Origin of the sequence: Pseudoalteromonas sp. SG43-1 (genome assembly GCF_014164415.1) — a bacterium.
Taxonomy (GTDB): Bacteria; Pseudomonadota; Gammaproteobacteria; order Enterobacterales; family Alteromonadaceae; genus Pseudoalteromonas; species Pseudoalteromonas distincta.
The window spans coordinates 1-57,671 of the sequence record NZ_JACJFD010000011.1; the positions used below are offsets into that span (position 1 = coordinate 1).

The 57,671-nt window shown below is 38.7% G+C and carries 52 protein-coding genes (1 of these 52 running past the window's edge); 19 read left to right on the forward strand and 33 right to left on the reverse strand.

Annotated elements, in window-relative coordinates; translation table 11 throughout:
• Positions 1-73: 73 nt before the first annotated feature.
• The 6 genes from tyrA to ffh all read right to left on the reverse strand — a co-directional run bounded on the left by tyrA (position 74) and on the right by ffh (position 5,051).
• Positions 74-1,207, reverse strand: a complete 1,134-nt coding sequence (gene tyrA / locus H5159_RS09630) for a bifunctional chorismate mutase/prephenate dehydrogenase (protein ID WP_182780209.1) — start codon at positions 1,205-1,207, stop codon at positions 74-76.
• A 241-nt stretch (positions 1,208-1,448) separates the two neighbouring features.
• Positions 1,449-1,808 carry a 50S ribosomal protein L19 gene (gene rplS / locus H5159_RS09635; protein ID WP_002962189.1) on the reverse strand — a complete coding sequence of 120 codons (360 nt, stop codon included), beginning with the start codon at positions 1,806-1,808 and terminating at the stop codon, positions 1,449-1,451.
• 33 nt (positions 1,809-1,841) lie between these two features.
• Positions 1,842-2,609, reverse strand: coding sequence for a tRNA (guanosine(37)-N1)-methyltransferase TrmD (trmD, locus tag H5159_RS09640; RefSeq protein WP_002962190.1), 768 nt, complete (start codon positions 2,607-2,609; stop codon positions 1,842-1,844).
• Positions 2,609-3,145: a ribosome maturation factor RimM gene (rimM, locus tag H5159_RS09645; RefSeq protein WP_182780210.1), complete on the reverse strand. Its 537-nt coding sequence runs from the start codon at positions 3,143-3,145 to the stop codon at positions 2,609-2,611. The genes trmD and rimM overlap by 1 nt, the downstream gene beginning before the upstream one ends.
• Positions 3,146-3,162: 17 nt before the next feature.
• On the reverse strand, positions 3,163-3,411 hold the full coding sequence (rpsP, locus tag H5159_RS09650; protein WP_002962192.1) for a 30S ribosomal protein S16: 249 nt from the start codon (positions 3,409-3,411) through the stop codon (positions 3,163-3,165).
• Between the two features lie 260 nt (positions 3,412-3,671).
• The gene (gene ffh, locus H5159_RS09655; protein WP_182780211.1) at positions 3,672-5,051 is read right to left on the reverse strand and encodes a signal recognition particle protein; all 1,380 of its coding nucleotides are present in this window, start codon (positions 5,049-5,051) and stop codon (positions 3,672-3,674) included.
• A gap of 252 nt (positions 5,052-5,303) precedes the next feature.
• Between ffh and H5159_RS09660 the strand changes: the two genes are divergently transcribed.
• Together H5159_RS09660 and H5159_RS09665 are read left to right on the forward strand one after the other, a co-directional pair.
• Complete coding sequence (locus H5159_RS09660) at positions 5,304-6,110, forward strand: inner membrane protein YpjD (RefSeq protein WP_002962197.1); 807 nt, start codon at positions 5,304-5,306, stop codon at positions 6,108-6,110.
• A gap of 61 nt (positions 6,111-6,171) precedes the next feature.
• Positions 6,172-7,440 carry an HlyC/CorC family transporter gene (locus tag H5159_RS09665; RefSeq protein ID WP_002962198.1) on the forward strand — a complete coding sequence of 423 codons (1,269 nt, stop codon included), beginning with the start codon at positions 6,172-6,174 and terminating at the stop codon, positions 7,438-7,440.
• A 48-nt stretch (positions 7,441-7,488) separates the two neighbouring features.
• On the opposite strand, the gene H5159_RS09670 is transcribed toward H5159_RS09665, so the two are convergent.
• Both H5159_RS09670 and gshA read right to left on the reverse strand, forming a co-directional pair.
• A complete protein-coding gene (locus H5159_RS09670) occupies positions 7,489-8,100 on the reverse strand; it encodes a transglycosylase SLT domain-containing protein (RefSeq protein ID WP_002962200.1) in 612 nt (203 codons plus the stop codon).
• 147 nt (positions 8,101-8,247) lie between these two features.
• Positions 8,248-9,825: a glutamate--cysteine ligase gene (gene gshA, locus H5159_RS09675; protein WP_182695839.1), complete on the reverse strand. Its 1,578-nt coding sequence runs from the start codon at positions 9,823-9,825 to the stop codon at positions 8,248-8,250.
• A 589-nt stretch (positions 9,826-10,414) separates the two neighbouring features.
• Here gshA and H5159_RS09680 point away from each other — a divergent pair.
• Positions 10,415-11,962 (forward strand): PAS domain-containing methyl-accepting chemotaxis protein, encoded by a 1,548-nt coding sequence (locus tag H5159_RS09680; RefSeq protein ID WP_182780212.1) that lies wholly within the window; start codon positions 10,415-10,417, stop codon positions 11,960-11,962.
• 52 nt (positions 11,963-12,014) lie between these two features.
• Here the strand turns inward: H5159_RS09680 and clpB are convergent, their stop codons facing one another.
• The 3 genes from clpB to rluD all read right to left on the reverse strand — a co-directional run bounded on the left by clpB (position 12,015) and on the right by rluD (position 16,396).
• Entirely contained in the window at positions 12,015-14,591 is a 2,577-nt protein-coding gene (gene clpB / locus H5159_RS09685) for an ATP-dependent chaperone ClpB (RefSeq protein ID WP_165723615.1), read from the reverse strand.
• A gap of 96 nt (positions 14,592-14,687) precedes the next feature.
• Positions 14,688-15,419: a peptidoglycan editing factor PgeF gene (pgeF, locus tag H5159_RS09690; RefSeq protein WP_024596580.1), complete on the reverse strand. Its 732-nt coding sequence runs from the start codon at positions 15,417-15,419 to the stop codon at positions 14,688-14,690.
• On the reverse strand, positions 15,419-16,396 hold the full coding sequence (gene rluD, locus H5159_RS09695) for a 23S rRNA pseudouridine(1911/1915/1917) synthase RluD (protein WP_002962209.1): 978 nt from the start codon (positions 16,394-16,396) through the stop codon (positions 15,419-15,421). The genes pgeF and rluD overlap by 1 nt, the downstream gene beginning before the upstream one ends.
• Before the next feature lie 141 nt (positions 16,397-16,537).
• On the opposite strand from rluD, the gene H5159_RS09700 reads away from it, so the two are divergent.
• The gene (locus tag H5159_RS09700; protein ID WP_002962210.1) at positions 16,538-17,302 is read left to right on the forward strand and encodes an outer membrane protein assembly factor BamD; all 765 of its coding nucleotides are present in this window, start codon (positions 16,538-16,540) and stop codon (positions 17,300-17,302) included.
• Between the two features lie 50 nt (positions 17,303-17,352).
• Here the strand turns inward: H5159_RS09700 and glnB are convergent, their stop codons facing one another.
• Positions 17,353-17,691, reverse strand: coding sequence for a nitrogen regulatory protein P-II (gene glnB / locus H5159_RS09705; RefSeq protein ID WP_002962211.1), 339 nt, complete (start codon positions 17,689-17,691; stop codon positions 17,353-17,355).
• A 160-nt stretch (positions 17,692-17,851) separates the two neighbouring features.
• Here glnB and H5159_RS09710 point away from each other — a divergent pair, with 160 nt between their 5' ends.
• Positions 17,852-18,415: a GspH/FimT family pseudopilin gene (locus H5159_RS09710; RefSeq protein ID WP_165723617.1), complete on the forward strand. Its 564-nt coding sequence runs from the start codon at positions 17,852-17,854 to the stop codon at positions 18,413-18,415.
• 79 nt (positions 18,416-18,494) lie between these two features.
• Complete coding sequence (locus tag H5159_RS09715; RefSeq protein WP_024596577.1) at positions 18,495-19,025, forward strand: GspH/FimT family pseudopilin; 531 nt, start codon at positions 18,495-18,497, stop codon at positions 19,023-19,025.
• 6 nt (positions 19,026-19,031) lie between these two features.
• On the opposite strand, the gene H5159_RS09720 is transcribed toward H5159_RS09715, so the two are convergent.
• The 13 genes from H5159_RS09720 to murJ all read right to left on the reverse strand — a co-directional run bounded on the left by H5159_RS09720 (position 19,032) and on the right by murJ (position 33,942).
• Positions 19,032-19,448: a type IV pilin protein gene (locus H5159_RS09720; RefSeq protein ID WP_024596576.1), complete on the reverse strand. Its 417-nt coding sequence runs from the start codon at positions 19,446-19,448 to the stop codon at positions 19,032-19,034.
• A 9-nt stretch (positions 19,449-19,457) separates the two neighbouring features.
• Positions 19,458-22,676, reverse strand: coding sequence for a PilC/PilY family type IV pilus protein (locus H5159_RS09725; RefSeq protein WP_182780213.1), 3,219 nt, complete (start codon positions 22,674-22,676; stop codon positions 19,458-19,460).
• Position 22,677: 1 nt separating this feature from the next.
• Positions 22,678-23,181: a hypothetical protein gene (locus H5159_RS09730; protein ID WP_024596574.1), complete on the reverse strand. Its 504-nt coding sequence runs from the start codon at positions 23,179-23,181 to the stop codon at positions 22,678-22,680.
• Entirely contained in the window at positions 23,169-24,146 is a 978-nt protein-coding gene (locus H5159_RS09735) for a PilW family protein (protein ID WP_182712589.1), read from the reverse strand. Before H5159_RS09735 ends, H5159_RS09730 begins: the two co-directional genes overlap by 13 nt.
• 1 nt (position 24,147) lies before the next feature.
• Complete coding sequence (pilV, locus tag H5159_RS09740; protein ID WP_024596572.1) at positions 24,148-24,708, reverse strand: type IV pilus modification protein PilV; 561 nt, start codon at positions 24,706-24,708, stop codon at positions 24,148-24,150.
• Between the two features lie 185 nt (positions 24,709-24,893).
• Positions 24,894-25,595 carry a LytTR family DNA-binding domain-containing protein gene (locus H5159_RS09745; protein WP_024596571.1) on the reverse strand — a complete coding sequence of 234 codons (702 nt, stop codon included), beginning with the start codon at positions 25,593-25,595 and terminating at the stop codon, positions 24,894-24,896.
• Entirely contained in the window at positions 25,592-26,626 is a 1,035-nt protein-coding gene (locus H5159_RS09750) for a sensor histidine kinase (RefSeq protein ID WP_002958233.1), read from the reverse strand. The genes H5159_RS09745 and H5159_RS09750 overlap by 4 nt, the downstream gene beginning before the upstream one ends.
• A 29-nt stretch (positions 26,627-26,655) precedes the next feature.
• Positions 26,656-27,585, reverse strand: coding sequence for a 4-hydroxy-3-methylbut-2-enyl diphosphate reductase (gene ispH, locus H5159_RS09755; protein ID WP_002958232.1), 930 nt, complete (start codon positions 27,583-27,585; stop codon positions 26,656-26,658).
• On the reverse strand, positions 27,585-28,025 hold the full coding sequence (gene fkpB, locus H5159_RS09760) for an FKBP-type peptidyl-prolyl cis-trans isomerase (RefSeq protein ID WP_002958231.1): 441 nt from the start codon (positions 28,023-28,025) through the stop codon (positions 27,585-27,587). Before fkpB ends, ispH begins: the two co-directional genes overlap by 1 nt.
• Positions 28,022-28,522 (reverse strand): signal peptidase II, encoded by a 501-nt coding sequence (gene lspA, locus H5159_RS09765; protein WP_002958230.1) that lies wholly within the window; start codon positions 28,520-28,522, stop codon positions 28,022-28,024. The genes fkpB and lspA overlap by 4 nt, the downstream gene beginning before the upstream one ends.
• A gap of 12 nt (positions 28,523-28,534) precedes the next feature.
• A complete protein-coding gene (ileS, locus tag H5159_RS09770; protein ID WP_182670890.1) occupies positions 28,535-31,363 on the reverse strand; it encodes an isoleucine--tRNA ligase in 2,829 nt (942 codons plus the stop codon).
• A gap of 5 nt (positions 31,364-31,368) precedes the next feature.
• The gene (gene ribF, locus H5159_RS09775) at positions 31,369-32,319 is read right to left on the reverse strand and encodes a bifunctional riboflavin kinase/FAD synthetase (protein WP_024596625.1); all 951 of its coding nucleotides are present in this window, start codon (positions 32,317-32,319) and stop codon (positions 31,369-31,371) included.
• Between the two features lie 84 nt (positions 32,320-32,403).
• Positions 32,404-33,942: a murein biosynthesis integral membrane protein MurJ gene (murJ, locus tag H5159_RS09780; RefSeq protein ID WP_370660919.1), complete on the reverse strand. Its 1,539-nt coding sequence runs from the start codon at positions 33,940-33,942 to the stop codon at positions 32,404-32,406.
• Between the two features lie 295 nt (positions 33,943-34,237).
• Here murJ and rpsT point away from each other — a divergent pair, with 295 nt between their 5' ends.
• Positions 34,238-34,498, forward strand: coding sequence for a 30S ribosomal protein S20 (rpsT, locus tag H5159_RS09785; RefSeq protein WP_002958225.1), 261 nt, complete (start codon positions 34,238-34,240; stop codon positions 34,496-34,498).
• Between the two features lie 108 nt (positions 34,499-34,606).
• On the opposite strand, the gene H5159_RS09790 is transcribed toward rpsT, so the two are convergent.
• Complete coding sequence (locus H5159_RS09790; protein WP_002958224.1) at positions 34,607-34,990, reverse strand: response regulator; 384 nt, start codon at positions 34,988-34,990, stop codon at positions 34,607-34,609.
• 113 nt (positions 34,991-35,103) lie between these two features.
• Between H5159_RS09790 and H5159_RS09795 the strand changes: the two genes are divergently transcribed.
• Together H5159_RS09795 and H5159_RS09800 are read left to right on the forward strand one after the other, a co-directional pair.
• A complete protein-coding gene (locus H5159_RS09795) occupies positions 35,104-35,547 on the forward strand; it encodes a hypothetical protein (RefSeq protein ID WP_024603734.1) in 444 nt (147 codons plus the stop codon).
• 106 nt (positions 35,548-35,653) lie between these two features.
• Entirely contained in the window at positions 35,654-35,899 is a 246-nt protein-coding gene (locus H5159_RS09800; protein ID WP_002958222.1) for a hypothetical protein, read from the forward strand.
• Between the two features lie 194 nt (positions 35,900-36,093).
• Here the strand turns inward: H5159_RS09800 and H5159_RS09805 are convergent, their stop codons facing one another.
• Together H5159_RS09805 and H5159_RS09810 are read right to left on the reverse strand one after the other, a co-directional pair.
• Complete coding sequence (locus tag H5159_RS09805; RefSeq protein WP_002958221.1) at positions 36,094-36,240, reverse strand: hypothetical protein; 147 nt, start codon at positions 36,238-36,240, stop codon at positions 36,094-36,096.
• A gap of 96 nt (positions 36,241-36,336) precedes the next feature.
• The gene (locus H5159_RS09810; RefSeq protein ID WP_024596628.1) at positions 36,337-37,257 is read right to left on the reverse strand and encodes a glyoxylate/hydroxypyruvate reductase A; all 921 of its coding nucleotides are present in this window, start codon (positions 37,255-37,257) and stop codon (positions 36,337-36,339) included.
• 129 nt (positions 37,258-37,386) lie between these two features.
• Between H5159_RS09810 and H5159_RS09815 the strand changes: the two genes are divergently transcribed.
• Complete coding sequence (locus H5159_RS09815; protein ID WP_182737353.1) at positions 37,387-39,093, forward strand: lysophospholipid acyltransferase family protein; 1,707 nt, start codon at positions 37,387-37,389, stop codon at positions 39,091-39,093.
• Positions 39,094-39,500: 407 nt separating this feature from the next.
• Positions 39,501-40,154, forward strand: coding sequence for an OmpW family protein (locus tag H5159_RS09820; RefSeq protein ID WP_039487096.1), 654 nt, complete (start codon positions 39,501-39,503; stop codon positions 40,152-40,154).
• 81 nt (positions 40,155-40,235) lie between these two features.
• Here H5159_RS09820 and H5159_RS09825 read toward each other — a convergent pair whose 3' ends face one another.
• Positions 40,236-40,769 carry a thioesterase family protein gene (locus H5159_RS09825; protein ID WP_002958217.1) on the reverse strand — a complete coding sequence of 178 codons (534 nt, stop codon included), beginning with the start codon at positions 40,767-40,769 and terminating at the stop codon, positions 40,236-40,238.
• Between the two features lie 105 nt (positions 40,770-40,874).
• Between H5159_RS09825 and H5159_RS09830 the strand changes: the two genes are divergently transcribed.
• The gene (locus H5159_RS09830; protein WP_182780214.1) at positions 40,875-41,369 is read left to right on the forward strand and encodes a hypothetical protein; all 495 of its coding nucleotides are present in this window, start codon (positions 40,875-40,877) and stop codon (positions 41,367-41,369) included.
• Positions 41,370-41,397: 28 nt separating this feature from the next.
• Here H5159_RS09830 and tyrR read toward each other — a convergent pair whose 3' ends face one another.
• The 4 genes from tyrR to bcsE all read right to left on the reverse strand — a co-directional run bounded on the left by tyrR (position 41,398) and on the right by bcsE (position 46,499).
• On the reverse strand, positions 41,398-42,954 hold the full coding sequence (tyrR, locus tag H5159_RS09835; RefSeq protein ID WP_010555118.1) for a transcriptional regulator TyrR: 1,557 nt from the start codon (positions 42,952-42,954) through the stop codon (positions 41,398-41,400).
• A 171-nt stretch (positions 42,955-43,125) separates the two neighbouring features.
• The gene (bcsG, locus tag H5159_RS09840; protein WP_182712582.1) at positions 43,126-44,706 is read right to left on the reverse strand and encodes a cellulose biosynthesis protein BcsG; all 1,581 of its coding nucleotides are present in this window, start codon (positions 44,704-44,706) and stop codon (positions 43,126-43,128) included.
• Entirely contained in the window at positions 44,703-44,879 is a 177-nt protein-coding gene (locus H5159_RS09845) for a hypothetical protein (protein WP_006791404.1), read from the reverse strand. Before H5159_RS09845 ends, bcsG begins: the two co-directional genes overlap by 4 nt.
• A gap of 3 nt (positions 44,880-44,882) precedes the next feature.
• Positions 44,883-46,499, reverse strand: coding sequence for a cellulose biosynthesis protein BcsE (gene bcsE / locus H5159_RS09850; protein ID WP_182694360.1), 1,617 nt, complete (start codon positions 46,497-46,499; stop codon positions 44,883-44,885).
• A gap of 114 nt (positions 46,500-46,613) precedes the next feature.
• On the opposite strand from bcsE, the gene bcsR reads away from it, so the two are divergent.
• From bcsR to H5159_RS09885, 7 genes are all read left to right on the forward strand, one after another.
• Positions 46,614-46,808: a BcsR/BcsP family cellulose biosynthesis protein gene (gene bcsR, locus H5159_RS09855; protein WP_058429545.1), complete on the forward strand. Its 195-nt coding sequence runs from the start codon at positions 46,614-46,616 to the stop codon at positions 46,806-46,808.
• 15 nt (positions 46,809-46,823) lie between these two features.
• Positions 46,824-47,537, forward strand: a complete 714-nt coding sequence (gene bcsQ / locus H5159_RS09860; protein WP_182693947.1) for a cellulose biosynthesis protein BcsQ — start codon at positions 46,824-46,826, stop codon at positions 47,535-47,537.
• Between the two features lie 2 nt (positions 47,538-47,539).
• Entirely contained in the window at positions 47,540-50,212 is a 2,673-nt protein-coding gene (gene bcsA / locus H5159_RS09865) for a UDP-forming cellulose synthase catalytic subunit (protein ID WP_182780215.1), read from the forward strand.
• Positions 50,205-52,451 carry a cellulose biosynthesis cyclic di-GMP-binding regulatory protein BcsB gene (gene bcsB / locus H5159_RS09870; protein WP_182748648.1) on the forward strand — a complete coding sequence of 749 codons (2,247 nt, stop codon included), beginning with the start codon at positions 50,205-50,207 and terminating at the stop codon, positions 52,449-52,451. Before bcsA ends, bcsB begins: the two co-directional genes overlap by 8 nt.
• Positions 52,451-53,581, forward strand: coding sequence for a cellulose synthase complex periplasmic endoglucanase BcsZ (bcsZ, locus tag H5159_RS09875; protein ID WP_182712578.1), 1,131 nt, complete (start codon positions 52,451-52,453; stop codon positions 53,579-53,581). The genes bcsB and bcsZ overlap by 1 nt, the downstream gene beginning before the upstream one ends.
• Positions 53,572-57,390, forward strand: a complete 3,819-nt coding sequence (locus tag H5159_RS09880; protein WP_182780216.1) for a cellulose synthase subunit BcsC-related outer membrane protein — start codon at positions 53,572-53,574, stop codon at positions 57,388-57,390. The genes bcsZ and H5159_RS09880 overlap by 10 nt, the downstream gene beginning before the upstream one ends.
• 247 nt (positions 57,391-57,637) lie before the next feature.
• A protein-coding gene (locus H5159_RS09885) for a peptide MFS transporter (RefSeq protein WP_024598453.1) crosses the window boundary here: on the forward strand, positions 57,638-57,671 show its 5' end (the start). It continues 1,460 nt past the right edge of the window; only the first 34 of its 1,494 coding nucleotides appear in the window; it begins with the start codon at positions 57,638-57,640; its stop codon lies off the right edge, out of view.

Below are 57,671 nucleotides of genomic sequence, written 5' to 3' on the forward strand. Positions count from 1 at the left end.
CTTAATACTTAATACACACTTTCATAATTAAAAAGGGCCGATATCGGCCCTTTTTAGTAAAAAGTGACAAGTATTAGTCTAAAACTTTTGAATCATTCGCTTTATTTAATAAGCTTCGGCTTTGTGTTAAAAAGTGCTCTGTTGAGTCAGAAAAGTAAACTTTCGCTTGCGCAAAAGAATCAATAAGCGCTGCTTTATCTCCTGCTTTTAATTTTTCCAATGTACTTGCAAAAGTGTCTTGGTACTGTGCGAGCAGGCTCTCTACATCATCGAATTGCGCTAACATAATATCTGAGTACAACTCCGGCGACTGCGCAAATAAACGCCCTACCATCATCAGCTCTAATTGATAAATAGGTGACGAGCAACTACGTAACTCTTCAAGTGTATGACTTTGTTTTGCTAAAAACTGTCCGTACACAAATGTTGTTAAATGGCGCATTACCTGAATAATTTGCATTGCTTCGTCGTGCTTTTTAGCATCAAGCTCAACAAGCTGACAACCCCATACTTGTAACTGCTGTAACAAACCTTTTGCCGCTTGGTGCTCTCGCCCTTCACATACAACGACCGTTTGTTTTACCCAATGTGATATGTCAGGGCCAAACATAGGATGCAAACCAACCACAGGGCCACTGTGCGCAGCTTTTAGTGCTTTAATAGGCGATTGCTTTACCGATGTAATATCAACTAGTAAACAGTCATCATCTAGTTTAGGTAACTTAGCAACTACTGCGTCCAATGCATTAATTGGTACGCTAATCATTACCAGCTTGGCACCTTTTAAAATATTTTGCGCATCGTTTTGCTGATCTTTATCTAAAACTTTAACTTCGTAACCTGAGCGAATAAACTGCTGAGCAAATAGCTGCCCCATAGCACCTTGACCACCTACAATAACAATTGGCGAAAGCTCTGCCGCTGCACATGCAAGTTTTGCTTGTTGGTTTTGATAGGCTTCTCGCATCATGCGTCTTAGTATATCTTCAACTAGATCGGGGCTTACATTTTGATTTATTGCTTCTTGTCTTCTTGCCGCTAATAGCTCTGCTTCACGATTAGGTGCATGTAAAGGCGCGCCTGTTTGTTGTTTTATCTCACCAATTTTTTGCGTAATACCATTACGTTTAGCAAGTAAGGCAACAAGTTGTGCGTCGCATTCATCTATACCTTCTCTCAGCTGTGCTAAATCACTTATGTCAGCCACGTTCATACCACCTTAAAAAACAAATAACGTAAATATAAATTTACATAAAAGTAAACTAATCAATACGATAAATACTAACAGGATCAGCTAATTGATAAAAGGCTAAAGCTTAAATTTTACTAATAAGGAAATAAGAATTGATAATTGAGAATTGAGAATTGAGATAATAATATTCTAAAACCAAAACGGGTTGCAACCCGAAGGATGCAACCCGTTTTTTTGCGTTGATAAACAGCGCGTATTAGTTAAGTTTTTCTCTAATACGTGCAGATTTACCAGAACGCTCACGTAGGTAGTAAAGCTTAGCACGGCGAACTGCACCGCGACGCTTAACTGCTACGCTATCAATAAGAGGGCTGTGCGTTTGGAATACACGCTCAACACCTTCACCGTTCGAAATTTTACGAACTGTGAATGCTGAGTGAAGACCACGATTACGCTTAGCGATTACAACACCTTCAAAGGCCTGTAGACGCTCTTTAGCACCTTCTTTTACTTTTACCTGTACAACCACTGTATCACCAGGGCCAAATGCAGGTACGTCTGTTTTAAGCTGCTCATCTTCAAGCGCTTTAATAATATTTTGGTTTACTTTTGCCATTATGTTTCTCACTTTCCTAGGTGTAACTGTCTTCTAGCCACAAGCTTTTTGGTACTCTTGCTGAAATTCTGCGAGTAATACCGCTTGCTCCTCAGTCAGAGCTAGGTTATGCAACAAGTCAGGACGTCGTAACCAAGTTCTACCTAATGACTGCTTAAGCCGCCACTTTGCTATCTCTTGGTGGTTTCCACTGAGTAATACAGCAGGAACCTGTTTGTCGTCCAATGTTTCTGGTCGTGTATAGTGTGGACAATCTAACAAGCCATCCGAAAACGAATCTTGTTCTGCTGACTGGTTATGACCTAACACACCTGGCACTAATCGCGCTACTGCGTCAATTAATGTCATGGCAGGTAGTTCACCACCACTCAAAATAAAATCACCAATTGACCATTCTTCGTCAACATATGATTCTATTATTCTCTCATCTATACCTTCATAGCGACCGGCAATCAAAATCAGTTTATTAGAGTTAGCGAGTTCGCTAGCGCCCTGCTGATCAAGTTTGCGCCCTTGCGGGGACATATAAATTACTTTAGCGCCATCACCAGCTGCTTTTTTAGCTTCGGCAATCGCTTTTTTTAATGGCTCAACCATCATTAACATACCTGGCCCGCCCCCGTAAGGACGGTCATCTACGGTTCTATGCTTATCTAAAGCGTAGTCTCGCGGATTCCAACAGTTAAAATCAATTAAACCATTTTTTACTGCGCGACCGGTAACACCTTGGTCTGTAATAGCGTCAAACATGTCTGGAAAAAGGCTTATCACCCCTACCCATAATGAACTAGTTTGCGTCATTAAAACCCTGGGTCCCAATCTACGGTAATTTCTTTTGCGTCGTATTTAACTTCTTTAATAACTGAATCAGTTAAAAAAGGAATCAAACGTTCAGCTTGACCAAATGCATCTTTACTGTTTGCTTTCACAACTAGTACGTCATTTGACCCTGTCTCCATAAGGTCATCAACAATGCCTAAGCTATAACCTTTATCGGTTATAACAGACATGCCAATGAGATCTCGCCAATAGAACTCACCTTGCGGAAGTTCTGGTAAATGCGCTGCATCCATTGAGATTTCAGCATGGGTATAAGCCATTGCTTCGTCTCGGTCGTTTATCTGCGCAAATTTAGCGATAAAGCCTTTGTTGTGGCGACGCCAGTCGACCACTTCTAAGGACTGCCATTTACCTTGCTGCCCTATCAACCACGGGCTGAAATCGAAGATCCCTACGGGATCATCAGTAAATGAATGTACCTTAAGCCAGCCCTTTATACCATATGGGGCACCGAGCTTTCCTACGACAATTATTGATGAGGTGTTCTCTTGACTCATGGTTACACTTACGCCTATTAAGCCGCTTTACGAGCGTCTTTTACTAACTTAGCTACGCGATCTGAAAGAGATGCGCCCTGACCTACCCAGTGTTCAACACGTGGTAAATCTAAACGAATTTTTTCTTCTTGACCTGAAGCAATTGGGTTAAAAAAGCCTACTTTCTCGATGAAGCGACCGTCACGCGAGAAACGGCTATCCGCAACCACAATTTGATAGAAAGGGCGTTTTTTAGCGCCACCACGTTGCAAACGAATAGTTACCATACCGTCCTCTATAAAGATTGACTGTTTTCATTAATAAGATTTACTCCCCAGAATGGGGAGCTGGGGAATTGTACGAGTTTTTGGCAATAACGCAAGTAAGAAGTGAAGCAAAAAGACAGTTTAGTAGGTTAAACCGTGATCTCAACGACAAATTAGGGTTAAAGGTGTATTACATGCATAATTTATTCAACAAAAAAGGAGCTATTTGCTCCTTTAAATATGATTCGCTATTGTTTTAAAAAATAACTCAAAAGTATTTTTTAAAACTTAGGACCACCTCCACCCATCATCCCAGGTGGTAACATGCCTTTCATACCGCGCATCATTTTAGTCATGCCGCCTTTACCTTTCATCTTTTTCATCATTTTTTGCATTTGCGTAAACTGCTTAAGCAACTTATTAATCTCTTGTACTTGTGTGCCAGAGCCTGCTGCTATGCGTTTTTTACGCGAACCTTTAATGATTTCTGGACGTGCGCGCTCTTTTTTAGTCATTGAGCTAATAATAGCTTCCATTTGGATAAATGTTTTGTCACCCATTTGGCCTTTAACAGCATCTGGTAAGTTAGACATACCAGGGAGCTTATCAAGCATCGACATCATGCCACCCATATTTTTCATTTGCTTTAATTGATCAGCAAAGTCGTCAAGGGTAAAACCGGCACCTTTAAATACTTTTTCAGCAACTTTGGCAGCTTGCTCTTTATCTACTTTCATTTCGACTTCTTCGATTAATGAAAGTACATCACCCATACCTAAAATACGCGACGCTATACGGTCTGGATGAAAAGGCTCTAGTGCGTCAGTACGCTCACCCACACCCATAAATTTAATTGGTTTGCCTGTGATATGACGAATAGATAAAGCAGCACCACCACGTGCATCACCATCGGTTTTTGTTAATATTACACCGGTTAGTGGCAGGGCTTCGTCAAATGCTTTAGCTGTATTTGCCGCATCTTGACCCGTCATTGCATCAACAACGAATAAAGTTTCAATTGGGTTGATTGCTTTGTGAAGATCTTTAATCTCGTCCATCATGTTGCTGTCAACATGTAAACGACCTGCGGTATCAACAAGTACTACATCTATAAATTTCTTTTTAGCATGAGAAATTGCAGCGTTTGCAATATCCACTGGCTTTTGCGAAATATCACTTGGAAAGAAATCAACGTCAACTTCTGTAGCAAGCGTTTCTAGCTGTTTAATCGCAGCAGGGCGATAAACATCGGCACTTACTACAAGCACTGATTTCTTTTTGCGTTCTTTTAAAAACTTAGCAAGCTTAGCTACACTGGTGGTTTTACCCGCACCTTGCAGACCCGCTACCATAACAACGGCTGGCGGTTGTGCATTTAGGCTTAGCTCTTCATTGGCCTCACCCATTGCTTTTTCTAGTTCTTCACGCACTATTTTTATAAATACTTGGCCTGGGCTTAAGCTTTTTGTAACTTCAACCCCAACTGCACGTTCTTTAACTTGTTTTACAAACTCGCGAACAACAGTCAGTGCCACATCGGCTTCTAAAAATGCCATACGCACTTCGCGAAGTGTGTCTTTTATGTTGTCTTCAGTCAGACGGCCACGGCCACTGATATTTTTTAAGGTTTTACCTAATCGTTCTTGGAGGTTCTCAAACATGTAACGGTTCCGATAAGACGTTTATATCAATCCATTAAAATTTTACGGTTAGTTTGATTTTCAATTAACCAGGATTGACTTATTAAGTTTCAATTAAAAGTAGTATACCGTATATGGCGTCTTACAATACAGTGTTCAAGTGCACCTTGTTGAGTTTCTTTTTTTAAGGTCTATGCATTTGCTTTGCTATAAAATACAATGGCTATATAACAACAAGGATTATTTTGTCTCAAATTAAGTGGCCCAAGCACAATGCTGATTATTAGTTTAACTATTATTGCCAGTTTATTTTATGTGTTAGCAACGTCTCACGTGCTCTCACGCCTGTTTCATCAACAAGGCCCTAGCCAAAAGGTAACCGTCATATTGAGCACGGTTGCTATAGTGGCGCATATGCTGCTGTTAGTTAACTCTGTTTTTAGATCCGACGGTCAAGACTTAAGTATTGTAAACGTCTCCCTTTTAACATGCTGGGTTATTGTAGTTTCAGTAACAGCTGTGTCGCTAAAGTTCCCTGCCACTTTATTATTGCCCGTTGTTTATGGTTTTGGTGCTTTACTTACAATTGCCAGTTTATTTATTCCTCATCATATTTTACTGCAAAGCATTAATATTGAGGTTGGCTTAGTAACACACATTTCCTTATCCCTATTGGCCTACTGTATTTTAATTATTGCTACTTTATATGGTGTACAGTTCTACTTTATTGATAAACGTTTAAAACGTAAAGATTTAGCAATTGTGCATAGTCACCTTCCGCCTTTGATGGTTGTTGAGCGCCAGCTTTACCAACTCCTTAATTTAGGCACCATATTACTCACGTTCGCATTACTCTCGGGGTTTGTATTTCTTGATGGGATGTTTGCTAAAGAGTTCATTCATAAAACGATATTGTCGTTAGTTGCGTGGGCTATTTTTGCCATTGTAGCCATCGGGCATATGAAAAAGGGTTGGCGCGGTAAACCTGTGGTTATTACGATCATGGTCGCTGCATTTGTCCTCACACTCGCATATTTTGGCAGCCGTTTCATACAAGAAGTGATACTAAATAAGTTTTAACTTGACTCTGCTTGCTCACTCTAGCTTAATACGCATTGATTTATAAGAAAAGGATCCATCGTTGGACGACATATCGACAAGTACCCTATTTATCATTTTAGGTTTTTTGGTGCTTTTTTCTGCTTATTTTTCTGGTTCAGAAACCGGAATTATGTCAATCAATCGTATACGCCTGCGACACCTCGCTAAAGAGGATCATCGTGCAGCTAAACGAGTCAGTAAATTACTTAGCCGTCCAGATAGGCTCATCGGTTTAATCTTAATTGGCAATAATCTTGTCAATATAGCTGCAGCTCAAGTTGCTACCATTATAGGTATTCGCCTTTACGGTGACCTTGGTATTGCTATCGCTACGGGTGTGTTAACTTTAGTCGTGCTTATATTTGCCGAAGTAACACCTAAAACTCTTGCTGCCCTCTATCCTGAAAAAGTTGCTTTTCCAAGCTCAATAATACTTAAAGGGTTACTAAAAATTCTTTTTCCTTTTGTTGTTATCGTTAACTGGATGACCAACGGGATATTGCGATTATTTGGTATTAGTGCCGCTCAAATCGACGAGCACAGCATGAGCAAAGAAGAATTAAAAACAGTGCTCAATGAGTCAGGCGCACTTATCCCTGCTCGCCATCAAAGTATGCTGACCTCAATTTTAGATTTAGAGCAAGTAACCGTTGAAGATATCATGATCCCACGCAACGAAATTGTGGCTATTGATATTAATGATGATTGGAAACTAATTAGTCGCCAGCTTACCCATGCACAACATACTCGCGTGTTATTGTATCGCGACAATATAGATGACGCAGTAGGCTTTATTCACTCTCGAGATGCACTTCGTCTACTTACAAAAGAGCAATTTGATAAACCATCTTTGCTGCGTGCTGTACGCGAAATTTACTTTATCCCAGAGGGAACATCACTTAACACTCAGCTGTTAAAGTTTCAGCAGTCTAAAGAGCGTATTGGCTTAGTAGTAGACGAGTATGGCGATATTCAAGGTTTAGTAACGCTTGAAGATATTTTAGAAGAAGTTGTTGGCGATTTTACAACTACACAAACTCGTACGCCAAGCGAAGAAGTAGAAACACAAACTGATGGCTCTTGTATTGTAGATGGCGGCGCTAACGTACGCGATTTAAATAAAGAGATGGGTTGGGATTTCCCACTAGACGGCCCAAAAACTTTGAGTGGTTTAATTGTTGAATACTTAGAAGATATTCCCGATGCAAATATTAGTCTACGTATTGCGGGCTACCCTATTGAAGTACTTGAAGTAAAAGAGAATATGATAAAACAGGTGAAGATTCAGCCTAATAAGCGTTCTCGCTAAGTATAAAAGGAGCCGATTGGCTCCTTTTTTATATCCATTAATAACTCTCTAGCCAAATATAAGACGTTCAAACCAACCTTTATCAAGCTCGTCTTCACAGCGCTTTAATTGCGCGCCATAACGGCTCGCTCTGTGTTTAACTTTATTTGCTACACCCATTAACCACTTTTTCTTTTTATATGTGCCACGCTTATAGCCACCCCAACCTTCATGATAATTAAGGTATTGTGCGTAAGCATCCCATTTAGAGATTTTATTTACTTTATGCGTTTTATAAACAAACCACGCCATAAAGTCGATTGCATCGTCAAAGTCGTCTCTATCAGCACCATTGTTGCCTGTTTCACGAATATAATCTGACCATGTTGGTGTTTTAGCCTGTGAGTAACCATAAGCATCACTTGCGCGACCGGTTGGAATTATCCATAAGAAGTACTCCATAGGCGGAGCGGCATCATGCTTAAATGAGCTTTCCTGGTACATCATACTCATGAGTACATGCTTAGGAGAACCCCATTTTTCTTGCGCATCTTTTGCGTCAAAATACCAATCAGGTTTTTCTTCAAAGATTTTACATAGATCGTTAGGTTGTTTTGGAGGGGCTGTAGCACAACCAGCTAAAGTAATGGCAAGAGATAAAATAATTGCATTTTTTTTCATTTTTCTAAGATCTCACAGAACTTTTCTAAAAAGTGTGGGTCTGACTCAATGAATGCAGCAGTACGGCATTAGTTCATCCCTGAATATATATTTACGCAGCCTACTTAGGCTGCGTTTTTTTTGCTTAAATTTTACTAAGTATTAAGATTATTTACCGCCAAAATACGCATCTAAAAAGGCGGTAAATGACTGGGTATCTGCTTGCTCAATTGCAGTTTGTGCTTCGTTAGACTCTACAACTTGTTGTTCCAGCCAAGGCTTTAAAAACTCACTGTAATCAGTGTCTGCGTGGCTTTGTTTGTATTTATTAGCCAGTGCTAGTGCAAAGTGACCGTTGTCTAAACCAGACTCTTTTAATTGCGACACGTAACGTCCAGAATAAGTAAGCTCTGGATTATGCACCCACGTTGCCATGCGCTTTATAGTATCGGAGTAATAATTAACACCATAAGCATTATCCATCCATTTAGCGACATCAGTGAGCTGTGCAAATATTTCATCGCCCCACGACTGAAGACTACGCTGTGTGTTATTAAAGTTAAGCATTAGCCCTTCTTCTCGACCTTGATTGACTACTGTGTCGAGGTTTTCAGTACTGCGTGCTTGTTCTTTCCAATCCATTGGAGCTGAATCTTTTAATAAACAATACGTTAAAAACACATCTAAAAAGTGAATTTGCTCAATATCAATACCAACTTCGCTAAACGGATTAACGTCTAATGCGCGAATTTCTACGTATTCAATGCCTGCTCGAAGCAGTGCATCTGTTGGCGTTTCGCCACTTTTAGCATTACGCTTAGGACGAATTGGCGAGTAAAATTCGTTTTCAATCTGCAGAATATTTTTATTTAACTGCTTAGGGTTTTCACTCTTGTAGTCATCAAGATCACCATAAATTTCTGATGGTGTGTTGATTGCTTTTTTAAGGCCTGCTACATATTCATCTAACGAGTTATACATTACGCGTAGTGACGACTGAGCGCTATTTGTATAACCTAAATTGCCTAAACGCAGTGCCGTACCAACTTCTAAGTAAAGTGTACCTTTACCTAGTTTTTTAAATGGTAAATCGGTTTTTCGACCTTGTAAAAATGAGTTACACAATGCTGGCGATGCACCAAACATGTAACTTATTAGCCATAGTTCGCGTTTAAAGTTACGAATAAGTGCTAAATAACCTTCTGAAATAAAATCTTGAAGGCTAGCATTGCTTTTTTGTAACGAATGAAGCGATTGCCAAAGCGTATCTGGGAATGAAATATTAAAGTGAACACCTGCAATTGCTTGCATCATACTTCCGTAACGATTTTTTAACCCTTCACGGTATAGTGTTTTCATTTGACCAGTATTTGAACTACCAAATTGAGCTAAAACAATATCATCTTGGTGTTCAATAAAGCATGGCATACTAATAGGCCAAAGCAGTTCATCGTCCATTTTTTCTAGAGTGAACTTTTGAAGATCTTTTAATTGCTTAAGAGTTTGCGTTGACGACTCACTAACTGGAGTAATAAATTCAAGTAAAGATTCAGAAAAATCAGTTGTGATATGGCCATTAGTTAATGCACTGCCCACCCCTTTTGGATGGCCTTTAGGTGATATAGCACCATTCTCTTGTATTCTTAGCGACTCTCGCTCTATGCCACGTTTAATGCCTTTAACTGCATGTTGGTGCTCATTTACTGATAACGCTTCAAGTGCGTTAGCTAAATCATGTGTTGTCAAAAAATCTTTCCTCGGGCCACGTGGCTTAATCATAAGGTTATGGGGACTAATTACTTAGACTCAAGATTAATACCAATTTTTATTGAAAATATGATCATTGTATCGCATTAAATAGCGCATTCACTGCGTTGAAAATTACTCATATAGAACAACTACATGTCATAATTTTCGCCTTGCTATTGTGCTATTTTCTTAGCGCTATAATAGATCACTTATTTAATACAACTGGTATAAATTGCTAAGAACTATATAACTTTTCAAATTTAATAATTATTTCCCCACTTTATACATGCACTTAATATGACCAACATCATTATATTAAGTCGTAATATTGCCATTGCTATGTGCATTATACAAATGCTTTAAATACGTATTTAATTATAAATCAAATAAGTAAAATATCAGCTTAAAGTAATAGACCGGAACTTATGCAAAATCAGTTCAATTTAGCTGTCCGGTATTTAAACTTGATCTAGATCAATAAATACAATTATTTGTCTTATGAGCATAGAAGGAAGGACGCTATTTTTTGCTTTGTAGAGTGTAAGCAATATAATGACTGCAACAATAAAGGATGATAATAAATACAATGCACAATGATAAAAGCTTAAAAAATGAAGAAGTATACTTTGATGAATCACAAGAGCTGGTTTCCACTACTGATCTTAAAGGTGTAATAACATACGTCAATCAAGCGTTTTGTGCTGTAGCAGGATATAGCGCACAAGAGCTTGTCGGTCAGCATCATAATATTGTTCGCCACCCTGATATGCCAAAAGCAGCCTTTAAAGAAATGTGGGCAACATTAAAACAAGAACACTCGTGGCGCGGTATGGTTAAAAACCGCTGTAAAGATGGCCGCTATTACTGGGTAGATGCCTTTGTAACCCCCATTTTTGAACATGGCCGACTTGTTGGTTATCAATCTGTAAGAACCAAAGCAAGCTCTCAACTTAAGCACCGTGCACAAACACTTTACAACAAAATAAATACCAACAAGTCATTATTTAAACTACGAGAACACACCACAATACGACAAAGCCTTACTTTTATAAGTCTATTATTTTGGCTGATTTTTATTGCTGTCGCGGCATCAATCACCATTGCTGCAATTAGCCTATTTATTTGTGCTTTAGTTATTGTGCTAAATTATGACGAACTCATTGTTACCCCTAAAATATTACGCGAACAAAAAGCAAAAGCCGATTCAATCTCTCGTTATATTTACAGCGGCCATACACCGCACAGTGTAAGTGATTATAGAGAGCAAATGCTAAGTGCAAAATTGCGCACAGTTCTTGGCCGTATGAAAGACTCAACATTAAGCTTTAATGGCATCGCGACTGATTTAGACAAACAATCAACACTCACCGAAAAAGGGATTTCTTCTCAAGGTGAGCGTTTAGAACAAATTGCATCAGCGATGACTCAAATGAGTTCTACCATTGGTGAAATATCAGTAAATACCGCTCAAACAGCGGATAAAGTGAATAACACCCATCAAAGTTGCTCAGAGATAAAAGACCACATTGCTGATAATAGTAAAATGGTATCTGACTTAGCTTCTCAAGTAGAACAAGCTGCAAATACAGCCACCAGCTTAGCCTCTGAAGCAGATAAAATTGGTAAGGTAATGAGTGAAATAGAGGGAATTGCCGATCAAACTAACTTACTTGCTCTTAATGCAGCGATTGAAGCAGCTAGAGCGGGAGAACATGGTCGAGGCTTTGCAGTAGTCGCAGATGAGGTAAGGACCCTTTCGTCACGTACTCAAAATGCTACAACACAAATCCATAGTTCTATTAAAGAAATACAAGATACTTTATTTAGCTGGTCCAAAGTAATGCAAAGCACTAAAGCACAAGCCGATAACTGTGTTTTGACAACCGATAAAACTCAAGTTGAATTAGAGGGTATTTTTATCCAAATCAGTGAAATATCTCACTTGGCAATACAAATATCATCCGCTGCAGAAGAGCAACAAATGGTTAGTAACGACATTAGTAATAATGTTTCGCAAATTAAAGACTTTGGCGATAACAACTTAAGTTTAAGCTTTAATGTAGCAAAAGGTGCAGCTGAGCTTGTTGAAGGCTCACGTAGAGTGAACGATTTATTACTAACTTTTAAAGTTTAACAAACATAAAAAAGCCGCTATTTTAGCGGCTTTAGAGTTTAATTATTTACAATCAGCGTTTGGTAAATACCAAAGAGTCGTCATTTGCATCAATAACAATCACGCTACCTGGTATGTAGTCCCCATTAAGTAGCTTTTGTGCTAGCGGATTTTCAATCGTTTGCTGAATAGCACGCTTAAGCGGGCGTGCACCGTACACAGGATCAAACCCACTTGCTGCAATTCGCTCAAGTGCAGCATCGCTTATTTCAAGCAGATACCCCATCTCTGTTAAACGCTCACGTAATTTCATTAACTGAATATCAGCTATTTCTTTTATATGCTCGTTTGCTAACGGGTGGAATACAACAGTCTCGTCAATACGGTTAATAAACTCAGGTCTAAACTCATTAATCAATACTTCCATTACTTTAGCTTTAAGGGTCGTATAGTCATTATTCCCCGCTTGTTCTTGGATAATATCTGAGCCTAAATTTGATGTCATGATAATAACAGTATTTTTAAAATCAACGGTTCTACCTTGTCCGTCAGTTAATCGGCCATCATCTAACACTTGCAGTAAAATGTTAAACACATCTGGGTGTGCTTTTTCTATTTCATCAAGCAATATAACTGAGTAAGGTTTACGACGAACAGCTTCTGTTAAATAACCGCCCTCTTCATAACCCACATAACCTGGAGGTGCGCCCACTAGGCGTGCAACTGAGTGCTTTTCCATAAACTCAGACATGTCGATACGTACCATGGCATCTTCGGTATCAAACATAAAACCTGCCAGTGCTTTTGTAAGCTCGGTTTTACCCACACCTGTTGGACCTAAAAACAAGAAAGAACCAATTGGGCGATTAGGATCTGCAAGTCCTGCACGTGAGCGTCGTATTGCGTTAGCAACAGCAACGACCGCTTCATCTTGCCCTATTACTTTACTGTGTAACTTATCTTCCATTTGCAGCAGCTTTTCACGCTCACCTTGTAGCATTCTTGCAACAGGAATACCTGTCCAGCGAGATAAAATTTCAGCAATTTCATCCTCACCTACTTGGTTCTTAAGCAGAGTCATTTCTTGCATTTCAGCTTGTGAGGCTAAATCAAGTTTTCGTTCAAGCTCTGGAATTCGCCCATATTGCAGCTCTGACATACGCTGTAAATCACTTGCTCTTCGCGCTACATCTAAATCTAATCTTGCTTGTTCAAGCTCGGCTTTAATTACTTGTGTACCTTGAAGCGATGCTTTTTCAGCATTCCAAATTTCGTCTAGTTCACGATATTGCCCATCAAGGTCGGTGATCAACTCTTGCATTTCAGTGCGACGTTTTTGACTCGCCTCATCTTTTTCTTTAGCAAGTGCATTATCTTCTAATTTTAATTGGATAATACGACGCTCAAGCTTATCTAACGACTCTGGTTTTGAATCAATTTGTAATCGAATTGAAGAACCCGCTTCGTCAATTAAATCAATTGCTTTATCTGGTAACTGACGATCGCTAATGTAGCGGTGAGATAACTGCGCCGCAGCAACTATCGCGGGATCAGTAATTTCTACTGAATGATGTAGCTCATATCGCTCTTTTAAGCCACGCAATATTGCAATGGTATCTTCAACCGACGGCTCTTCAATGAGTACCTTTTGGAATCGACGCTCAAGTGCTGCGTCTTTCTCTATATATTTACGGTATTCATCAAGCGTGGTTGCGCCAACACAGTGTAACTCACCGCGTGCTAAAGCAGGTTTTAGCATATTACCCGCATCCATTGCGCCATCACTTTTGCCTGCACCCACAATAGTGTGTATTTCATCAATAAATAAAATGACTTGGCCTTCTTCTTTAGCCAATTCGTTTAACACTGATTTTAAACGCTCTTCAAATTCACCGCGATATTTAGCGCCCGCAACTAGTGCTCCTAAATCAAGCGATAAAACACGTTTGTTTTTTAATCCTTCAGGTACTTCACCATTAATAATACGCTGTGCTAAACCTTCTGCTATTGCTGTTTTACCAACACCTGGCTCACCGATTAATACAGGGTTATTTTTAGTACGGCGCTGTAATACTTGAATCGTGCGGCGAATTTCGTCATCACGACCAATAACAGGGTCAAGCTTACCTTGCTCTGCTCGCTCAGTTAGATCAATCGTGAACTTTTCAAGCGCTTGGCGTGTTTCTTCGGCATTTGGGTCATCAACTTTTTGACCACCACGAATCGCTTTAATTGCTGTTTCAATTTTAGTGGAGGTAATATTTAACGATCTGAATATATCGCCAAGTGGACCTTTATCGTCGCATGCTGCCAGTACAAACAATTCACTTGAAATGTATTTGTCTTTGCGTTTTTGCGCATACTTGTCACATAGGTTAATAAGTGAAGCCATATTATTTGATAGCTGCACGTCGCCACCTACGCCTTCTACTTTAAATAGTTTTTCTATTTCTTGAGAAAGCTTGGTGTTAAGTTCATCTGCGCTGACCCCCGTTTGTGCAAATAACGCGCGCACACTGGAGCCGCTTTGCTGCAGTAGTGAATACATTAAATGTACGGGTTCAATAAATTGATGGTCGCGGCCAAGGGCTAGCGATTGCGCATCAGAAAGCGCAGATTGAAATTTACTTGTAAATCTATCTAAACGCATGGTGTTACCTATTAAATAATCTAATTGCTTAATTAATGGGTATGTTTAGGTGTTTGTTCAAGGTGTAGAGAGAAATATAATAGCTAAAGGTGCTAATTACTTGCGCCAGATCAAACTTGCCATACGTCCGGTTTGCCCATCCCGTCGATAAGAAAAAAATAAGTCACTTTGAGAGACTGTACAATAGTCGCCGCCTGTAATATTTTTAACGCCTTGCTGGGTAAGTAAAGTACGCGCAATGCCAAAAATATCAGCAAGAAATTTGCCATTAGCTTGTGGTGTAAATGCTTGAATAAATGAAGAAGACCTTTTTTGAAATAACTCAAACACTTCAGCGCCAACCTCAAATTGAGTTGGCCCAATTGCAGGCCCTAGCCAAGCATTTATATTTTCATACTTTGAGCTAAAACATTCTAAAGTATTTTTAATAATTCCCTGCTCAAGCCCCCGCCAGCCACCATGTATAGCTGCAACTTCCTTCTCATCATCACTCACTAATAAAATAGGTAAGCAATCGGCAGTCATGATAGCCAAAGGCTGATTTAATAACTGAGTATAAAGCGCATCAGCATTGTGTAACTTATTAGAGTCAAAATGTTCATCAACAATAACAACATCAGAGCTATGAACTTGATTTAGCCACACGGCAGGTTTAGGTAAGTGTTTGGTTAATAGTGAGCGGTTTTTTGATACATGATCTTGATTATCTCCAACATGGTATCCCAAATTGAAACTTTTAAATGGTTTTTTTGAAACACCACCTCCACAAGTAGTACTTAACGTTCCTACTTTATGAAGGTTTTGCCATGTCGCTGACAATAAGTGCATTATCTATCGATATCAGGATTAGCTTTAGTATCTTCACGTAGTGCATGTGTCATAGCAACCATATCATCAGGGATAGGTGCTTGCCATGTCATCATTTCACCCGTGATTGGATGCGCAATGCTCAATTTTACAGCATGTAGTGCTTGGCGTCTAAAGCTACGAAGTAACTCGAATAACTCTGGTGTTGCACCTTTAGGTGGACGCGGACGGCCGCCATAAGATTGATCGCCAATTAGCGGATGATTTAAATGTGCCATGTGCACACGAATCTGGTGAGTACGGCCTGTTTCTAGGCGCAGACGTAAACGAGTATGAGCACGGAATTTTTCAGCAACACGGTAATGTGTAATTGCCGGTTTACCCAGTTCATGTACGGCCATATGCGTACGCTGAGTAGGATGACGGCCAATCGCTTTTTCAACCATACCACCTGCAGTCATAGTACCATTACACAGTGCTTCATATTCACGCGTAAAGTTTTCACGCTTTTGCAGCGCTGTTACTAAATGCGTTTGTGCTGGAATCGTTTTAGCTACAACCATTAAACCGGTCGTGTCTTTATCTAAACGATGCACAATACCTGCGCGTGGCACGTTAATTATTTCAGGGTAGTAATGTAGCAATGCGTTTAACACTGTTCCATTAGGGTTACCCGCACCTGGGTGAACCACTAGGCCCATTGGTTTATTAATTACCAAAATATCATCGTCTTCATAAACAATGTTTAATTTGATATCTTGTGCTTCGTATTCGCGTGGTGCTTCAATTGTTGTTTCAACACTTACAACTTCACCACCTAGTAGCTTTTCGCGTGGAGTGTTGAAAATTTCACCGTCTACAGTGATTTTATCATCCAAAATCCACGTTTTTATACGAGAACGTGAATAATCAGGGAACAATTGTGCTAATACTTGGTCTAGACGTTTACCACCTAATTCGGTTGGAACGTCGGCTTGAAGAGAAATTTGCTCTGACATTAGTAACTTTACCCAATTTACCAGTGCAAGCTTTGCTCGACTGGGTTAGAATCGCTTTTAATAAAAGCATAATATAATACGCATAGTTTACTCGGTTTTACCGACTTGGCCTAGCCGAAGACATCGAAGGTAACAAATAAAATGATAAATAAAATAGGGAAACGTGCATTTGCCATTGTTTTTTCAGTTTCTGTACTTAGTTTAGGCGCTTGTTCGTCTGCTCCAGACCAAGAAGACATTCAACGTGTACCGAATAAGTCTGCACACGCTTTATATGAAGATGCAAAAGAAACGCTAGATTCTGGTTTATATGCTCGTGCAATTGAACTTTTGAGTGCTATAGACTCTCGCTACCCATTTGGCCCATTCTCTAAGCAAGTACAAATGGACTTAGTCTATGCACATTATCAATCAGGTAATACTGAACAAGCACTTGCAACCATTGACCGCTTTATTCGCTTAAACCCAAATCATAAAGATTTAGACTACATGTATTACATGCGTGGTTTAGTAAATATTAAAGCAGATAAAAATGCGTTCCAAGAGTACTTTGGTGTAGATAGAGCCGACCGTGATGCTAACCGTACTCGTGTTGCATTTACAGATTTATCGACATTAGTAAAACGTTTTCCAAAAAGTGATTACGCGCCTGAAGCTAAGCGTCGTTTAGTGTGGCTTTTAAACCGCATGGCACGTTATGAATTAAAAGTAGCAACTTACTATTACGAACGTGAAGCTTATTTAGCTGCTGCTAATAGAGGTAAGTTTGTTGTTGAGCATTATTCACAAAGCAGTTACTTAGATCCCGCGCTTGAAATGATGGAGAAAAGTTACGACCAATTAGGTTTAACTGAGCTTAGTGAGCACGCAAAGCAAACACGAAAACTAAATAAAAGAACTAAATAAATAAAAAAGGCGCTTACTAAAGCGCCTTTTAACTACATAGAAAAACAAGCTTAAATCGCTTCTTCATCTTCCTCTGCAGTACGAATACGTATTACACGCTCAACATCTGTGACAAATATTTTACCATCACCGATTTTTCCTGTTTGCGCCGTTTTTACAATAACTTCAATTGCACGGTCTACATCTTCATCAGTCAATACAATATCAAGTTTTACTTTAGGTAAAAAATCGACCATATACTCTGCGCCACGATATAGCTCAGTGTGACCTTTTTGACGCCCAAAGCCTTTAACTTCGCTTACCGTCATCCCCGTAATACCCACATCTGACAACGCTTCACGCACATCGTCTAACTTAAAAGGTTTGATAATTGCTTCTATTTTTTTCATATTAATTACTTTTGAAAGCTTCAGTTGCCTCGATTTTAGACAATCATAGTGTTCATAGCAAACAAAGCAATTGAATTACGGTGATAAAACAACCGATCGTGGTATAATTTATTATATAAAAATAGCTATACTTAAATGACTAGCAGTAAATGAGATTAATATGAAAAACAAACAAAACGGGTTCACCCTTTTAGAACTCATGGTAACCGTTGCTATCGTTGGCATTATTGCATCAATTGCGATTTGGAATAGCAGCGATATGCTAGAAGAAAATAGAGCTGAGAATTTTTTGTTGGAATTAAAAAGAAATATTAGCTACGCCCGTGCTCAAGCTGCAAGTACGGATGAAATTGTTATCATATGCCCTGCTCCTATAAGTAAAGTTGAGATTAATAGATACTTTAAATGTCAAAGTTCATGGGGGGAGGATTCAATCATAACTCTCTTTGTAGATACTAATAATAACGGAATATATAACTGGAAAGAAGATACTATTTTACGCACCATGGAGCAGATAAATAGTATAGACAAGGTTAAATTTACTGGTGATAGTAGCCTTCGCTTTAATACTAGTGGCCGCATTACAACAAACCTAAACACCAGCGGTAACTTTGCTGGTTTTGTATACTGCCCTAATAATGACAATGAAAACAATAAAGCGCTGAATGTATCAGTATCTGGTACTGCTTTCTACCTTGGTGACACCACTGAAAAGTGCGATTAAAAAACGTACAATTATATCTTGTCATATTTGTATCATTTACTAGACTGAGTTAATCATTTATTAACTCAGGTCTTCAAGGATGAGATTATCAATATCAAAAAGTAAGGGAGTAACACTTCTCGAATTAATGGTATCTATGGCTGTTGTCAGTATTATCAGCCAATTATCTATGTGGTTTTACCCAGATTTTTTAGCTAAAAACCGCTTAGATAACCACGTAAACCTCCTACACCGAAATATAAATTATGGCCGTTTATATGCCATTGAAAATACTACTTACGTCACGCTTTGTGCACTAAAAGACAGTCAATGTACAAAGGACGAGTGGAATGGCCAAATGTCACTCTTTATCGACAAAGATAAATCAACCTCGTTAGATGATGATGAACTACTCTTAAGTACTTTTGAGGAGATCCATGAAGCTGACAGTCTTAAATACCCTCGCAGCGCAATTACGTTTCGTCCTGATGGTTCTTTGAATGGTTTTCAAAATGGTACTTTTATATATTGCCCCAACAGCAATAAGGCCAACCTCGAGGGGTTGGCCTTATCAGTAAGTCAAACTGGCAGAATACGTATTAAATCAACTGATAAGTGCCAGAAGAAGTAATCTAGGCTATCGACCCCAGCAATAACCAATATCGGTGTCTCCTTTAGACCCTTTTGCACCTTTGAGACCAATATCAGTGATTGAAAGCTCTTTACAATCAGTATCTCCTTTTACAGCACCGTCTATAGGCTTAGCTGTAATAGTGAAGGTATTACTATCAACTACGCTGATAGATAGTTCAAAGTGACCATTTTCGGTTTTACTTTGTAGCCCTAAGTCAGTAAAGGATTGCGTATACTCACGATTATCTACAAAATATTGCTCCTCTTTGTTTGCAGCATCTAACAATGCTGCAGCAGCTTCAGCGCGCGAAGCACGCTTTACATATTCTGTATAATTGGGCAATGCAATTGAAGCAAGTATGCCTACAATTGCAACCGCTATCATCAGCTCAATTAAGGTAAACCCATGTTGTTTCTTCATTTAATTTCCTTAATTATTAACTTCGTCATTTTCTTCACGTTTATAGATATATGTTTGTTGAGTTTTAAAGCCAAACCCTACAGCATTGTCATTAACCAATACAACTTTACCATCAACAATTGTTAAGCCGGGGCCCTTTATCTCAACAGGCTTCATTGGGTTTTCAGCATTTTCACCTTTGATACCCGGCCCAATTAGATAAAACTGACTTTCTTGTGTTACGTCAACTGTTGGGTTGTCATCACACTTACCATCTCCATTACCATCTACGCATGAGGGGCCTTCGCCAAAGTATAACTGAGGTGTATCTGGTACATCATAGCTGGTTGTAAATTTAAGATCGTCATACACTTTCGTACCATAATGTAGGTGAAATGCGTATAAAGAACCACCACCACCACTTAGGGAACATTGGTTTTCAGTCGATGTATCTGATGCAGGTGTGAAACTTGTAAAATAAGCAACACCTCCAACAACTGTAGCAGCAGCTAGTGATTTTTCACCCGTTCCTAACTCATATCTCCAACCATTAAATTTAGCCAAGTCGACTTCTAAGTCAACAAAATCATCAACGTCATCTAGAGCATTACCAAATGGGTCTGAATTCATTTGCATCAAATCAGCAGGTACAATAGTATCCGGTGCATTCGTTTTATATGATTTAGTAACTGTATTTTCATCTCTGATCATAAACAGTTGATCTTTTTCATTGGTACCGGTTGGTTTTGAGCGGTTACCACTACCAATAACTATTGCATCATACGGCGTATCTAAGCGTGTTATAACGGTACTACCATCAACGGTTGTCTCGCTTACTTTACTATAAATGGTTCGTGCAACGAGTGGTTTGTAAAAAAAGCGTCTGTCCTCAGTTGCTTTATTACTGCCAAGCTCAGCTAATTTAAAGTGACTAAATTCACTAGTACTAGTGCCTGGCATATCTATACGCCAAATATCTCCACCAGTATCTGCCGCATAAATTCGGTCTATATATCCATCATAATCTGAGTCAAGCGTGGTAATATCTGCAGCAATACTATGCTTACCTTTAAAGCCATTAATATCGGGTGTTAATGCCCATACTCTTTTACCTGTTTCGGCTTCAACAATGTAAATACCTCGCCCTGTACTATCTTCACTTTTAATCACCGCATCTTTGTTTGTATCGTACCCAGCACCAAAAATTAATAAAGGCTTGTCACCAAATGCTTTAATGTAGGCTATTTGCGGTTTTGACCATGTTTGCGCAAGCTCTTTAAAATCACCTTTTCCGCCTTCTATTGGTGCGCTCCATAGTTTTTTAGGCTGATCGGGATTTGTTATATCCAGTGCGTAGTAGTTTTTACCACCTCGACGCATTCCTGCAAAAGCCCATACTTCATCATCACCACTCGCATCAATAATCCCGTCGTTTAAACCATCGCTATTTAAGTTTTTATTATTAAAATAAACGCTGATTGGACCATCCATACCATATTTTTTACCCGTTTCTTTGTTGCGCAGCGGTTGAATAATGCTGTACAGATCTGAGGGTATAAATGCCCAGCTTTCAGATACTTCATTATTTGTATCATCGTCTTTAAACATATGCAAAAAGCCAGCATTGGTACCAATAAGAATACGAATATCATCATTACCGTAATCAAGCGCAACAGGCTTTGAATGCAGAGGATCACCAAAAATATCATCTCTTTGATCCGTGGTATCGTTATCGTTATCTTCATCATCAACATCAATACCCATAGCCCATTTAATATCTGAACTAGATAAGCTAATTGGGTTATTAGTTATTAAATCAAGAATGTCACTAACAATCGATGTAGTAAATCGTACTATATCGCCTTGTTTATCTGTATATAGTGTTCTTCGTTCTTCTGCGTTGGTTCCTGTTAAGGTACTTAGTTGATAATTAACGCCACCTTGTGCTACTAAGTTCCCATCTGCTGACTTACCATCAGGAAGCCAAAATGTTTTTGCATCAGTGTCTATCAAACCATTAGAATCAAGCGCTACATTGCCTGTTGAATCAACTATGTTACTACCCGATACCTTTAACTTTTTTAAGTTACCGCCCCAGCGGGTATTTGTCTCTGGGTAAAACATTGCAAAATAAATAGCATCTCGACTACGGGTTTGATCTACGTTGTTACTAGCAACGGACGGCGATGAAAAGCTATCATTTACTTCACGAATACGAGAAATTGCACTGTTTAATGATTCAGAAAGCTCATCTGGCGTACTTGCGGGCAAGTTTTCACCACCACCTAAAGAAGCGGCCCTACGTAAAAGCTCTTGTCCACTCGCGCTCATACCAGAGCCAAAACCGATAGTATATAAACGGCCTGTTTCATGAATATCGGGAGTCGACGGGTATAAATCAACAGTAGTATCACTTGTACCATGAATAATTTTAGCCATTTGGTGTAGGTAACTACTGTAGTAACTATCCGTATTCCAGTTTAATCCTTCCCCAAAGTACTTCTCATGCTCTGCACTAATTTGGCTGTCACTATCATTATCACCAGATGGGTCGCCATCGGTCATATAAATGATATTTATCGAGTTGTCGCAGCGCTTAGCCTCAGCGGTGCTATCTGCAAAGGGCGATATGTAAGTATACTCATAATTATTTGTAGTTACATTTTCACACTCATAACTCCAGCGACCTCTATTTCTAACCCAACCACATTCAAGCTGTGTAAACTCACTTCCAGTTCTTAACTCGACACTCGTATCACGTTCAAGAATTGTGGCCTCTAAGCCATATTGAACTTTTTGCCCTGTAATATATAAATAAGCTTCCCAAAGGGTTTCTGTCAAAGGAGTACCGCCAGCAGCAGGTAAAGCAGCAAGTGAATTTCGTATAATTGTAGAATCTTTACCAACTCCATTAACTATATAACCACCGTCTGTGGCTTTAAAGCGCATTAAACCAAAGTCGATAGTATCTTCGTTATCGGTAATAACTTTATTCATCGCAAACTGTGCTGCAGCTAATCGACTATCAGAACATAAAACCCAACCTCCACTCGAATATTGCCCACAATTACTACCTGTACTTGATGAAAAAGCCATGCTTCCTGATGTATCAAAAATCAGTAATACTCGAGGTTTTTCTTCAACATCCACATCATGATTAACATAAAGCTCTATATCTTCAGCATAAACTGACGCACTTATTGTTAAGCCAAGTAAAGAGGCTAGCACTTTGTTTAATTTAAATTTCATCTTAAATCCCCTTACTTATGCTAGCCATTTCTTGCGCTACACCTGTAACAATGGTTAGTTCATGCTTACTTTTAGAGCCATATTCTATTGTCGTGGCGACCTGTAACATATTGCACGATATACCTGCAGTAAAATTAAAGCGTCGAGGACACTCTAGGTCAAGCGCACCTTTGTTTAGATTAACCATTTTGCTTTGCATACCATCATGTGTTGCGATCACCATGCCTTCTTTATCAGAGGCTGCAATCGAAGTGACTTCATCTGGACTCAAAAAAAACTGATTATTCGCACCTTTATTAGCTTCATCAGAAATCATGCGCTGTACTTCGCCAATAAGTTCATTTTCGGCCACTTCACGCTCTTGCGCTGCATTGGTAATTTTAATATCAATACTACTACTGCTCATAAGAGTCACCGCTATACCCGTCACTGCAATTACCATTATTAGAGCGGTGATCAGTACTACACCCTGCTGCTTTTTCTGTGATTGTTTTAAATACGCCATAAATTTGATCCAACATTATTTAATCGAATAGTCGTGGTAAACACTGTGCGTCTGAAACTATCTGTGAATTTCAATTCACGCTTGTTTTCATCTTCACCTAATATGTAAGTTTGGTTTTTAATTTTAACCCCAGGGTCTGGCTCCAATGCGCGTATTAATAAAAATACCTGTACTGTTAAAATACCCTTTCGATTTTCCCAATCAGTGTGCTCCATACTTTTAATACTTCGGTATGTATCTACACGATTGTCGCTGTTTGTATCGAGACCAAAAACAAACCGCATGTTTTCGACACCTTCCATAATAGTTTCTGTGGTGATATTTCCACCAACTAAGCGTTTTCTCATTAATGCAGGTACAGTTAGGTTCTTGTTATTTACTTTATATGTTTGCTCTGAAATATAATAAACATGATGGCTATACGGCCAAATAGAGGCATTAACAGAACTTCCTGTAATTTCACCTCGCTTGAATTGAGCTCTCTCTTGCTCCGCTATGAAATAGTTTTCACTCGTTTGAGTCTCAGCTTCAGTTAATTGATCACCTTGTAAAAACTTTAACTGAATAATATCGGTACCTTTTACTGGACTCGTTACGCAGTTTAGTTCTTTTGAAGCATCTGCAACCTTCGCATAAATAGTTCTAAAGTTACTCGCAGTTGCCAAATCAGGAAAACTACCGTTATTTAGTCCTTCGAAACAGTCATTTAGCGGATTTGATAATGCTTCTGTGTTTACCGAAGTAAAAGAATCATCATAATAAGTGCCCCAAAAGCCAATTTGCTCAATATCACGTTGCATTATGTTAATTGCAAGGCGTCCTGATTCTTGAAGTTCACCAATAGTCATCGTATCTTTAGTGGTTACTTTCATACCTATATAGGTAAACATAACGCCGCCTAAAATTAACCCACCAATAAATAATGAAATCATCATTTCTACAAGTGTAAAACCTTTTTGCTTCATGTTAGCTCCTAAGGTAAATATAACTAGTTAAAACAACTAAACGGCGCTTTTTATCAGCCGTTCCACACTTGATGTCTCCAGTCGTACTATTTGCATTAAACTCTTGACGCCCTTGCCAAGATACAACGACCTCTAAATTAAATGCTTTACCACCTGTACCTGCAACTGCAGTAGCCGCAATACATACAGTTGCGTCATCTAAAGAGCCTGTGTTTTCCCTTGCTTTTATAGCTCTTTTCCATTGCTCAAGGTCTAGAGCTGCAACTTGCGCTGCGCTACAAGTGCTTGTAAAACACGTCTGTGAGGTTTTAGTTGAGGCTTCGCTATTAAATGTTTGGGTATATAGGCTAGCTATTTGCGGGGTATCGTTAGCACGGATACGCTGCACAATATCATTACCAAGTGCAACTGCAGCAGCACGCTGCATAGAATCAAAGCTTGCTTGCTTTGCTTTTGCTTGCAAAGCAACTGCGCCTAAAAGGCCAAAACTAAGAATAATAAATGCAATTAGCACTTCAATCAGAGTGAAGCCTCTTTGCACTTTTACGTGAGGTGATTGCATAATAAAACCAAATAAAAATTATCTGATTTTAAGTTTATGTTATTTATTTGAGGAATCAATGAGGACTAAGACAAGCGGTTATATTTGTTGATAAACGGTTAATTAAACCTGTTTATTCAATAACACCGTTGATAATTAAGACTCAAATGTATTTAAATCAAGGGGAGGTTAATTGCAAGGTAAGCCTAAAGCGAATTTTTTACTAATTTAAGCTCACGGCGGCTCACTGGCAATAACTCACTGCACCCTTGTAGCTCAATCATATGATTGCCATTCGCTTTTGAATGCAAAGCAATTACTTTTTGTTTATTAACCAATGTATTGCGATGAATTCGCAAAATATGTGTAGGAAATTGTAACTCTAATTGTTTTAGACTTTGTTCAAGTAAAGCTTCTCCACCACAGAATATCATTTTGGTATACTTTTCTTCGGCACTAAAATACAAAACATCATTTATATCAACACTGCGTAGAGTACCAGCTAGCTGATAAGAGATTTTTACATTTTGTTGTTTTTGAATATGTACTTTATTTAAGCGCCCGACTTGCTTAAGCACCTTTTGCAATGATTGCTCTGAAATAGGTTTAACTAAATAACCTGCAGCGCTTAATTGTAAAGCATCGAAGGCATGCTCAGGGTGAGCAGTTATAAAAACAATAGCAGGAGGTAGAGTTAAACTATTGAGCTCATTAGCAACTTGTAAACCATTCATACCAGGCATATCAACATCTAAAAAAATCAAATCCGGCGTTTGCTTTTTAGCCAGTACTAGGGCTTCATTACCATTACTTGCCTCGCCTTGTACAACTATGCTTTTATCATGTGCCAACAAACGAATTAAGCGCGATCTCGCAAGAGGTTCATCATCAACAATGAGTACGTTCATACACTGCCCTCAATTAGCTTAGGAATAACGACCTTGACCCTAAACACATCATTTTTATTAGTAATTGTTAGCTGCGCTTTATTTTTATAATAAATATTTAATCGCTGGCGAATATTTTCAAGCGCCATGCCGTTATTAGGCCTAGTTTGAGCATTAGAAATTGTTATAGGGTTAGAAACAATCATGGTTATATAGCCGGTAGTAATATGTAGCTCTACTTTTATTTCTGCACCATGCTCACTTGTTTCAACACCGTGGCATACTGCATTTTCAATTAATGGCTGCAGGGTTAAACAAGGAATGCTCAATGCAGGTAGTTCATTAGGTATTTGCCAATCAACGCTTAAGCGATTACCGAAACGCCATGTTTCAAGTGCTATATATTGCTTACTCAGCGTTATTTCATCGTCAAGAGATACATTTTTTCCTGAGTGCATTGCTGCCTGCGATAAGGCGGCTAATGCTAAAATAGCCTGCTCTGCCGCATCGGCATCATGATGAGTAAGCTCTGCAGCGGTGTTTAAACTATTATATAAAAAATGAGGACGTATTCTAGCTTGCAAGGCATCAAGCTCAGCTCGAGAAAGCGCTTTAGTTTGCTGCTCTTTCTCAAAATGAATTAATAAAAATTGGACGAATAAAGCCGCCAGCAAAGCCACTATAATGCAATTGCGAAGTGTGAAATAAATTAAGTTATCTGTATCATCTATATCAAAAGCAAAATGGGAAAATAAAATACTAAAAATGCATGTAGATAATAAAAAAAAGATAAAAAACAAACTTAATTGAAAAGTTTGAGTGCGCGTTTGTAAGAAAAATCTACAAAAGTATAAAGAAGAGGTACCGACTAAAACAATTAAATGCATAAACAAACTGATGATCCCAAGTCGAAGCCAAATATCTCCTTCTACATTGGGTGCAAAGGCTAAAACAATAGCAATAACTTGAGAAACAATAAGCGAAGCTAGTACGCCTCGCTCATTAAAAAGAGCCGAAAAAAGCAAACCATCATTTTTTAGTGACTTGCTCATAACGACTCTCCTATAATCTAAATTTTAAATTAACGTAGCTCTACAGGAACAGCAAATACGATATTCTCTTCTTCGCCTGGGTTTTCAACAACCTGCGTACCACCAAGATCTTTTAATCGGCTTATAACTTGTTGTACAAGTACTTCTGGCGCAGATGCACCCGCAGTTACACCCACTGATTTAGAACCTGAAACCCACTGCTCTTGCACATCAGTTGCATCATCAATTAAATAAGCAACAGTGCCCATTTTATCTGCAAGTTCACGTAAGCGATTAGAGTTAGAGCTGTTTTTAGCGCCAACAACTAATAGCACATCAACTTTGTCAGCTAAGTCACGAACAGCATCCTGACGATTTTGCGTTGCATAACAAATATCATCTTTACGAGGTCCGTCAATTGATGGAAACTTATTGCGTAGTGCATCAATAACATCAGCAGTATCATCAACTGATAAAGTCGTTTGACTACAGTAAAAAAGATTTTCAGCATTTTTTACATTAAGCGCAACAACATCATCAACGGTTTCAACAAGGTAAATACCACCGTCTGAGTTATCATATTGTCCCATTGTTCCCTCTACCTCAGGGTGACCATGATGTCCAATTAAAATACACTCAATACCTTTGCGACTCGCACGTGTAACTTCCATATGCACTTTAGTTACAAGCGGACACGTTGCATCAAATACTTTTAAATCACGACGTTTAGCCTCGCTGCGAACCGCTTGCGATACGCCATGTGCGCTAAAAATAACAATACTGTCGTCAGGTACTTGATCAAGCTCTTCAACAAATACCGCACCACGACTTTTTAGTCCATCAACCACATAGCGGTTATGTACTACTTCGTGGCGAACATAAATTGGCTTTTCAAAAATATCTAAAGCGCGCTCAACAATACTAATAGCACGGTCAACACCAGCGCAAAAGCCGCGAGGATTAGCTAGTAATATTTCCATTAACCTTCCACCTCAATAATATCAACTTCAAACGTTAAACGCTGGCCAGATAAAGGGTGATTAAAATCAATCGTTACCGACTCACCTTGCACTTCGCGAACTAAACCAGGAAGCTCAGTGCCATCAGGTTGAGTAAACGCAATAATTGCACCTACCTTAGCTGGTGTTTCTGGACCAAACTTACTACGGTCAACATAGTAAATATTATCTGGGTTTGGCTGACCAAAAGCATCTTCAGGTTCTAATTCAAACGTTTTACTTTCGCCTGCAGTTAAACCTAATAAACACTTTTCGAAGTTTGCCGTTAAGCTGCCATCACCCATTGTTAATTTAGCAGGTTTGTTGTGTACCTTGGTAGAATCAGCGGCAGAGCCATCTTCTAATTTAATAGAAAAATGGAAAATAACTTGCGAGTTTTCACCAATTACAGCTTGGCTCATGCTTTATGCTCCTTTGGACTCTCGCCGGTGAAGGCGTCAAATAACAATAATGCTGCGCCAATACAAATAGCGCAATCGGCAATATTGAATACAGGAAAATGTGAGTCTTTATAAAAAACGTGAATAAAGTCGATTACATAACCATACGCAATACGATCGTATAAATTACCAATAGCGCCAGCAAGTACCAATGCATAAGCACCGCATAGTACTTTATTTGTAGCCGGTAAGCGTTTTAGCCACCATACAAGCAAAGCACTAATAGCAACGGCAATTGCACTTAAAAACCAGCGCTGCCAACCACCCGCTTCACTTAAAAAGCTATAAGCAGCACCATAGTTATGTACATAAGTAATACTAAAAACAGGGAGTAAGTTTATAGACTCTTGATAAGCCATAGTCCCTACAACAAGTGTTTTACTGGCAAAGTCTATTACTAAAAGTAATAGACTCAACCAAAGCCACACTAAACCACTTTTTTGGGCTAGTTTGCTCACTAAGAATAACTCCTAAGCGAATTGACGCTTTTCACCTTCGCCGTCAACATTACTTACACAACGACCACAAATTTCAGGATGAGCAGGCTCAACACCTACATCTTCGCTGTAATGCCAACAACGCTCACATTTAGCAGCATCTGTTGCAGCAACGCTAATGAACAAACCTTCAATTTCGGTAGCTTGTGTATCTGCAGGCTGGCTATCAACTTCAGTAACATTCACGGCTGATGTTAACAATACAAAACGCAATTCATCACCAAGCGCGTTTAATTTAGCGGCAAGCTCTTTACCCGTAAATAAATTCACCGTTGCTTGAAGTGTTGCACCAATGACTTCTTCTTTACGTGCAGCTTCTAATAAGCGGTTTACTTCGTCACGTACAGTTAAAATCTCTAACCAATCATCGTTACTAAATTGGCTATTTGTTGGTGCTTGTAAGCCATCGTACCAAACTGATGTAAATACGTAGTCACTACGCTCACCCGGTAACGCTTCCCAAATTTCTTGTGCGGTAAAGCTCATAATAGGTGCCATCCAACGCGTCATTGCTTCTGCAATATGATAAAGCGCAGTTTGACAAGAACGACGTGCATGGCTATCACTCTTAGCTGTATATTGACGATCTTTAATAACATCTAAATAGAACGAGCCAAGCTCACCCGTACAGAAGTTCATTAGCTTTTGAGTTACTAATAGCATTTGGTAGCTGTCGTATGCGGCTAAAATCTCGTCTTGCAACTGAGCTGCGCGACCAACAATCCACTTATCAAGCTCAACCATATCATCAACAGCTACTTGATCTGTTTCTGGGTTAAAACCATTTAGGTTAGCAAGCAAGTAACGGCTGGTGTTACGAATACGGCGGTAACGATCGGCTGAGCGTTTAAATATTTCATCCGACACAGTCATTTCTGCCGTGTAATCGGTAGAAGCCACCCATAAACGTAGAATGTCAGCACCTAGTTTATTCATCACATTTTGTGGTGAAATAACATTACCTAGTGACTTAGACATTTTGCGGCCGTTTTCATCAACAGTAAAACCATGAGTCAATACTTGGCGGTATGGCGCATGACCATTAATAGCAACAGATGTCATCATTGATGACATAAACCAACCACGGTGCTGATCAGAACCTTCAAGGTATAAGTCAGCTGGACCAACCAGGTCTTCACGTGCATCTACTACACAAGCGTGTGACACACCTGAGTCAAACCATACATCTAGCGTATCTTGCACTTTCATGTATTGCTTGGCGTCTTCTTCACCAAGTAAAGTAGCTGGTTCTAAATCGTACCATGCTTGTATACCAGACTTTTCAACAAGCTCTGCTGCTTGAGCAATTAACTCTTGTGTATTTGGGTGAAGTGCACCGGTGTCTTTATCAACGAACAATGCAATAGGAACGCCCCAAGTACGCTGGCGAGAAATACACCAATCTGGGCGGCTTTCAACCATGTTAGAAATACGGCTTTCACCCCACTCTGGTAACCACTGCGTGTTTTTAATCTCAGCAAGAGAATCTTGACGTAAGTTAGCCTGATCCATACTTACAAACCACTGCGGTGTAGCACGGAAAATGATTGGTGTTTTGTGGCGCCAACAATGTGGGTAACTATGCGTAAGCGCATGGTGATGCATAAGCGCACCACGCTCTTTTAACACTTCAATTACGCTCGCATTCGCCTTGAATACGTGCTGACCTGCAAAAAGTTCGGTATCTGGTAAATAAACACCATTTGCACCAACAGGGTTAGCCACTTCAAGGTTGTAATTTAAGCCTGCCACGAAATCTTCTTGACCATGGCCTGGGGCGGTATGTACAACACCAGTACCTGAATCAGTAGTTACGTGTTCTGCAACAATCACTGGTACATTAAAATCATAAAAAGGATGGGCTACTTGCAAGTTTTCAAGCGCTGCACCTTTTACATACCCTAGTACGTGAAAGTGATTAAAACCAAAACGGTCCATAGCATCTTTAACAAGCTCAGAACCTAAAATTAGGCGTTGTTGTACGCCTTCATCTTCAACCTGTACTAACGCATACTCTAAATCGGCATGCACAGCCACAGCGCGGTTTGCAGGAAGCGTCCACGGTGTTGTTGTCCAAATAACAGTACCAACACTGCCTTCACCTTTATGACCATCAGCCAGATCAAAGGCACTAACAACAGCATCTTGATCAACAAATGTAAAACGCACATCGATTGCTGGTGACTGCTTATCTTGGTATTCAACTTCAGCTTCTGCTAATGCAGAGCCACAGTCTGTACACCAATGCACAGGCTTGGCGCCTTTATGCAAATGACCTTTTTCAATAATTCGACCAAGCACACGAATTGCATTCGCTTCAAAGTCAAAGTTCATTGTTAAATATGGCTTATCCCAATCTGCAAATACGCCTAAACGTTTAAAATCAACTTTTTGACCTTCAACTTGTTTTTTAGCGTATGCACGGCATTTTTCACGAAACTCACTCGCAGTAACTTTTACACCCGGCTTGCCTACTTTTTTCTCAACCATTAACTCGATTGGTAAACCATGACAATCCCAACCTGGAACTAATGGTGAATCAAAGTCAGATAATGTTTTAGACTTAACAATAATATCTTTTAATATTTTATTAACTGAGTGGCCTAAATGGATATCGCCATTTGCATACGGAGGGCCGTCATGCAAAATAAAGGTTTTTTTACCTTTCTTAGCGCTGCGAATTTGACCATAAAGGTCGTCCTCATACCATGCTTTAAGCATTTTTGGTTCACGTTGTGCCAAATTGCCACGCATTGGAAACGGTGTTTCCGGTAAGTTCAAAGTATGTTTATAGTCGCTCATTTATCCTACATTCCGTCTCTATCGGCTACCTGATTTAAACCAAAACACTGCTTAGCGGCAGCAACATCAGTTGCTATTTGCGCCGTTAATTGTGTTAATGTCTCGAATTTTTTCTCATCGCGAAGTTTTTCTATTAACTCCACATGCATAAATTGTCCGTAAATATCCTGTGCAAAATCAAAAAGGTGAACTTCTAATAATGCACGAGTTCCATTAAATGTCGGCTTATTGCCTACATTTGCAACTCCAAAAATCTGTTTTCCTGCAATCGTTGCTTGCACTGCAAACACTCCGTTGACAGGACACACTTGGCGTTTTAGGGCTATATTTGCCGTTCTAAAACCGAGTTCACGTCCTCTTTTCCAACCATGTATAACACGCCCAGAAATAGCATAATCGTGACCAAGCATTATTTTAGCACTCGCTAAGTCACCGGATGCTAAAGCATCTCGTATTAAAGTGCTGCTTACTCTAGCATTTAATTGACGAAAGCTCGCGGTGCTTTTTACATCCATGCCCGCTTGCTTACCCATGCTAGCAAGTAAGTGAAAGTTACCTTGGCGTTGCTTTCCAAACTTAAAATCATCACCAACAGTAAGTGCTTTAACACCTAACTTTTTAATCAAAATCTCATTAACGAATTGCTCAGCATGCATGTTTGCAAATTGCTGATTAAAGCTAATGCAAATAACTCGCTCAATACCTAAATCACTCAATAAACGTAACTTATCTCGTAAGCGCGTTAACCGTGCAGGGGCATTGTTTTTAGCAAAAAACTCTTGTGGCTGGGGTTCAAACAGCATTACAGTGCTAGGCAAACTATGCGCTTTAGCATCGCTAAGTAAACCTTTTAGTACTTCTGCGTGGCCTAAATGAACGCCGTCAAAATTACCAATAGTTAACACACAACCAAAATGGTGTGGGCGAATATTGTGTATACCTCTAATTAACTCCATGCCACCTAATGCCTTGTTTAGCGAGCTATTAATTACGGCTAAAAAATGATTAAAGCCGCAGAGTTGCCGATTATAATCTTTTTTTTAGTTTGATTCAGTAATTGCTACACTTTTTATCGTATTTAGTCTAACGCCCATCACAAATAGCATTGCAAAGTAGCTAATACCTGCCAAAGCCACTAGCGCTACTAATAATATTACTTGCTGTGTAAAGGCCCATGTAGCCCAATAATAGTAACTGCTCACAAACCATGTGACAGCTCCCATAACAATACTTGCAACAACACATTTAAGTGTAAAACGCATACTCATTGATGAGAACTGGTATACATTTTCTTTTTTAAGCTGTCTGTATAATAAAAATGCATTGCAGCTAGCCGATAACGAAGTAGCAAGTGCCAACCCTAAATAACCAATGAAAGGAGCCAGCATAATGTTAAACACCATATTAAGTACTAAGGTAATAATACCAATACGCACCGGTGTTTTTGTATCTTGACGAGCATAAAAGCCAGGAGCGAGTACTTTTATTAGCATAAAGCTTACAAGTCCGACCGAATATGCGACTACGCCTAAGCTTACAGCTTTGACATGATCAATACTGTCTTCTTTAAATGCACCGTGGTCGAACAACACGGTAATAATAAGTGGGCTGATTATCATCAAACCTATCATTGCTGGCAGGCCTAAAAATATAACAAAACGAACTCCCCAATCGAGAGTATGCTGAAAGTCGCTACTTTTTTTACTGCTATGTAGTTTAGAAAGCGCCGGTAAAATAACTGTCGCAATACCAATACCAAATAACCCCAGCGGAAATTCAATTAAGCGGTCTGAATAGTAAAGCCATGCAATTGAGCCCGTCATCAGTAATGACGCAATCATGGTATCGAGCAACAGATTAATTTGACTAATAGAGACACCAAACAAAGCCGGTAGCATAAGTTTTCGTACTTTTTTTACGTTTTCGTCTTGCCATGCCCAGCGCGGACGCGCCAACATTTTAGCGCGATACAAGAACGGTAGTTGAAATAGTAGCTGCACTACACCACCGACAAATACACCTATGGCAAGTGAATAAGCACCTACCGAAAATTTATCATGTAAAAAAATTGCACACGTAATAATAGAAACATTAAGCAAAACTGGTGTAAATGCAGCAACAGCGAAACGGTTATACACATTCATTACCGCACCACTAAGTGCAACTAAGCTTACAAAAAATAAATAAGGGAATGTAAGTTTAAGTAGTGAACTTGCAAGTTCAAATTTTTCGGCATTAGGTCCGCCTTGCCACCAATCTATAAACCAACCGGTACCAAATAATGCTGCAATAACAGGAGAAGCAACAACACCTATAATAGTGACAATTAGTAAAATGGTTCCTAATGTGCCTGCTGCTTGTGCAACAAAAAGTCTGACTTTGTCGTCTCCTTGCTGTTCTTTAATTTCACTTAGCACCGGTACGAATGCTTGTGCGAAGGCACCTTCTGCAAATAAACGGCGTAAAAAATTAGGAATACGGTTAGCAAATAAAAAAACATCAGCCGCTGCACTTGCGCCTAATAAATTGGCAACGACAGCATCTCGAACGAGCCCTAAAATACGCGATATCATAGTCATACAACTAACAATCATACCAGAGCGAAATAAACCTTTTGACACCTTAAACCTACTCAAAAATCCTCAAGATAGGCGATTATGCCACAGTCTTTTTTATAAATCGCTTTAAAGCACTAGGCTGGGGGTCTGTGCTTTGTTACAATGTCTATATTAACTGCTAAAGCGGCAAATTGATGCTCGTTATATGGTGCAGTTTTTCTTGGATTGTTAAATTTAAATTGACATCCATGATAGAAACAGGCATATTCCACGGCCTTTAATTTAAGCTTTATTTTAAGATTGTTAGGAGCAAACCTTGGCTAACATCAAGTCTGCAAAAAAACGCGCTATCACAAGCGAAAAAAACCGTCAGCACAACGCAAGCCGTCGTTCAATGATGCGCACTTACTTCAAAAAAGTAATTGTTGCTATTGAAGCGGGCGATAAAGAAGCTGCACAGCAAGCTTTTTCTGTTGCTACACCTATCCTAGACCGTTACGCAACTAAGGGTCTAATTCACAAAAACAAAGCAGCTCGTCATAAGAGCCGTATAGCAGCTAAGATTAAAGCTCTATAATTTGTTTTTGATAGAATATAAAAAACCGGCTTTTGCCGGTTTTTTTTTATCTAAGATTTAATCTCGTACTTTAATAACAGTCGACATAAATATTTAAACAGATTGGTGTCATACATTTTCCAAGTCTGGATAAAACTTCTTAAGCATTGCCGCTATTTTTTTAGGTGTAAACGGCTTCACTACAAATCCTTTAGCGCCTTTATCAATTGCATCCTTAACATTTTCAATACCTGAATGTGCAGATACCATTACTACATTTGTCTCAGGGCTTAATTCATTGATTTGCGCAATCAAATCTTTGCCATCGCCGTCCGGCAATTCAATGTCTAAAAAAATGATATTATAATTTGCAGCCTGGCACTCACTAATACATTGTGAGGCAGTAGATGCTTCCTTTACGTTATCTATCCCTAAGTGCATGAGCGTTTGACTCAAAAAACTACGCACTGTGCTAACGTCATCTACAATTAAAATTGATAGCTGCGTATTCATCTTTATTCCTCGTAGGCTATAAGCTAACTTTAAGTTATCATAATAATTAGCTTAGTATATAAATTTGCTCATTTAATTATAGAGACCTACGGAAAAAAGGCCAGATTTGCTTTATGTCTAAAACCCCAAATAAACAGTCGTTGCTAGGTAAAGCACCAACAAGAAAAAAAACAGCGCAAAAAAGAAAGCCGCAACGCCCTACTCAGCGCTCTATACCCGCAGAGGAAAAAACAAACATAAACAATGGCACTAGCCAAAAAACAAAGTCAAAAAAGGGGCTATTTATATCTCTGGCCATTGTTATTGTAATAATTTTAGCTTTTCCAAAACCAACCTTGCTCACCTATAAAAAATTAGGGATGGTAAGTGAGAGTGTTTACTGGCCTGGACTTTTAGGTTACGGAGCTACTTTAATTGATTCCAACTTGCACCCCAACTATGATTCTAGCCGTGAATCCCTTTATTTATGCAGTGATTTACAAAAACCACAGAGCTGTCAGAAGTATCAAGTAATTGCTGACAATGGTTTGTTTTCGGCAATTGGCAGTTACTTTTAGCATTAAAAAAACTAATCTGAAAATTTAAAATTACTTGGTTGAAAGGTGTGCAAAAGATCAACATAATGGCGCTCCTTTTTTCAACAACTGAACTATTGAAACGACCATGCTAAATGAGCTAGATTGGCTTTTAAATACTACACTACTTGCACTAGGTTTAGGTGCATTCTTTATTAACCAGATAACACTGCTGCGCGTTGCCGCCATTAGTGCATGTGGTTTATTGTTCTTATCATTTAGCCTAGATCTTATGTCGTCGAGCGTTATTTCAAATATGAGTTTAGTGTTGATCAACACTTTTTACTTGTTTAAAGTTTATACATTCGGGCAATTTAATGTAACCCAAAGTTAACAACTTTTCCTTAGAATATTTAATAGCCCAGCATTGCTGGGCTTTTTTATTGCGAATTTTTAAAATATTAGAAACACGTTGGATCAGGACAATATTAAACGCCACTAAAGCACCACTACAATAATGGTGCTGAGCATGTACTGTTGAGAGAAACGAGAAGAAAGACGAAAACCGAAAATACCTAATAAGCTAGGTTAATCTGCTATTGTTAATTCACTTTGGGTTTGTGTTTTAGATGGACTATCTTCAGCGTTAGCCTGATTAAACCAAGCTGAAACACCTAGCACGATAATTGAAATAACAACGAGGCTTAATTTAGCCCCACTTTGACTGGATTTCATAACACCCTCTTTATATTTTTATTAGTGAGAATATCTTTTACACTAATGAAAATTACAAATGTTAACAAGCTGTTTTTTAAACTAATTAGCTATCAGCTAATAACCTTTTGTTCTATCCACTGAATTATTGAGTGCTAAGCCCTTATTCAAACGTTCAATATTATCGGCTATTTGGTCTATAACGCTATTTAAATCAGATAGCGCTGCACAATGTGGTGTAAGTGTTATTTTGGGATTTCCCCAGTAAGGGTGGTTCTGCGTTAAAGGTTCTTGGTCAAAAACATCCAAGGTAGCAGCGCGTAAGCTATCGCTATTTAATGCATTTAATAAATCTTGCTCAACCACATGAGCGCCACGTGCCACATTAATAACAACAGCATGTGAAGGTAGCTTAGCGAGCATTGAGTGATTAATAATGCCTGTAGTTGCTTGCGTAAGGGGTAATAGACATACAAGGTAGTCAACGTCAGAAAGCATATCGCTAAGTCCTTCATCGCCATAATAAACCTCGACATTAGTCGTGTTTTTATTACTTTGCGCCCAGGCACTTACTTTAAAACCATTAGTTACAAGTTTTTGCGCACATGCTTTACCTAATTCGCCAAATCCAAGTATACCAACATGTTTATTACTAAAAGCTCGTTTTGGCTTCCATGTTTGCTGTGTTTGTTTAGTGTAATACTCTTTTAAGCGTAATTTTTGAGCTAAGACATGTGTAAGTACATATTCCGCCATATCTTCAGCTAGTTGCATGTCAACAATACGTACTACTTCGACACTTTCGTCGAGTAATGTTAAATCGATACTGTCTACGCCTGCACCAAATGACGACACAGCTTTTAAGTTAGGCAGCTGCGGCCACAGAGACTCAGGAGCATTCCACGCAAGTACAAAATCCACATTATTTGCGTTTTTGCAATCAGGCCATTGCTCTATCAATGTATTTGGTAATCGCTCTTGTAACTTCGTTATTAGCTTTTCGTTGTTGCGCCCCGTTATAGCCACCAATACCGACATAAATTCTCCTAGCAATTCACAGTTTATAATTTAGTACTTTAAAAAGTCACACTACTGCAAAGTAACTGTCACACCCTTTTTTTAATCTTACATGTATAGCGAATAGACCAAATGGAATATGAGGTTAATATGATAAGTGTTGATAAAGTAATTGCAGCAAACTTACCACAACTAGAGAACTCTCCAAAAGTAAAAGGTTTAGTAAAAAAGGGCTTAGGTTACTTATTGCATGAACAAGAGTTTATCACCTTTGGTAATACGTACCCTCACCTACAAGGATTAGAATTTGTTGAGCAAGTACTTGATGAACTCAATTTTGATACGCGCTATAAACCTAAGCAGATAGAACATATTCCTAACGAGGGTAAACTTGTTATTGTTGCTAACCACCCTATTGGTTCATTAGATGCTTTAGCACTTATCAAAGTACTCTCTACAGTAAGGCAAGATTTAAAAGTAGTCGCAAACCGCATGTTAATGTCGGTCAGCGCAATGCACTCTCTTTTACTCCCTGTTGATAACTTATCTGGTATGAGTAAAAAGCAAGAGCTTAGTAATATACAAAACCATTTAAAAGGTGGAGGTGCCTTACTTATATTTCCTGCAGGGGAAGTGTCGCGCCTAGGACCAACCGGTATTAAGGATTGCAAATGGAATAGCGGTTTTTTACGTATGGCAAAAAAAGCCAACTGCCCAATTTTACCTATTTTTATTAAAGCCAAAAATAGTCCGCTTTTTTATGGTACATCAATGATTTATAAACCTTTGGCAAGTTTATTATTAGTGACAGAAATGTTTAAGCAGCGCCAAAAATCTTTAGAGTTTGAGATTGGCGCCTCTATCCCTCCTGAGTCCTACTTAATAGAAAACCTTAAAGATAAAGAAGTTGTAAACCTCATCCGTAAACAGCTTTATAGGCTTACAACTAAAAAAACACTGCCGCTAAAAACACAAACACCTATTGCTGTGCCCGAGTGTAGAAAAGAACTAAAAAGAGCAATTGAGCAATGTCAGCTTCTGGGTAAAACACACGATGGCATGCACATTCATTTATATCAATATGTAGGTAGTTCACCTATTTTTAGAGAGTTGGGACGCCTCAGAGAAATTGCATTTAGAGCAGTAGGTGAAGGAAGCGGTAAGCGTCGTGATATAGATAAATACGATATGGATTACCAACACCTTGTACTGTGGGACCCTATGCAACTAGAGCTAGTAGGTGCTTATCGATTAGCCTGCGCACAACAGATAATACAAAAACATGGACGTGAAGGTTTATATACCGATAGTTTATTTTCTTACACCGACGCTATGACGCCCTATCTGCACCAAGGTATTGAGCTTGGTAGAAGTTTTGTACAACCTAAGTATTGGGGACGTAAGAGTCTCGACTATTTATGGTACGGTATTGGTGCTTTTATAAAAAACTACCCACAGTATAGATATTTATTTGGGGCTGTAAGCGTGTCCAACGCTCTACCTGAGCAAGCCAAAGCCATGCTCGTTTATTACTATCAACATTATTATAAAAGCAGTATAGAACTAGCTACGCCTAATAATGAGCTTAAATTAACTGAGCAACAGCTAACTCAATGCAATATTCTTTTTAATGGAAACGATGTTAAAGAAGATTTTGTAGAGTTAAAACATGTGTTAGCTAATATGGGCGCTCAAGTCCCTACTTTATTTAAACAATATACTGAGCTTTGCAACCCTGGCGGTGTACAATTTTTAAGCTTTAGCATTGATCCCGATTTTAATAATTGTATTGATGGATTGGTATTAGTCGATCTTAAAAGTGTGAAAGAAAACAAAGCTAAACGTTATTTAGAATAACTATTGATAACTAAAGTCAGTGCACCGAGTATTTTATGCTTTATAAAATACTCGGTTTATATTTCATTATAAATACCGACTCAATCGCGTTTAAGTCTTCCAATACTTTTTAAGTGTCAGTTGTTTTAATTATTTTTGAACCCTGCTAAAAACATATTTTCTTGTTTATTAAGGCCCTTGGTTAAACACGAGATTATGGCAAGGCAGTGCCTGCCTTATATTCATGTGACTGTTAATTAAATAAATATGTCAATCTTTACAAAAGCATAACGACACTAAAATTAATCTAAATCAATAAAATATTTTATAAGCTTCAAATGCTTTTTAAACTTTGATCTAGAACAGGTTTTCATATTTATTGCTCGGTAATAATAGCGCCAATCAAACAGTAGTTCTTGGAGAACAACATGAAAACTCAAATTAGCATCGCATTATTAACCTCTTTATTAGCACTCTCTCCAGCTGCACACGCTAACTTTAGCGTAAATGTTGGCGCTATTAACGTAAACCCTGATAACAGTAGCTCAGCGATTAATGAAGCACCTACGCTAGGCCTTAAAGGTGATTCAGATACTCAACTAGGTATCACCGTAGATTATGCATTTAACGATCAATGGGTGTTAGAGCTGATAGCAGCAACACCGTTTTCACACGATGTAAATGGCGCAGGCGGCTTAGCAGGCAACAAAATTGCAGATATAAAACAACTTCCACCGTCATTGGTTGCACAATACCACTTTTTAGATACAAGCTATGCGCTAAGACCTTTTATAGGCGTAGGCATAAACTACACTGCATTTTTTGATGAGCAACCCTCTCAAGCACTTAAAGCAACACTAGGAACAGACGATGTAGAAGTAAAGTTAGATGATTCGTTTGGCTTTATGGCTCAGGTAGGTGCTAACTATAAAATTGATAAAAACTGGGGTTTACACGCTATGGTATCAATTATGGATATTGATACCGATGCCACTGTTTATGCTAATGGTGCAAAAGCGCTTACATCAACTGTTGAGCTTGACCCTGTTGTGGCTATGTTTGGTGTTAGGTACAGCTTTTAAAGCATATATAAAGTAGTACATAGTTACCCAATTACAATGTGTGTTAAAAGGCCGAAAGGCCTTTTTTTTCATTTGTAGAGATTAGGGCAGGTTACTTAACTTTTTCTGTTCTAGCATTTCTTTCCAGTGCATTACTTCACTTGGCAATATAGGTGTTTGCCCATCAAAACCAGCAACCTCAAGCATTTCTTCAATACTTATAATACCCTTTTTACTTTTAAATACACCGCGTACATAAGCAATAGCATGTAGGCCTCGTTCTGAGTGAAACTTTTGCTCAATATAAAAGTATTTATGATCCCAGCCCACTAACTTGGTGCTTATTGTATATCGCTGCATGGGTTTAATATCGCGGATATAAGTTATGGCCGTTGCGTTAACAATGGGAAACCAACGACGCTTCATTATTTGCTTTAATAAGCCAACTCGTTCTGTCATCCAAGTTCGAGATAAGTCCATCATCGCAAGGTAACGTGAGTTTGTTAAATGTAAATTAATGTCACAATCAGTAGGTAAAGCTTTGTAATCAATATCTACCGTATCAAGTAAATTTTGATATTGCTTGTTACGTTTAATTTTAAAAAACAATAATAAAAGTCGAATATATAAGTTCACAAAAAAGGTCTTACCAGTTAAATTTATTCGAGTGTAGCATAGCCTCTTGCGAAGACGAATATTCTACTTTAATCTTAAATCATTATTATAATAAAAAGATAACTCATGAAATCAAAACGAAAAATTATCACTGCGCTAGCTTTATTAATACCTAGTTATAGTGCGTTTGCCGACTTTTCATTACTAGGTAAAGGCTCTATTACTTACCCTACCGGTGTAGTTAAAGAGTTTAAATTTGGTTTTGAATGGCAACAAAAAGCTGAAAAATTCATTATTGGCTCTAAAAGTTACAATATGGAGCAGATCCCTAGTTCTTATTCAGTTGCTATAACGCTTTCAAAAGATGACAGCCAAGTATGGGTGCAAGAATTTAATAATGGGTTTATTAAAGAATTTGAATGGCAAATTGGCGAACATAGGATCACTTTAAAAAAGCAGCAATTTAGCGACCCCGTAAAAGGCGATTATGTTATTGAACTTAATGGCCGTAGCTATTTTTTCACTCGTAATAACGCCAGTATTGTAATGAACTTTAATGAAGAAGGTATTGAAACGATTGCAATTGATGGGGTTACAAAAAATATGGGGACTAAAAATTAGTCCCCATATTTTAATGTCTTTATGTTAATTACACTTTTACTGTTTTTCGGTTAATACCGTAATCACGTAACTTGTTAGCTACAGCGGTGTGACTTAGGCCCAATCGCTTAGCTAACTGGCGTGAGCTTGGATAAGCTGGGTAGAGTTTACGAAGTAAGGTCGCTTCAAAACGTTTAACCGCTTGATCTAACGAACCTTCAAAATCAGACTCTAAATACCCTAAATCGTGAGTAAAAGTGGGTAACTGTAAATGCTCTACGCGAAGCTCGCTATCATCTAGTAACGACACTGCACGGTAAATTGCATTTTCAAGCTGGCGAACATTTCCTGGCCACGGATACTCTTGTAAAAAGCTCAAACACTCTTGTGATAAAACAGGAATTGCATGACCATTTTGTTGCGCATATTTTTGAATAAAATGCTCTGCAAGTGGTCCTACATCTGCTTTTCTATCTCTTAGTGGCGCTATTTCTAAAGTAAGCACGTTTATACGGTAATATAAGTCTTCTCTAAAAACCCCTTCTTGTACCATTGCAGGTAAGTCTTTTTGAGTAGCAGCAACAATACGTACATTTACTTTAACTTCGTTCTCATCGCCTACTTTTCTAAACGTACCATCTTGTAAAAAACGCAGTAACTTAGTTTGTAGTTGAGTCGACATTTCGCCAACTTCATCTAAAAATACAGTTCCACCATCGGCTTGCTCTAATACACCGCGCTTTGGCGCTGCATTTTCTTCGTACCCGGCATAACCAAATAATTCAGACTCAGCAACATCATCAGGAAGAGAAGCACACGACAGAGCAATAAAAGGTTTAACAGAACGATTAGATGCGTAATGGCACGCTCTAGCTAATAACTCTTTACCTGTTCCTGTTTCACCAGTAATCAAAATAGGGGCTTCTAGTTGCGCCATTTTTCGGGCTTCGCGCACAACTCGGCGCATTGCCGTACTAAAGTTATGAATAGTGGCAAAGCTTTCTTGCCCGTAACGTCTAAACGCACTGACTTGCTGCCCTAAGCGACTTTGCGATTTAATATTAATAACCGCACCAGCAAGTACATCACCTTCACTACCTTGAGGAACTGCAATTGGCAAAATGTCTGCAATAAAATCCTCACCAGCAACTTCAACGCGAGTAGTTTGTCCGAGTACTTCTTTACCTTCTAACCAGCGTGTAAAGTTAAAGCCCTTAAGCAGGTTATTAATATTTGCACCAATCACGTCTTTTTCAATTAGCTGTAAGTCTTTACATGCTGCATCGTTGCATAAACGTACCCACCCTTTGGCATCAATAGAGATAACACCATCAGGCAATGCACGTAACAAGGTATTTAATTCGTTATGCTCTCGCTCAGAAGGGAGAAATGCGGTAGTGCGTACATCATGCACACCATCAATCAGACGGATAGAAGGCATGATTTTTTGAAACTGCTCAAACTCTATTTCTGGAAAGCTCACATACATACGGCAATTGACAGAATCGACCTCAATACCTTTTAAATCAACACTGTAGTTAACTAAAATATTAAGGATTTCTTGGGCTATACCGATCCTATCAGCACAGTGAATATCTAGACGCATACATCCTCAAAGCAGTAAAAACTAAATTAGCCGAATAATACGCTAAGTCGCTTTGATAAGGTAGCTTATTGTAAACATTTTTGGACAAGTCTGCGTTTTAATTAACACATAAGAATAACAACATAAACACGCTACACAGCAGAGCTAGCCTGCTGCGTAGCTAAATTACTTTTAACCTTGAGGGTAAGCAGACCATTCTTCGCCATCAAGTTGTATGTAAGGTCGTTTATTAACATACATCATGATTGTGCCGGCATTTTCAGCAACTTTTGGTGCTTTTGGCAAGTTTTCAACTAAATTGGCAATGCTGTTATTACCCCCAAAAACATTTGTCTCAAGTGTTTTTGCAACAATTTCAGATAAGGCAAAGTAACTAGTCGATTCGTTAATCATAATTTGCGAATAACTTTTAACGTCTGGGCCAATAAATTTTATAGCAGCTGGTACAGATACAATAGTAGGGCTTGGTATTTCACGAAGGCCAGCAAACTGTACCTTGTCACCTTTTAATGCTGCACCATGTTCGGGTACTACCATTAACATGACATTACGGCCGCGCTTTTCAAGGTTTTGAATAAAACGATTAATATCAGATAATAAATTAGCGTGCCTGATTGGGTAACTTTCAAGGCTGTTCATGCGTTTTTTATTGGCCAGCTGGTTACCATCGTGAAGGCTTGTTGTGTTGTAATACATTGCACACGGCTCACAATCTTGCGCTTCATTTTTAAGCCAACTATCTAGCACTGCACCGTCAGAATAAATAGGACTGTCGTCAAAACCGTATTGCGCTACTGGAAGCGAATCAATATTAAGTGGTTTATCGTTTAGGCCACCAAAGCGATTAACCAAACCTTTAAAGTCATCGAAGTGGCCATCGTGGTTCATCACAACGCTGCTTTGATACCCTAATTTTTCTAAGTTTTTAAATAGATAACATTGCTCTGGTGCATCACTAAATAAGGCCGTTTGGCTTGTTTGCCCACAACTTGCGCGTAAAAGCCTTATAGCTGCAGGCCCACTGTATGATGTTGCTGAGTTAAAATCTGAAAACACCACATCAAAATCATTAAACATGTCTTCAACACTAACGCCAATAGCGTTCAAATCATCAATCGCCATTGAACAAATATTTAAAACGATGACATCGAACAGTTCGCCATTAACTTGCGAAGGAAAATGGCTAATTAAATGGCTTTGTTGTTGATAAAAGTCTGACAATTTTTGATCAGGCGTTTGGCTTTCGCGAGTAATGACTTGTGCTTGATTAGTAGGCTCATTTCTAATTGTTGTATTTGTAGATTTGGCATTTACTACTGTGCCTGGTTGTTCACCCTCTCCTTGCCATCCAATCAAAAGCAGCCCAACAATTGTAATTGTTGTAAAACGTAACCACTGAGATGTATACCAAAAACACACGGTAATAACGAATAATGCCAATAGCATATCTACACTGATTACACGTGCTAAAAGTTCAAAAAAATAACCAAAGCTGAAATCTTGAACATTACCAGCTTGCTTTGTCAGCCTATTTATTGGCGGCAACCAAGAGTCTTGGTAAAGTATGATAATCGCAAAAATACCACCAAGTACATGTTTTAACTTTTCAAAAGTCGATTTATTAAATTTGATTGCTAAAAGTGCTGCAAGGGCAGCATTGGTTAATACATTAAAATCAATTGCGCCGTAATAAAACAAGGCAAATTTAGCTAAGAAATAAAGATTCCACGCTCCTAAACCTGATAATTTCACTGCTCATCCTTCTTTTTTTTATTCGGTGTATAAGGTTCAAGTACTTCGTGTTTAAAAGTAAGCTTGTAATAATATGTTTTTACTCTGGCCAATATTTGAGTTGCCGACATACAAAGCACAATACCGACTATAATTGCCAAAATAACGGTAATAAAAAGCTGATTGATACTCATTGGTTAAGCCTTTAATCTCATTACAAATGACACAGCATCGGGGCGCGCATCATTTGTAAACTCAGGTGTGTCTAACGACTCAGTAATCCCTTTTGACACACCGGGTTCAAACTTATAGCTATCATTCTCTGTTAACTGTTTAGAATAATCAGTAACATGTTTACCGCTATAAAGCCGCCTTAATTGCTTACATTCTTGCTGTATATGAAAATGATCTGAAATAACATTTTGCTGCACAAAAAAGTCACTCGTTTGTAGCTTGAATAAATGCTTAATTGCATTATTTACGTCGTTCTCTCTACACGCATGCAAGTACAAATACACGGTGTTATTTGCAAGGCTAAATACATCCCCTTCACGCTTAATATGAAACAAGTGTAAAGGGTGAATGGGCTCTATGCGGGGTAGTAACTCAAGCTTAACCAACACGCCGCTAACACCCAGATTAACAGCCGAGTCACTATGAACCTCTACTTGGCGCGTAAATTCATCAAAAGGTAAATAGCCTTTAGAAAACGTATTTTCAGTATATTTCAGAACGTGCTCGACAGATGGCGGTAACGGTCTAGAAAATTGAAACCCTTGAATAGATTGAATTTGAGATAATAATCGCGAAGGTTCAGAAAAGCTATACAAAATAAGGTTAACGCCTAAAGTTAAAAATAAACATTCATCTTGATGGCGAATAACGCCATCAACATTTTGTACTACCAATTTCAACCAACGACCGCAGCTTTTTCTGAGTTCAAAGCACTGTTTACCAAGCAGTACTAAATCTGTGTAACGCGTAACAGCAAACACCAATGTTGCCGCTTTTAATTTGGGGCCTTTGTCAAACAGCTCATTATTGTCTTTTGCGGTATAATAATGCGTAGGCAATTTTGTACCGATTGGTACCGCGCTTTGCACTAACCAAACATCGTCCTCATCTGGAAAATGCGAGCCATTGAATACTTTTAGATCGTTTACAGTTCCCTCTTGTACCAAAAACTGATTATCTTCAAGCGAAAGTTGAAACTGCATATCAGCAAATACACCCGTAGTGTGATGCCAATAATCGTACTCTAAAACGCGGGTAGCGGAATCATTATCTACAAAAATTAATCCATCAAAAGATTTATTAAGCTGCCTTATTAAAAATCGATAGTGTGTTACTTCTGGACCAGATAACAAAAATAATAAGGTAACCCCTGTTTTTTTTGCAAACTCACTGTAATCGTTCATTATTGCTTTTGTGCTAGCTTCGGTTGCTGCACTAAGTAGCTCTGTATTGAAGTGAATAAACACTAGCGCATTTTTTAATTTTTTATACGCGCCTATCTCTTTAATTATACCTTTGTTTATTCGCTCTATTGAGTAATGCTGTGTCTCAGATGAGAGAGAAAATGGATGAACTTTACTACGTTTGTACGCAGTATTAATTGCTGCAGAAAATGACGACTCAAAAAAAGATTCAACGTCTTGAGAAACAATGTAAATATCGTTTGCGCAATTTTGGTTAATTGCATGTAAAGCAAATTCAACTACAAAATTGTCTAAAGGCGCTAAAACAGCATAACTTGAAGCCGATTTTAACTCTTTTGCAGCCGGCTCTAAACCCGTTATGTTAAAGTTATGCACTTAAAACGTCCTCAAAAAAATACTTTTTTACTAGTTTTACCCGCTATTCTATATATAATAGCCAAATATTGTCCACTTTTAATAAAAATAAATATTACGCTTACAAAGGTTGTGATGAACAATTTAGCTACAAAAAGCTCACAAATACTCACATCAAGTGACATAGAAAACCTAGCTCGCCGTTTTGGTGGAAAAAGTGACGACTATATAGAAATTATGAATACACAAAAAAATCAAAAAACAATTAACAAGTATGCGCTATTGAAAGAAATTGATGACGCAATAAAAACATCTAAAGAAAAAAAATAAAAAAGGTAAACTCCATTGCAAAGGATTTTTATTAAAGGTATCAAAGGCGGCATAGGTAGCACATCAGTTGTTGCAAACTTAGCGTGCGTTTTGAAAAAATCTGATGTTGATGTGGTTGCAATAGACCTAGATGCTAAAAGTGACCTTGGTTTGCACTTTGGCCTTAAGTGGACAGCCACAAAAGGTTGGAGCAACGAGAGTACTTTTGACGATGCGTTATTGCATTTTCGTAAAGACAGCGATGGCGTTCTTTTTTTACCCCATGGCGATAACGAAGCAACGCTAGATGAAATTATAGCCACAATTAACAATTGCAAAAAACTGGACTATAAAGAATCTGCTTGGATATTATTCGACTGCCCTTCACACATTAATATTTCTCACTATCCGTTAGAAGAAAACGATATTGTTATTGAGCTAGTCACTTGCGATGCAATTTGTCATAGCCTCATATACAAGCGCCTACAAACCCTTAAGTCAGTAGAGTCAAGCTGGAAACACTTTTTTGTCGTTAATCGTTACAACGCAGCCTCAGTGTTAGAATTTGATCTATTTTCTCTTTGGCAATCTACATTGCCATTTATGGCGCCGTTTTTTATCAACAGTGATGAAGTTATTAAAGAGGCCACAGCTAATCGTAATGTAGCCCTTAATTGCGCACCATACAGTGTAGCGAACGATGACTTTGAAACACTGGCCGGTTGGCTTGTAAGCAAGGCGGCGAACTGACGATGAGCTTTACTCTTTTTTACAAAAGGCCCATACACAGTACATTGTATATTCTATTGAGTATATTATTCACTGATAAGCTTGTGCGTTACATTTTATTTAAATTTCATAGTTACTTTAATCAGCACAAAGTAAATGTAATTGAAGCCTTTTTAATGCCCTTCATAACTTTGTTCTGTTCATTATTTGTGAATATTAAAAAGAACAAAGAAAACTTTGAGTTAGCGTTATATAACTATTATCCACATTTAAGATTGCCATACAGAACTTATATCTATTCCAATATTATACGCTTTGTTATTCAGAGCATATTTTTGCTTTTTGCTGTTCATAAACCCAAAAGAAAATCAGTGTCTATAAAAAAGCATGCTGTAAATTATTTTTATGATGGAGTCAGTTACAGCCTAAGGCAACTTCGTTGGTACGACCTTAAATTAGGCCGATTAATAAGGCGCCTTTTTTCCAAAAACAACAAGCCTAAAAAAAGTGCTTTTAAAACAATGGCCGACGCTCGTATTTGGCAGAACAAACTTATTAAATACATCGTTGTTGCACTGATATTATTCTTGCTTGCCATATTTGTTACTATTCCCTTTAGCCTTGAAGCGCAAGCGGTGTTTATTAGCTTTATTTTACTGGTTGCTTACGCGCTCAAACGCGTAAAAGGCCATATGGCCACGATTGTAATGATCACCTTATCTGTCACTACATCTTCTCGATACTTGTGGTGGCGATACACTGAAACACTTAACTGGGATGACCCTTTAGCACTTACATTAGGTGCAGGCTTGTTACTAGCAGAAACATACGCATGGATGGTACTTATTTTAGGTTTTTTTCAAACTATTAACCCACTTGAAAGAAAACCTGTCATGTTGCCAAAAAATACTGACTTATGGCCAACGGTAGATATTTACATTCCTACTTACAACGAGCCTTTAAGTGTTGTAAGGCCGACTACCCTTGCCGCTTTAAGCATAGATTGGCCAGCAGATAAACTAAAAGTCTATATTTTAGATGATGGTAAACGCCCTGAGTTTGCTGAATTTGCTAAACAAGTTGGTGCAGGTTATTTAACAAGACCAGATAATAACCATGCAAAAGCCGGTAACATGAATAGTGCTATGCGCTACACAGATGGTGATTATATTGCCATTTTTGATTGCGACCACGTACCTGCTCGTTCATTTTTGCAAATGACTATGGGACAGTTTTTAAAAGACAGTAAAGTGTGTTTAGTACAAACACCACATCATTTTTTCTCAGCAGATCCATTTGAGAGAAACTTAAATAACCACAGTCAAATTCCAAATGAAAACATGTTGTTTTACGGGCTTATTCAAGACGGAAACGATATGTGGGATGCTACGTTCTTTTGTGGTTCGTGTGCGGTACTCAAAAGAGAAGCGCTTGATGAAATAGGTGGCTTTGCTTTTGAAACCGTCACCGAGGATGCTCATACTGCACTGCGAATGCAACGCGCAGGTTATAAAACTGCCTATATAAATATTCCTCAAGCTGCTGGCCTTGCCACTGACAGTTTATCGGCTCATATTGGCCAGCGAATTCGTTGGGCACGGGGCATGGCGCAAATATTTAGGCTCGATAACCCGCTGTTAGGCAAAGGCTTGAACATACCTCAGCGACTTTGTTACTTAAATGCTATGCTGCATTTTCTATCAGGTATTCCGCGCATTGTATTTTTAACCGCGCCCCTGGCACTTATATACTTTAATGCATACATTATTTACGCGCCATTTTTAGCTATTTTTATCTACGTTGTACCTACACTTATTCAGATAAAAGCAACTAACTCACGAATACAAGGTAAGTATCGCTATTCGTTTTGGGGCGAAGTTTACGAATCTGTGCTTGCTTGGTACATATTAAAGCCAACAACAGTTGCTTTGTTTAATCCAAACAAAGGTAAATTTAACGTTACCGAAAAAGGTGGCTTAAACGATAAAGAGCATTATGACTGGGGTATTTCTAAGCCATATTTGGTTTTACTCGCCATTAATTTAGTAGGTATGTTAATTGGTATTTTACGCCTGTTTTTTGGCGACCCTACGCAAGTTGGTGTACTGCTGATTAGTATGGGGTGGGCGCTTTATAATATTATCATTTTGGGTGCTGCGGTTGCCGTGGCAGCAGAAGCACGCCAAGTGAGGCATTCACACCGTATTAAAGCAAACTTCCCAGCGGGAGTTCGTTTAGCAAATGGCCACACATTAAAAGTAAAAATTACAGATTACTCCGATAACGGCGTAGGAATAGAAACCGACCATGCACATGCTTGTCGTGTAAACGATAAAATAGAATTATTAATGAGCCGCGGTAATAAGCAATTTTCGTTTACTACCCATGTTTGTAATACTCGGGGTAATCAAATTGGCTTAACCATTAAAGATTTATCTCTTGAAAAACAGCGCGCGTTTATACAATGTACATTTTCACGAGCTGATGCGTGGCTTGACTGGCAAAATAACTTTAGACATGACCGCCCATCTTACAGTTTTAAAGAAGTGCAAAAAACAAGCCTCAGAGGGTTTAGTAACTTGCTCTTCCACGCACCAAGAGTGCTTCAACCTATCATTCAGTTTATGACTAATTTAGTTGTATACGTAAACTCATTTACTCCAAAAAGACCAATAGTGCATAATAATTATGATTAAAAAGTTGCTTAATATATCCCTAACATTGTCGCTTATTTGTTGCGCTTATTTTGCGCATGCAATTGAGCCATTACAAAATAAATCAATGTTCATTAATGGATACCCTGAGAGCGCTCAGGTGTCGAGTTTACGCTTAGATTTTGAAGCGTTAGGCTTTACAGGTTTTAGGCTCAACGGGGTAAATAATAACTCCCGCGTTGACTTTACAAACCGAATAGATAAATTGAGCACCAATTTAAAGCTTAACTTTTCGTATACTAACTCGCCTTCATTAATCGCGAATGTTTCGCACTTAAAAGTATACTTTAATGATAATTTAGTCACTGTTTTACCTATTAACGAACAACTTAGTATTGTAAAGAACACAGTGCAGCATAGCCTCGATCTTAACGCTAAATACATTCAAGATTACAACCAAGTCCGCTTTGAATTGGTTGGTTATTACGACCTTAGATGTCAAGACTACTTCAGCCGTACTATTTGGACAGAAATAAATAAATCAAGCAACATAACGCTCGACCAAAAGCAGCTTGCTATCGATAGCCGTTTAGAATACCTCCCAGAGCCGTTTTTTGATGAAAAGGATTACAACAAGCTTAACCTTCCATTTGTATTTGCTAAAACACCCAATACCCAAGCTATTGAGGCAGCAGCAACGCTATCGAGTTGGTTTGGAGCCCAAGCTGATTGGCGTGGATTTAATTTTCCCGTAACGTTAAATAAATCGCCTGATCAACACAGTGTGGTTTTTATTACTAATGATTCAAAACCTGATTTTTTGAAAGATTACCCAGATGTTGAAAAACCAACGATTGAAATCATTTCAAACCCATTTAATCGTTATTATAAAATGTTACTGATATTGGGCCGTGATGAAGCTGATTTAAAAACAGCGGTGACTGGCCTTGCATTTGGCCACAAAGTAATGACTGGAAGAAGCGCAAGTATTGAAGCCATAAATCAGTTGCCACTTCGAAAAGCGTATGATGCACCACGCTGGCTTAGAAGCGATCGTCCAGTGCATTTTGACGAGCTTATTGACTACCCTACGCAACTACAGGCGCAAGGTCTTAATAATGGTCCAGTAAAACTAAACATTCGCTTTGCACCTGATCTATTCACGTGGCGTGAAAGAGGAATACCTATTACTCTTCAGTACCGTAGCACGCCAGAATCAGAAGCCATCGACTCTCGTTTAAATATGCTAATAAACCAAGAATTTATAAGTGGTTTTTTACTAGATGAAAACAACGATTTATTACAAACAACACAAGCGTTGTTGCCACTAGTTGCCAATACTGACACCACACAAAGTACAGAAGGCTTTTCTGTCAATGGCATTAATTTAGCTAACAGAAATGAACTTAACTTTGACTTTAGGTTTGGCGTACTCAAAAAAGGCGAATGTGCTGTTGCACCTCCTGGCGGTGAGTTTGGTGTTATTGATGGCGATTCAAGCATTGACGTAAGTGAATTTGATCACTACATCGCATTACCAGATCTGAACGTATTTGCTAATAGTGGCTTTCCTTTTACCAAATATGCTGATTTACAAAAAACACTTGTACTTATTGATGAAAACCCAACACCTAATGCTTTAACCGTTTTATTTAACTTAACGGGGCACTTTGGCGCAATCACCGGCTACCCAACCCACAGAATGAGTGTTGCTCATTTAAATGAGGACGCTGATTTAGATGATAAAGACATACTCGTTATTGCTAAACCTAACAGTATTGCTAATGACTTAGATGAAGATGCACAAACAAATGTTTTGCTTAACAATAATCAGCGCGCAATTAAACAAGCAATTTATAATGGTGCATACGACGAACAAACGACCGATAAAGTAGAGGTTAGTATTAAAAGTAGTGGCGATATGGCTGTTATAACAGGGTTTCAATCACCGTTTGACTCAGACCGCTCTATCGTCTCGTTGAGTGCTACGACGCAAAATGCATTTACTATACTTGACGATGTTCTAATGAACTCAGAAAAATTAGCTCAAGTAAAAGGTAGTGCAGCCATTATCAACTCACAGGGTATTAAAACCATTCAAGTAGATGAGCAATACTTTGTAGGCCATATCCCAGTCCATACATTAGTGTGGTTTCACTTATCTGATCATCCATTTATTTTGGCATTACTGTCTATTTTAACGCTATTGCTGATCTCATTTATCTTATGGCGATTATTACAAGCACTAACTTACAAGCGTTTAGCTGAAGGAGACGAATAATGAAATCACTCGTTAATATGTTTTTTACTGTGATGGCACTATTTGCTTTCAATGCCAACGCACAAGTTGAACAGTGCGAACCTTGGCAGTCGTGGCAAGTGTTTAAAAATCATTTTATAAGCCAAGACGGCCGCGTTATTGACTTGGGCAGTGATCAAAGTATCACAACCTCTGAAGGCCAATCATATGCACTATTTTTTGCGCTTATTGCCAACGATAAAGCCGCTTTTGATTCTGTTTTAAATTGGACCCAAGAGCATTTATCAGAGGGCGATTTAAGTACGCGTTTACCAGCATGGAAATGGGGACTAGATAAAAACCGCGTAGGGGGTATTTTAGATTCAAACCCTGCGTCAGATTCAGACCTATGGATTGCCTACAGTTTATCGCAAGCGGCAATTTTATGGGATGAACGCCGCTATAGTATTTTAGCCGCAGTGCTTGCTCAACGTATAATCAGAGAAGAAACCGCCTACATAACGGGCCTTGGCCTGTCTTTACTCCCCGCACCTGCCGGTTTTGAGTTTGACAATGAGCGCTATAAGCTAAATCCTAGCTACTCGCCGTTATTTATTTACCAGCAATTTAAAAAGCTTTATCCACATTCACCGTGGCACCAACTGCACGAAGGATCAGCTAAGCTAATTTTAGATACCGCACAGCAAGGCGTTAGCCCTGATTGGGTTATGTTTGATTCAAACCGTGGTTTTTACTACAACAGAAAAAATACAGATTTAGGTAGTTATAATGCAATTCGTGTTTACCTTTGGGCAAGTATGATGGCAAAAGATGCACCCTACAAACAAGAGCTTCTTGCTCAGTTTGCACCATTTGTGGATACTATTGAAGAGCGCGGCTATGTTCCTTTAAATACGTACGCTCAATCAGGTAAATCTGAAAAAAGAGGACCTTTGGGCTTTAACGCTGCCCTGTTGCCTTTGTTAGCAGAGCAAGGTAATGATGAGCTAGTAATGGCCATTCAGCAAAAGCTAATGATTGATAAGTCTTTTACGCAAACACGTTATTACGACAGTGTATTGCATTTATTTGGTGAAAGTGCTGTAAACAAGCGCTTTAAAATAACGGCTGATGGAACGCTACAACCTACTTGGAGCACTGAATGTCGTTAAGGTTGGCCTTAGCTTGTACATTGGCACTAAGCACTAATTTAAATGCCGCAACAATAAATGATATTGATACACAATCGGTTGATTGGTTATTAAACCAAATTAGTATTGGTGAAGCACAACAAAACAAAAGACTTGTTGAAGATAGCCTGCAAAAATTGGTTGCAATTGCCCCTACGCGAATAGAAACGCAATGTGCGCTTGCACATTACGACTTTACGAATGGCAATACAGACCAGGCAAACTTGTTATTAAATAAGCTTGATAACCAACTAACACAACAAACACCTTGCGTAAAAAAACTCAAGGTTATGTCTCGTATTCAAGGTAAAGACAAGGCAGTAATTCAAGAAGCAAAGCTGCTTGCTCGTGCCGGCAGATATGAACAAGCACGTCAAATTTACAATAAAATATTTAATGATGTTTATCCTACTTTAAACTTTGAGCTTGAGCATTTAGGCTGGTATGCACAAGACAGCGCTCAATGGCAAGGGGTTAAAAATGGTTACAAGCAATTATTAAAACGCTATGACAACCTAGGCACTATAGAAGTTGCTTATGCCAGACATTTGCTAAGACGTAACCCACGCGATAAAGCAGCAATGCGTATTTTAAGTAAGTATGGATCGACATCGGGTTTTAGTGATGAAGTTGAAGGTATTTGGCTCTCTGCATTAAAAAATATGCCAATAAACAGTAATACTGACAAGCAATTTCAGCAATACTTTATACTTTACCCGTTTAGTAATAAGGGAGAGTTACAGTATCAAGACTTTAAAAAGCAATTAAAAGCACGCCAAAAATTATTAGCCGACCCGGCTTATCAGCTCTGGTTAAAAGGCAATAATCTACTCGAACAAGAAAAGTTAAAAGCAGCAGAACCTCTTCTATTAAAAGCATTAAAAGGCCGCCCTACTGACGGCGTAATCATGAACAGCTTAGGCATACTTTACCTACAACTAGGTGAAAATGGTAAAGCCTATAATTATTTTACACGTGCACAAAAATACACTGCCGACTTTGCAGAGCGAAATACCCTTAAAAGCATGGCTAAAACAGCTAAGTTTTGGCTGTATATTCGCCAAGCAAGAGACGCTATAGATAGCAGTGAATTTAGAGTTGCTAAACTAAAACTCGATTTAGCCGCCGCATTAGAAGAAGAACCTAATACCGTATTGGTAAATCGTGGCACCTTACAATTTGCCCAAGGGCTATATTCACAAGCTGCGCTTACCTACCAAGTGGTGCTTAAAAGCGAGCCTTTAAACGAAGGCGCCCTATTTGGCTTACTTGAAATTGCAAAGCTTGAACAAAGTGAAAAAACGCTCACCTCTTTTTTTAATCGACTTTCATTTTCACAAAAAGAAATATTAAGAGCGTCATATTTAAGCTCATTAAGTAGCGTGTATAGAGCTAAGGCAACAAAGCTAACTGAAGCAGGTGAGTTAGAAGAGGCTGAAAAAATATTAAAAGAGGCTATTCAGGCAACACCAGAAGAGCCTTGGTTATATTACGACTTAGCGTTTATATATCAACAAAAAGGACTCACCGACAAAGCTCGCTCATTGTTTAATAATGTATTGTGGCAATTTCCGCTAAATTCACAGCTTAGGTATAGCCATGCACTGTTTTTGCGCGCTTTAGATGATTACCAAGGTGCGCTTGCTACGCTTCAGTATATTCCATTTAAATCTCGCGATGCTGACATTGTATCTCTTGAACAACAGTTACAACTTAATGAGTCTTTAGCACAAAGCGAACGTTTTATTAATTCTCAAAATAAAGCGGCTGCTATTTATCACTTAAGTGCGTTAGAAGCACAAAATTTAACGCCACCAATGAAAGCGGAGCTAGCACGAAGCTGGTTTAGCATAGAAGAACAAAACCACGCTTTAAAACTCATGCGTGACGCATTAGCTGAAGACCCCTCATTATCAGCCTATTGGCATATGTTGTATGGAGAATGGCTTTTAGCACAGGGTAATAAAGCTCAGACTACGGATTGGTTTAATCAATATCGGCTTCCTGAAAATGCCTCTGAGGGTGAAATAGATCAGTTTGTGCAATTACAAAATGCCTATTATTCTGAGTATTTTAGTGGCAGTGATCTTATTGCGAAGCTAAATCAGCTTGATCAAAAATACCCAAGTTCATCAGCTACAACAACTGCGCTAATAAATGCAAACTTAGCACTTGAACAAAACCAATCTGCGATTATTTTATACGAACAAAAAGTAAAAAATAATCAGCTAATTGAACCTCAAGCTTTAATGGCAATATCCAAAGCCTACAGAGCGCTTGGTGATGATTTCCAATCGAAAGAAGTCACACAACTCGCGATTGAACAAAGTACAACGCAAGAAAGTTATTTTCAGCGTCAAATTATGGAATCGTTAAACGATTTTAATTACGCAGGTGATGCCCTTTACTTAGCTGAACAGCTTATTCAAAAAGCACCTAATGATTTAGAGCTTCGTTATTTAGGCGCGCAAGTTGCTGCTAATTTTAATGAAACAGAGCAAGCACAAACGTGGTACGCACAAACGCTTTCACCTAATCGTCAACTAAATGAAAAAGAACTCTACGCATCACTTTCGCGCATTAATGAAAACGACGAGTGGTATATAAACGGTGCCAAACGAGAACTACTCAGCCAACAAAACAAAAACCAAGCCTACATTGCTGTTGGTGTAAATTTTAGCGGACAAGTAAGTACTGAAAGTGAGGCTACATTGGGCGCTGGTTTAGTCCCTATTGAAGCGTACTTTCCGCTTTGGCAAGGGCAAGGCTTTGTAAAAATAGATCCTACAAGTATTAGCGCGCAAACAACACGATTTGACGAGCAATTTGCTGGCAGTCGATACGGTCAAGGCGCTTTGTGTATATTTACCTGTGGTATTGACGAGGTAAGTCCTGAGCAAGATGGCGTTGATATTGGCATTGGTTGGCAGAACGAAAACTGGCGCGTAGATATTGGCACAACACCACTGGGCTTTTTAATCGAAGACATTGTATGGGGTGTTAACTATTCGGGCGACTTTGGTGACTTTGGCTATAGCCTTGAGTTAGAAAAACGACCAGTAACCAGCTCAGTACTCGCCTATGCAGGCCTTGAAGACGTTAATACTGGTAAAATTTGGGGGGGGGTTCGCTCAACTGGTTTAACCGCTAATGTTTCTCATGATTTAGGCGGCAATTGGGGATTTTGGTCTAGTGCTGACTTTACATTGTACAAAGGTCAAAACGTAAAAGATAACCAACGCTACCGCTTGATGGGCGGCACCTATTATCGTGTGATAAGCAATCAAGACCGCGAATTTACAGTGGGTGCAAGTTTATTGCATTGGGCCTATAAATTTAATTTAAGTGAAGAAACCTGGGGCCACGGCGGTTATTACAGTCCGCAAAACTATGTAGGTCTATCCGTGCCTCTCACTTATGACGCGCGTTGGGGCGATGATTTTGTTTATCGATTAAAAACCGGTGTTTCGTACTCGCAAACAAAAACTCAATCTATTGATTTCTTCCCTAACGATAGCGATTTGCAAATAGCTGCGTATGATAGAGAATCAATAACAGGTGTTGACCCTGTATTTGAAGGTGAAACAAGTTCTGGTGTTTCATATAATCTTGAAGGTAGTTTTGAGTATAGAATAACGCCGAATTGGTTCTTTGGTGGCTACTTAGCCATCGATCGTTCTGACTTTTACGAACCAAACTTTGGTCAACTTTACATACGTTACTATTTTAACCCTGTTTATGGAACGCTTGAGTTCCCAGGTACCCCTATTGTTCCTTATGCTGAGTTCTAACTTGGCATAAGGTGATACACCGCGCAATACTTCCCCTAGCACTAAGGTATATGTATACTTGTGCTCAATTGTAACTAGGATAAGGGTGTGTCTCTTACCTTCTGGTGTTACTACCACATAGCAAATCATTATCTTAGCTACAAATAATAAACTGATGGTCGAGCATTTTAGTATGACTAAATATTAAGATAGCTAAAGCAAAAAATTATAAGGCCATTACAACAATTCTTAAAGTTAGGAAGTAAATATGAGTTCAGCTCCAGATAGTGGTTGGTTTGGCC

Coding starts and splice junctions, on each gene's coding strand:
- rplS (WP_002962189.1), bottom strand. CDS start 1,808: ATGGCAAAAGTAAACCAAAATATTATTAAAGCGCTTGAAGATGAGCAG.
- trmD (WP_002962190.1), bottom strand. CDS start 2,609: ATGACGCAAACTAGTTCATTATGGGTAGGGGTGATAAGCCTTTTTCCA.
- rimM (WP_182780210.1), bottom strand. CDS start 3,145: ATGAGTCAAGAGAACACCTCATCAATAATTGTCGTAGGAAAGCTCGGT.
- rpsP (WP_002962192.1), bottom strand. CDS start 3,411: ATGGTAACTATTCGTTTGCAACGTGGTGGCGCTAAAAAACGCCCTTTC.
- ffh (WP_182780211.1), bottom strand. CDS start 5,051: ATGTTTGAGAACCTCCAAGAACGATTAGGTAAAACCTTAAAAAATATC.
- H5159_RS09660 (WP_002962197.1), top strand. CDS start 5,304: ATGCTGATTATTAGTTTAACTATTATTGCCAGTTTATTTTATGTGTTA.
- H5159_RS09670 (WP_002962200.1), bottom strand. CDS start 8,100: ATGAAAAAAAATGCAATTATTTTATCTCTTGCCATTACTTTAGCTGGT.
- H5159_RS09680 (WP_182780212.1), top strand. CDS start 10,415: ATGCACAATGATAAAAGCTTAAAAAATGAAGAAGTATACTTTGATGAA.
- clpB (WP_165723615.1), bottom strand. CDS start 14,591: ATGCGTTTAGATAGATTTACAAGTAAATTTCAATCTGCGCTTTCTGAT.
- pgeF (WP_024596580.1), bottom strand. CDS start 15,419: ATGCACTTATTGTCAGCGACATGGCAAAACCTTCATAAAGTAGGAACG.
- rluD (WP_002962209.1), bottom strand. CDS start 16,396: ATGTCAGAGCAAATTTCTCTTCAAGCCGACGTTCCAACCGAATTAGGT.
- H5159_RS09700 (WP_002962210.1), top strand. CDS start 16,538: ATGATAAATAAAATAGGGAAACGTGCATTTGCCATTGTTTTTTCAGTT.
- glnB (WP_002962211.1), bottom strand. CDS start 17,691: ATGAAAAAAATAGAAGCAATTATCAAACCTTTTAAGTTAGACGATGTG.
- H5159_RS09710 (WP_165723617.1), top strand. CDS start 17,852: ATGAAAAACAAACAAAACGGGTTCACCCTTTTAGAACTCATGGTAACC.
- H5159_RS09715 (WP_024596577.1), top strand. CDS start 18,495: ATGAGATTATCAATATCAAAAAGTAAGGGAGTAACACTTCTCGAATTA.
- H5159_RS09720 (WP_024596576.1), bottom strand. CDS start 19,448: ATGAAGAAACAACATGGGTTTACCTTAATTGAGCTGATGATAGCGGTT.
- H5159_RS09725 (WP_182780213.1), bottom strand. CDS start 22,676: ATGAAATTTAAATTAAACAAAGTGCTAGCCTCTTTACTTGGCTTAACA.
- H5159_RS09730 (WP_024596574.1), bottom strand. CDS start 23,181: ATGGCGTATTTAAAACAATCACAGAAAAAGCAGCAGGGTGTAGTACTG.
- H5159_RS09735 (WP_182712589.1), bottom strand. CDS start 24,146: ATGAAGCAAAAAGGTTTTACACTTGTAGAAATGATGATTTCATTATTT.
- pilV (WP_024596572.1), bottom strand. CDS start 24,708: ATGCAATCACCTCACGTAAAAGTGCAAAGAGGCTTCACTCTGATTGAA.
- H5159_RS09745 (WP_024596571.1), bottom strand. CDS start 25,595: ATGAACGTACTCATTGTTGATGATGAACCTCTTGCGAGATCGCGCTTA.
- H5159_RS09750 (WP_002958233.1), bottom strand. CDS start 26,626: ATGAGCAAGTCACTAAAAAATGATGGTTTGCTTTTTTCGGCTCTTTTT.
- ispH (WP_002958232.1), bottom strand. CDS start 27,585: ATGGAAATATTACTAGCTAATCCTCGCGGCTTTTGCGCTGGTGTTGAC.
- fkpB (WP_002958231.1), bottom strand. CDS start 28,025: ATGAGCCAAGCTGTAATTGGTGAAAACTCGCAAGTTATTTTCCATTTT.
- ileS (WP_182670890.1), bottom strand. CDS start 31,363: ATGAGCGACTATAAACATACTTTGAACTTACCGGAAACACCGTTTCCA.
- ribF (WP_024596625.1), bottom strand. CDS start 32,319: ATGGAGTTAATTAGAGGTATACACAATATTCGCCCACACCATTTTGGT.
- murJ (WP_370660919.1), bottom strand. CDS start 33,942: ATGACTATGATATCGCGTATTTTAGGGCTCGTTCGAGATGCTGTCGTT.
- H5159_RS09790 (WP_002958224.1), bottom strand. CDS start 34,990: ATGAATACGCAGCTATCAATTTTAATTGTAGATGACGTTAGCACAGTG.
- H5159_RS09795 (WP_024603734.1), top strand. CDS start 35,104: ATGTCTAAAACCCCAAATAAACAGTCGTTGCTAGGTAAAGCACCAACA.
- H5159_RS09800 (WP_002958222.1), top strand. CDS start 35,654: ATGCTAAATGAGCTAGATTGGCTTTTAAATACTACACTACTTGCACTA.
- H5159_RS09805 (WP_002958221.1), bottom strand. CDS start 36,240: ATGAAATCCAGTCAAAGTGGGGCTAAATTAAGCCTCGTTGTTATTTCA.
- H5159_RS09810 (WP_024596628.1), bottom strand. CDS start 37,257: ATGTCGGTATTGGTGGCTATAACGGGGCGCAACAACGAAAAGCTAATA.
- H5159_RS09815 (WP_182737353.1), top strand. CDS start 37,387: ATGATAAGTGTTGATAAAGTAATTGCAGCAAACTTACCACAACTAGAG.
- H5159_RS09820 (WP_039487096.1), top strand. CDS start 39,501: ATGAAAACTCAAATTAGCATCGCATTATTAACCTCTTTATTAGCACTC.
- H5159_RS09830 (WP_182780214.1), top strand. CDS start 40,875: ATGAAATCAAAACGAAAAATTATCACTGCGCTAGCTTTATTAATACCT.
- tyrR (WP_010555118.1), bottom strand. CDS start 42,954: ATGCGTCTAGATATTCACTGTGCTGATAGGATCGGTATAGCCCAAGAA.
- H5159_RS09845 (WP_006791404.1), bottom strand. CDS start 44,879: ATGAGTATCAATCAGCTTTTTATTACCGTTATTTTGGCAATTATAGTC.
- bcsR (WP_058429545.1), top strand. CDS start 46,614: ATGAACAATTTAGCTACAAAAAGCTCACAAATACTCACATCAAGTGAC.
- bcsA (WP_182780215.1), top strand. CDS start 47,540: ATGAGCTTTACTCTTTTTTACAAAAGGCCCATACACAGTACATTGTAT.
- bcsB (WP_182748648.1), top strand. CDS start 50,205: ATGATTAAAAAGTTGCTTAATATATCCCTAACATTGTCGCTTATTTGT.
- bcsZ (WP_182712578.1), top strand. CDS start 52,451: ATGAAATCACTCGTTAATATGTTTTTTACTGTGATGGCACTATTTGCT.
- H5159_RS09880 (WP_182780216.1), top strand. CDS start 53,572: ATGTCGTTAAGGTTGGCCTTAGCTTGTACATTGGCACTAAGCACTAAT.